Raw genomic sequence first — 57,671 nt, forward strand, 5'->3', positions numbered from 1 at the left:
AAATCTCTTCAAAGATCGCTTCTTTTTCGGTTGCTCTTCTTTTTCAAAAGCGGATGCAAAGGTAAGGACTTTTAAGTATATCTTCCAAATATTTCCGGAAGTTTTTTTTCTTTTTCTTTCAGAGCTCTTTTAAAGGAGCGGAGAAAGAGAAGTTCTTTTTCCTTGCGAGTCGGACTGCAAAGATAAGGAGAAATTTTAATATCTTCCAAATATTTTCGGAAAATTATTTTTCATTTCTTTTTCTCTCTTTTACAGCATCCATACGCTTTTGTTTCAGAATGTCAATCAATCGCTGCTTTCATTCTCGAAAGCGGATGCAAAAGTAGAGGATTTAGCAATATGCACCAAATATATCTATCTTTTTTTTCACGAAAACATGAAACTTTTTCGTAACTCGCTGATTGATAAACCTGTTGTAAAGCATATTTTCAAAAGCGGATGTGTACGATAACGGAAGGCATACATTATAATATACGCGGGCGCGCGTAAAGACGGCAGGGCATTAGGTTTATGAATAAATACTTGCCTACGGTGAAAATTCCGTTTGATATACGTCAAACGGGGGTTGCACCATAGGCAAAACCTTGTTTGATGTACATCCTATTTCCTGAAGTTCTCAGAAATTCTATTTTTTCCGAATAAAAATCGCCGCGCGTTATCGCGGTATATATCGCAGTATTATAATATGTACAGGGATTTTTCTTTAAAAAAAGGGAATTATACGCGCCCGCGCGCGTACATTATAATGTACGGCCGAATGTTTGTATCCGGTCGTTCTTTGTATGCAGCAAATAAAAAACATCCTTTGCTTCATGGATTCTAACTTTTATACTACCTTTGTGTACAAGGTAAATATGAAAGAGGATATGAATAATGGGGTGAAAAATATTATCACGAAGCTTCTGCCCGTCTGCGCATTGCTCTCCCTGATGCTGAACGCCAACACCGCATGCAGCAGCGAACAGGCCGGCAAGAAACAATCGGCAGCGATTGCTGCAGACACCGTCACCACCCTTGTGCTGCCCGCAATACCCGCCATGCTGAGTACTCCGGAACTGCGTGCAGACTATCTGGCACGCCACTACTGGGACAACGTGGACTTTGCCGACACCAACTACATACACCATCCCGAAGTGACGGAACAAGGCTGGGTGGACTTCATCGACATCCTGCGGCTGGTTTCTGCCGGCACCGCCGACGCCGCCTTAAAACAACTGTTTCTCCGGGCAGAGAAAGAAAAGAAATGTTATACGTACCTGACGTCTCTTGCGGAGAAATATCTGTATGACCCCAACTCGCCGATGCGCAATGAGGAGTTTTACATTTCCGTCCTGGATGCCATGCTGAAATCTCCCGTCATGGACGATACGGAGAAAATACGTCCGAAAGCCCGGCGGGAACTGGCGCAGAAGAACCGTGCAGGCACAAAAGCGCTGGACTTTACTTATACGCTTGCCAACGGCAAACAGGGCAACTTGCATGGCATAAAAGCTCCCTACACGTTATTGTTCATCAACAATCCCGGCTGCCATGCTTGCGGCGAGGCTATCGAAGCCCTGAAGCGCAGCCCCGCTACCGCCCAAGCCATTGCACGGAAACGGGTGAAAGTTCTTTCCCTCTATCCCGATGCGGATTTGGCGGAATGGCGGAAACACCTCTCCGACTTTCCCGATGAGTGGATTAACGGATACGACAAGAAGCGGACGATTGAACAGAAGAACCTCTACGACCTGAAAGCCATCCCTACCCTGTATCTTCTGGACGAGGACAAAACCGTGCTGCTGAAAGATGTCACAGCCCAAGAGATTGAGGAGTACTTGCAGAATATCTGAAAAAACATCCCCTTCATTCTATGATTTTGGCATCTTCGATGTCTGCATCATCCTCGGCCTTGCCGCCGGCAACAGGCGTCTTGGGACGGAGACGGGTGAACTTGAACCAGTTTACCAGTTCCGAAGCCGCATAAACCAGACTGGTGATTCCGATAATGATGAACGCCGTGGAGCGTACTCCCGTGGGGTTGAACAACGCAATCAGCCCGGCAAGCAATATCAGCACCGGAACAACGTAGAACCCACCCGGTACGGGCGTCCACCTGCGTGCAGCGGAGAGCGACGCTATCTGTTGCACACCGCCCATCACAAGGATGAAGCCCAGCACAAACGTCAGCAAATCGGCAAAGAAGCCCGGCATGATAATCAGCCACAAGCCGAACAGCAGACTGCCCACCCCCTCTACCGGGAAGCGGCGGCGCACCTCGGCGTTCTGAGCGTAATATCCTATAATACTGATGAGCGAAGGTACAAGGAAAATGACACCAATCGTTATCACAAAATAATCACCGGCACGGTCGGGAAACATCACCAACACCAAGCCAATTACCAGCGCGCATACAGCACGCAAGAATGAATAACTTAATCCTTTCATGAGTCTTTGATTTTTTGCGAAGATACATTATTTATCCGAACAACCCCGCATGACGGTGCCGAAAAATCAATTCACATTGAGCCAAGCGTTCAAGTCCTCGGCTATAAACAGCCAGTATAGCAATAAAACAATGGCGATAATAGCACCTACGGCAATCAGATGTTTCCGTCTCATAGTTTGTTCCTTTCTTTTTATTAGTAAATAATGGTTGTTACTTGTGATAGAGAACAACATTTCAAGATAAATGTTCTAATACGAAAAAAAAGTAAGATTTATTTTGGCAATTAAAACAATGTGCTTATATTTGCCCCTGTTAAAACAAAAAAAGACAATGAAAACAATGTTCGTAAATACATATTGGTGGTGGCACCCGTTACAACTCCGGCAGTCGTAAGGGAGCAGTGCTCGTATGTATATATGTAATATAAGAAAGATATAGGAAAAGAGCCCTGTCGCACCAAGCGACGGGGCTTTTTTCGTTTAGGCAACGCCCCTGCCTGTCCAAATATCAATGATAAACGGAAGATAATAAAAACAACAAACAATATGGCAAGTTTCTTAGTAGACAAAGAAGGTTATTACGGAGAATTCGGCGGAGCATACGTTCCCGAAATACTCCACAGATGTGTAGAAGAATTGCAGAACACCTATCTCAGCGTGCTGCAAAGTGAGGATTTCAAGCGTGAATACGACCAATTGCTGCGCGACTACGTAGGGCGTCCCTCTCCGCTATATCTGGCTAAGCGCCTGTCGGAAAAGTACGGCTGCAAGATTTATCTGAAGCGCGAGGACCTGAACCACACCGGCGCGCACAAGATAAACAACACCATCGGCCAGATTCTACTGGCACGCCGCATGGGAAAGCGCCGCATCATTGCCGAGACAGGCGCAGGGCAGCACGGCGTTGCCACCGCCACCGTCTGCGCCCTGATGAACATGGAGTGCATCGTGTACATGGGCAAGACCGACGTGGAACGCCAGCACATCAACGTAGAGAAGATGAAGATGCTGGGAGCAACCGTAGTCCCCGTCACCAGCGGCAACATGACCCTGAAGGACGCCACCAACGAGGCCATACGCGACTGGTGCTGTCATCCGGCAGACACCTACTACATCATCGGCTCCACCGTAGGCCCGCACCCCTATCCCGACATGGTGGCACGCCTGCAGTCGGTCATCAGCGAGGAGATTAAGAAACAGCTCATGGAAAAGGAAGGGCGCGATTGTCCGGACTACCTCATAGCCTGCGTAGGCGGCGGCAGCAATGCAGCCGGAACCATCTACCACTACGTCGACGACGAACGTGCGCAGATAGTCCTCGCCGAAGCCGGCGGCAAAGGCGTGGAAACGGGGATGACCGCCGCCACCATCGCCCTCGGCAAACTGGGCATCATCCACGGCGCCCGCACCTACGTCATACAGAACGAGGACGGGCAGATTGAGGAGCCTTACTCCATCTCCGCCGGACTGGATTATCCGGGCATCGGCCCCATGCACGCCAACCTTGCCGCAAAGAAACGCGCCATCGTGCTCTCCGTAAACGACGACGAAGCCATCCGCGCCGCCTACGAACTGACCAAACTCGAAGGCATCATCCCCGCACTGGAAAGCGCCCATGCCCTCGGCGCACTGGAGAAACTGAACTTCAAGCCCGACGACGTGGTGGTGCTGACCGTTTCGGGACGGGGAGACAAGGATGTGGAGACGTATTTGGAGTATGGGGAAACCGCTAAATAAGAACAACAATGAAACAGTATGATTATCAAACAGTGAGCCGCACGATACTTGGCGACCTGCACACACCCGTAAGCACCTACCTGAAGGTACGCGACATCTTCCCTCAAAGCGCGCTGATGGAGAGTTCCGACTATCACGGCAGCGAGAACAACCGCTCCTTCATCGCACTTTGTCCGGTGGCAAGCGTCAGCATAGACCACGGCGCCGCCATCTTCCGCCTGCCCGACGGCACACGCGAGGAACATCCCGTCACCGAAGAATATCGTGTGGAGAACGCCTTGCGCGACTTCCTCGACCGCTTCCACGTGGAGGGCGAATACAGCAACTACTGCGGCCTGTACGGCTACACCTCCTTCAATGCCGTACGCTATTTTGAGAACATCGCCGTAAAGGACAGCCGCGAAGCCACCAACGACGCGCCGGATATGCTATACATATTATATAAGTATCTCATCGTCTTCAACGACTTCAAGAACGAGATGCTGTTGCTGGAGATGCTTGCCCCCGACGAGAAAAGCGAACTGGACAAAGTACATAAAGCCATCCGCAACCGCAACTACACCGCCTACGACTTCCGTGCCGTCGGCGAAACAACCTCTCCGCTGACGGACGAGGAGCACAAAGCCAACATCCGCCGGGGAATAGCCCACTGCCTGCGGGGTGATGTTTTCCAGATAGTCCTCTCCCGCCGCTTCGAACAGCGCTTCACAGGCGACGACTTCAAGCTCTATCGTGCCTTGCGCAGCATCAACCCCTCACCCTACCTGTTCTACTTCGATTTCGGCGGTTTCCGCATCTTCGGCTCCTCGCCCGAAACGCACTGCCGCATCGAAGGACGCCACGCCTACATAGACCCCATCGCCGGCACTACCCGGCGCACCGGCGACCCCGAACAGGATGCCGTAAACGCCCGATACCTGCACGACGACCCCAAGGAGAATGCCGAACACGTGATGCTGGTGGACCTTGCCCGCAACGACCTCAGCCGCAACTGCCGCGACGTGAAGGTGGACTTCTACAAGGAGATGCAATATTACAGCCACGTCATCCACCTCGTGAGCCGCGTGAGCGGCGAGCTGAACAGCGAAGCCGACCCCGTCAAGGCGTTCATCGACACCTTCCCCGCCGGAACACTGAGCGGTGCCCCCAAAGTACGCGCCATGCAGCTCATCAGCGAACTGGAACCGCACAACCGAGGCGCATACGGCGGCTGCATCGGGTTCATCGGACTGAACGGCAGTCTGAATCAGGCCATCACCATCCGCACCTTCGTCAGCCGCAACGGAGTGCTGTGGTTTCAGGCAGGCGGCGGCATCGTAGCCAAAAGCAACGACGAATACGAACTCCAAGAAGTGAACAACAAGCTGGGAGCACTGAAGAAAGCAATTGTGATGGCTGAGAAAATGTGAGTGCATATACATTGTAAATTGTAAATGAAAAAGATGAAAACGGTTATTATAGACAATTACGACTCTTTCACCTACAACCTCGCGCATCTGGTGAAAGAACTCGGCGCAGCGGTAGACGTGCTGCGCAACGACCAATTCAGAATGGAAGAGCTGGAACGGTACGATAAAATCATCCTCTCCCCCGGTCCCGGCGTGCCCCAAGAAGCGGGATTGCTGACGGACGTAATACGCACCTATTCCGGCAAGAAACCCATACTGGGCGTATGCTTGGGCGAACAGGCCATCGGAGAGGTATTCGGCGGACGGCTGGTGAACCTCAGCAACGTGTTTCATGGCGTACAGACCCGCATACGGCTGGCAGAACCGGACTACATCTTCCGGGGACTGCCCGAAGAAATTCCCGTAGGACGATACCACTCTTGGGTGGTAGATGCGGAGGGGCTGCCCGAAACGCTTGCCGTCACCGCCGTCAGCCCCGAAGGGCAGATTATGGCGCTGAAGCACCGGGAGTATGACGTTCGCGGCATACAATTCCATCCGGAATCCGTGCTGACTCCGGACGGAAAACTGATAATGAGGAACTGGCTGCAAGGTGACGCAAACCACACACCTCACGAGGACAAATGACACACCTCGCAGAGAGAAATGACACACCCTGCAAGGGCAAACCACGCACCCTGCGGGAGCAAATCACACACCTCGCGGGAGCAAATCACACACCTCGCAGGAGCAAATGAACGTCATACACTATCTGTCATTCAGAGCATAGCGAAGAATCCCTTCCCCATGCACACACAAGAGAGCAGATTCTTCGCTTCGCTCTGAATGACAGGCAGCATAAACCTCTTAATCGCTAACAGAAACAAATGACAGGCAGCATAAACCTCTTAATCACTAACAGAAACAAATGAAAGCAATATTAGCCCGCCTCTTCAACCACGAAGAGCTCACCGCAGAGGAAACCAAGCAAATTCTCCTCAACATCAGCCGGGAGATGTATCCCGAAGCTCAGATTGCTGCGTTACTCACTGTATTCCAGATGCGTGGCATCACAGTAGACGAGTTGACGGGGTTTCGCGAAGCACTTATGGAGACGCGAATCCCGATAGACTTCGCACCCTATCGCCCCATTGACATCGTAGGTACGGGCGGCGACGGGAAGAACACGTTCAACATCTCCACCTGTGCCTGTTTCATCGTGGCGGGCGCAGGCTACAAAGTTGCCAAACACGGCAATTACGGAGCCACTTCCGTGAGCGGAGCAAGCAACGTGATAGAGCAACACGGAGTGCGCTTCACCAACAATCCCGACATCCTGAAGCGAAGCATGGAGGAGTGCAACATCGCCTACCTGCACGCACAGCTGTTCAATCCGGCAATGAAGCTCGTAGGCCCTGTGCGCAAGGCACTGGGAGTACGCACACTCTTCAACTTGCTGGGCCCGCTGGTAAACCCCTGCCAACCCGCCTACCAGCTGCTGGGCGTGGCAGACCTCTCGCAAATGCGTCTCTACACGAACGTCTTCTACAAGCTCGGCATCGACTTTGCCGTAGTAAACAGTCTGGACAGCTACGATGAAATCTCACTGACCGATGAATTCAAGGTAATGACCCGCAATTACGAACGCATCTATCGTCCGCAGGCACTCGGCTTCAGCGCGGTACGACCCGAAGAGCTCTCGGGCGGGGACTGCAAGGAGGATGCCGCACGCATCTTCGACAATGTACTGAACAACCGCGCGGAAGCCGCCCAAACGCAATGTGTCATCGTAAACGCCGCCTTCGCCATCCAAGTTATGGAACCGGAAAAGGAGATTGAAGAGTGCATCGCCATAGCCCGCGAATCGCTGGAAAGCGGACGGGCGCTGAAGACGCTGAAGAGATTTATAGAAATAAATAAATGTTGAGAAGCAGATTATATCAAGACTATCTGTCATTCAGAATTTATAACTCATACCCCCTTATGGATATTCTATCAGAAATAACAGAACATAAACGAACCGAAGTGAAACTGCAAAAACAAGCCGTTTCACCGGAACAACTGCGGGAACAGGCGCAGGAGCTGATGAACGCTCCCCAAGCCCCCCGCCGCAGCATGAAACAGGCGCTTGCCGCATCCTCCACGGGAATCATCGCCGAGTTTAAGCGTCGCTCTCCCTCGAAAGGCTGGATATACGAGGCAGCCCAAGCCGGAGAAATACCCGCCGCATACGAGGCTTCCGGCGCCGCCGCACTCTCTATCCTGACGGACGAGAAGTTCTTCGGCGGCTCGCTGCGCGACATATGCACAGCACGCCCGCTGGTCAATATCCCCATCTTGCGCAAAGACTTCATCATCGACGAATACCAACTGTTGCAAGCACGTATCGTTGGCGCAGATGCCGTATTACTGATTGCCGCCTGCCTGACGCAAGAAGAATGCGCCACCCTCACCGCCCGCGCCCATGCCCTCGGGCTGGAAGTGTTGCTCGAAATCCACAGCCCTTCCGAATTGTCCTATATAAGTAAGGAGGTGGATATGGTAGGCGTAAACAACCGCAACCTCGGCACGTTCGTCACCGATGTAGAAAACTCTCTCCGCATCGCCAACCGGCTGCGGCAAGCGGTAGCGGATGTTCAGGGCAGTGCCGGCACCCGCAACCTGCCGCTACTCGTTTCGGAAAGCGGCATCTCCCATCCCGAAACAATCTGCCGCCTGCGCACCGCCGGATTCCGCGGTTTCCTCATCGGAGAAACCTTTATGAAAACCCGCCGGCCGGAAGAGGAGCTGAAAGAATTTATACAGGAGATTGAGGGGAGGGAGTCAAAGGGACTAAAGGGGGCAAAATGCACGTGATGATTTTTTAGGCACGGATTACACGGATTTACTTTATCCTTCTTTCCGTGAAATCCGCGTAATCCGTGCCTAAAAAGAAACAAACAGTAATATAGTAAATAATAAAACCATAAATCCCATGTTTTCTCTAATTATCAAAGTATGTGGTATGACTGAAGCGGAAAACATCCGCGACGTAGAACAACTGGGCGTAGACATGATAGGTTTCATCTTCTACCCCAAGTCTCCCCGCTGCCTATGCGAAATACCGGAGTACCTGCCCGAGCACGCAAAGCGTGTCGGTGTTTTTGTAAACGAAAGCAAGGAAAATATCCTGATGTACGCCGACCGGTTCGCACTGGATTACATCCAGCTTCACGGCAACGAATCTCCCGAATACTGCCGCTCGCTACGCAGCAACGGCCTGCATCTCATCAAGGCATTCTCCCTTTCGCACCCCAAAGACCTCGCGGCCGTCTCCGCCTACAAGGGATTATGCGATTACTACTTGTTCGACACCAAGACACCGCAGTACGGCGGCTCGGGCAACCAGTTCGACTGGAACCTGCTGCACCGTTACAGCGGAATGACTCCTTTCCTACTCAGCGGCGGCATCAACCCTTACAGCGCCAAAGCCATCAAAGAGTTTCACCACCCCAAACTGGCAGGCGTCGACATCAACAGCCGCTTTGAAACAGTTCCGGGCAAGAAAGACGTGGAGCGCATCAAGGCATTCCTACAAGAAATACAAAGCATTACCAACCAATAATATCAAACTCAATATGAACCGCATCAACCAGCTTTTTCAGGACAGCCCCAAAAACCTGCTGTCCATCTACTTTTGCGCCGGCTGCCCCACCCTCGGCGGCACAGCCAACGTTATCCGCACCCTCGAAAAGAACGGAGTGGACATGATAGAAATCGGCATCCCCTTCAGCGACCCCATGGCCGACGGCATCGTCATTCAAGACGCCGCCACCCGCGCCCTGCGCAACGGCATGTCTCTCCGCCTCCTCTTCGAGCAACTGGGCGACATCCGTCGCAATGTCCGCATCCCGCTCATCCTGATGGGCTACCTCAACCCCATTATGCACTTCGGCTTCGAAGCGTTCTGCCGGCAATGTGAAGCGTGCGGCATCGATGGCGTAATCATCCCCGACCTGCCCTTCAAGGACTACGAAGAGCACTATAAAGCCATTGCACGGAAATACGACCTCCGTGTCATCATGCTCATCACCCCCGAAACCAGCGAGGAGCGCGTCCGCGAAATAGACGCCCACACCGACGGCTTCATCTATATGGTATCATCTGCCGCAACCACCGGCGCGCAAAAGGACTTCGACACCCGGAAGCAAGCCTACTTCAAGAAGATGCAGGATATGCACCTGCGCAACCCCCGCATGGTAGGTTTCGGCATCAGCAACAAACAAACCTTCGATGCCGCCTGTTCCCACGCTTCCGGAGCCATCATAGGCAGCCGTTTCGTCACTTTGCTCAACGAATACGAGGGAGATGCACAGAAAGCCATCTCGCACCTGAAAGAAGATTTAAGAAAGTGACTATTCCTCAGCCATCCTACCACTTTTTTCCTTATCTTTGCGCCCGAAAAACGAGTTAAACGAGATATTTATGAAAGCAGATTACCCTTCCGTACTCTTGATTTACACGGGCGGAACTATCGGAATGATAGAAAACCCCGAAACAGGTGCCCTCGAGAATTTCAATTTCGACCACTTGCTCAAGCACGTTCCCGAATTGAAACGCTTCAACTACCGTATCTCGTCCTACCAGTTCGACCCGCCCATCGACTCCTCCGACATGGAACCCTCTCTGTGGGCAAAGATTGTCAAGATAATAAATTATAACTACGACTTTTTCGACGGCTTCGTCATCCTGCATGGAACCGACACAATGGCATATACGGCATCAGCCCTCAGCTTCATGCTCGAAAACCTTGCGAAGCCTGTTATCCTCACCGGCTCTCAACTGCCCATCGGAACACTGCGCACGGACGGAAAGGAAAACCTGATTACAGCCATCGAAATAGCCGCCGCCAAGAACCCGGACGGCACTGCCGTTGTCCCTGAAGTCTGCATCTTCTTTGAAAACGAACTGATGCGCGGCAACCGGACAACCAAAATCAACGCCGAAAACTTCAATGCTTTCCGCTCGTTCAACTACCCCGCCCTGGCAAAAGCCGGCATCCACATCCGCTACAACGAGCACATCATCCGCCGCCCCGATCCCGCACGACCGATGAAACCGCATTATCTCTTCGACACCAACGTCGTGGTACTCACCCTGTTTCCCGGCATCCAAGAGAGTATTATCAACTCCGTGCTTCATGTTCCGGGACTGAAAGCGGTGGTGCTCAAAACTTTCGGCTCGGGCAATGCCCCCCAGAAAGAATGGTTCATCCGCCAATTGAAAGATGCTACGGAACGGGGCATCGTCATCGTCAACATCACCCAGTGCCAAAGCGGTGGCGTCGAGATGGGACGTTACGAAACCGGGCTGCATCTTCTTGAAGCCGGCGTCATCAGCGGCTACGACAGCACGCCCGAATGCGCCGTCACCAAACTCATGTTCCTCCTTGGACACGGGCTCAGCCAGGCAGAAATTCGCTACCGGATGAATTCGGATTTGGCGGGGGAAATTACAAAAGAGTAATTTCCTCTTTTGTAATTTCCCACTCCCCCGTTTTTTTCCAGTTGACTTTGGGCAGCTTTTACAAGTTTTTTATTGCAACGATAGCCGGATTTAACAAAATATTCATCATAAATAGTCAAAAAAGACAATATTTACAATCCATTTTTCAATTAGTATGACTACTTTTGTGGCGTAAACAATAAAAAGTTGATTATTTTATTCAACACGCAAACAAAACTGTAAAAACATTTATAAATTCACTTATGAAAGATGCTTTGGAACTTATTATATCGCGATACATGGTACGCTGCGGTTAAAATTGGTTAACAATTATCGGTTTACGCACTATATGTAAGCTATCTTTAGCTAAATAAATGTATTTTTGCTAATTATCAAACAAAACATTATATATGGGAAATTATTTTAAAATAAATCACATTCTATTGCTTTCCGCACTTATAATGAGTTTTATTTTTTACAGCTGCAAAGAAGATGTCTTCGACGCTGAAAAAGTGCAGGCCACCTATCAGGACAAATTCCCGGTGAAAGATATAGATCCCCAAATGGATTGGAAGACAACCTGTCCGGTTGATGTAAGCATATCCGTCTACGAAGATTACGGCACAGACTACACAGTCGAGGTTTTCGACTATAATCCGTACGCAACAGATGCAGTAGCCCATTTGCTGGCAAGCGGCACAGCCAATCAGGACTTGATATTCCAAACCACCATAGATTGCCCGCTGACTTTGGAGCGCGTCTACGTTTCGCGCATGGATTCCAAAGGGCGTCGCATCATGAAAGTTGTCCCCGTCAGCAACCGGCGGATAGAAACCACGTTCGGCATACAGGCTCTCACCCGTTCCTCGGCACGCGCCGGAGCTGATGAGGGCGAAGTGCAGATTAAGACGATGGCACGTCCCTATACAGACAGTGAAATCGAAGAATTACTAAGTAAGGCAACAGTCTACAACGGGCAAGATATGGACACCGACATTGCCCGTACCAACATTTTCAAGATTACCAAATCCTATTCCGGCGGCATCAATCATGGCGGCGCCACTACCCCCGATGCGGGAACCCTCAAGCTGATAATCGCCCCCGGTGCCAAATGGGAAATACCCTCTCCGCAAGTCATCAACCAAGGGCTGGAAATCATCATAGCCTCCAGAGGCGCCATAGGGTTGAAATCGGGCGGGCAGTATGAACCCTCCCTCCGATTCACCAACAGCTCATCCTTAGTGGTATTAGGCACTGCCTATCAGGAAGATGAACCGGATGCAGCGGAAGACACCCGCGGGAAGATTACAGGAAAAGGTTGGATTGAATTCTCCAACGGCGGAACCAATTACAATGCCGGAAAGATAGATGTGGACGGCATCAACAACAACGGCGGCACTCTCTATAACTATGGAGAGATAGACGCAGGCAAGCTGTTAGGCTCATCTACCGAAAGCCTGTACGTGAACCATGGTGACGTGGAAGTCCACCAAATCGGTGACAACCAAAGCACCGGTCCCCAACTGGAGAACAGTTGCAAAATAGAAGTAGAGAACTTCCTTGCCTCCAACGGCATCAAAATGGGAAAAGGCTCGCTTATAGAAGCCAAGCATCTCTATGCCTACAACTATATAGACCTCGATGCCAATTCCATGATTGACATAGAAAACACCACCAACCTGTCCAACTGTAACATCACGGGACCTACTGCCGCCAAGAGCTATGCCCTGTTGAAGCTGGAGCACATCAATCAGGCAAACTGGACGGGTTCAATGGGAACGGAAGTAACCCAAGGCTATGTTATCAATAATGTATATTGTGAATACAAGAAAGCCGTTGAAAACTTCGACAACTATTGTCTGAACGGCACAGCCGGCGGAAGCGGGCATAAAGGCAACGGCAACGCCACCATTTGCCTCCCCGGCAAGGCGCCTTCCTACATTCCCGAAGGACGCTGCACTGGTGCAGGCAATACCCCCGACGAATCGGGCGACGATGTAAACCCCGGCGAGATGCCCTACACATACGCCTTTGAAGACAACTACCCGCTGGTAGGCGATTACGATTTCAACGACATCGTACTGGACGTAACCACCACCTATCATCGTGAAAAAAAGACGAACCACATCAAACGCATCCAGCTGAACGTTACGCTTGCCGCCACCGGCGCCGTCAAGAGTATCGGTGCGGCATTGCGCATTGTCAATATCAACAAAGCGGACATCAAGAGTATCTCTCCCGCCGGAGACTACAAACGATTCCACGCTACGCTGGGCTCCGACGGCTTCTTCACTTTCGACTCCGGCACGTGCATGGAGAACGGTGACAACGCTGTCGTCATCCCCCTCTTCGGCAATGCCCACAAAGTGTACGACGGTGTGGAACAAGGCAAGATAGTCAATACCGGTTCCGGCACAACTGCCAAAGCCTACACATACGAGCTCATCATAGAGCTGGCCGACCAAAGCCGCACCGTCCCCTTGTTCTCCAAAGACAATCTCGATTTCTTCATTTGCTACAAATATAGAAATATGCAAAAACGCATGGAAATACATCTCTACGAATTCTGGAAATACGGAGCCACAGCCAACGGAACCGTCCAGCAATCGAACCTCGACCTTGCCGGAAACAACACGTGGGCCATCTGTGTACCCGACTTCAGATACCCGAAGGAGAGAATCAATATCAGCAACCAAAAGGATGAATCAGACTGCGCCTATCCCAAGTTTCTGGACTGGGCCCGCAACCGGGAAACGAACAAAGACTGGTATAAATATCCGATTGCAAAGAACATATATCGATAAACAAACAATATTCAGATCATTATAAACATACAAATGAAAACAATACTATTCGTAGATGACAAACCGGCTATCGGCAAGGTTCTTTCCGTCTATTTGGGAAAAGACAACAACTTAGTGTACGTGGAAGACCCTATCAAAGCCATAGAATGGCTGAACGAAGGAAATGAGCCGGCCCTCATCATCTCAGATATACGGATGCCCCGCATGACAGGCAGCGAATTCCTGCACTATCTGAAAGGCAACGCACTTTTCAAGCACATTCCGGTCATCATGCTTTCGTGTGAAGAAAGCATCAGCGAGCGAATCGGGCTACTCGAAGCCGGAGCCGAGGATTATATCCTCAAGCCGTTCAACCCGCTGGAACTGAAAGCCCGTATCAAGAAATTCCTTTAAAGTCCATCAAAGGGTATGCTGTATTACATCTATATAGGAAACAATCGGGCTATCATCGACCATTTGAGCAAAGTCACAGGTGGTATGTTCATGGCTGTGTCCTCATGCAACAAAGCGGTAAAGATTATCGACGGCATACGCGAACGGTATAATACGTCCATTCTCTACGAACAAACCGATGATGTGGAAAAAGACTGCAAAAACATAGATTTCCTGCACAAACGTTTTCCACGCGTCTACATGATTCTTGTCACAGAATCACTTCAAAGCCAACATCGCAAATCCTATCTGCAGGCAGGCATCAACAACACCCTGCCCCCTAAGGCGGATGAAGGTGCAATCCGGCAAATGGACCGGTTCCTTAATGTGCGCAAGACAAGCAAACTGGAGGAGTTCAGCCATTCTCACCGCAAGATGCTCAACACCTTTCACCTGCCCCTATGGAAGCGCACTTTCGATGTCCTTTTCGCCACCGCATCACTCCTTATACTGTCACCGCTGCTTATTGCCACCGCAATAGCCATACGTTTGGAGAGCAAAGGAAAAATAATCTACAAGTCGCAACGTGTAGGCAGCAACTACCGTATATTCGACTTCCTCAAATTCCGTTCCATGTACACCAATGCGGACAAGCGGCTGAAAGAACTGAACGCCCTCAACCAATACAAAATGGAAGAGGAAATCTCCGACGAACAACCTGAAATAAGGTTCGACGACCTTGTGGGGACAGAGGAGGAAGAAGCTACCCTGTTGATTTCGGACGACTTCGTAATCACCGAAGAGGACTTCCAAAAACAGAAGTCGCAAGAGAAGCAGAATACATTTGTCAAGATAGAGAACGACCCTCGCGTCACTCGTGTAGGGCGCTTCATCCGCAAATACAGCATCGACGAACTGCCGCAGCTCCTCAATGTCCTGAAAGGCGACATGAGCATTGTAGGCAACCGCCCTCTCCCCCTTTATGAAGCGGAGTTACTGACCAGCGACACCTACATCGAACGTTTCATGGCCCCTGCCGGACTGACGGGACTATGGCAAGTGGAAAAACGCGGCGGAGCCGGCAAGATGTCCGCCGAAGAACGAAAACAACTGGATATCAAATATGCCGAGAGATTTTCATTTTGGCTGGACATGAAGATACTGCTAAGAACGTTTACGGCGTTTGTGCAGAAAGAAAATGTATAATCCATTAAAACTAAAACCAAACGGACAAATGATAAAAGTCTATACATATTTCCTGTTATATCTTTGCACAGCTACATTTTTTCTGTTCCTGTTGCCTCATTCTGTCAGTGCCCAACAAGAAATGACTCGTGAAGAACGTATCAAGATTTTAGAAACATTGAAAGAAAGCGATGCCATATTGGAAAAGAGCATCTCTGGAGAAGGCTTGCAAGAAACACAAAACTATATCGAGGGCTTTGAACTGCCTCCCCTTTCAGTGTTCATGGATGCTGTCATAGAAAATGCCACGGTAAAGCGGGCACAATCCCAAGTAGAACAAGTTAAGAACCAATACCGTATAGAAAAAAGGAACTGGTGGAACTATTTCCGCCTAAATGCCAATTATGCTTATGGACGGTTCAACACATTGAACGAAAGCAGCGAAACTATGGTAGATTGGTATCAATCCACCACTGTGGGCTCTCGTCATACTTTTAATGTGGGTGCCAGTTTCAGCGTCGGGCTTGGTGATTTATTCAACCGCCCCCTCCGATTGAAAAACTACCGCTACAACATCGAGCAGCTTCAATATACCCAAGAGGAAGTGATGGAGGAGCGGAGACTCAAAGTATTGGAAGCATACAACAGCGTGACAGCCCAATTGGCAACCATCAAAGCTAAAGCAGAGAATGCAGCTCTTTACAATGCCCAAATGAAAATATCGGAAAATAATTTTATACAAGGTAAAATTGACATCATATCTCTGTCACTGGAGCGTGCACGTCGTTCCGGAGCGGTAACTTCATATGCCGAAGCACGTGTCTCACTGCATAATGCAATCATTTTACTTGAGATGCTGACAAATGTAAAAATAATCAAAGGAAAATAAAATCTTATGGATATAATACAGTTTATAGCACAATTCTTCTACCGTATCCGTTATTGGCTGTTGTGGGGTGGATTTATTGTTACAGTACTGGTGGCGTACTTCACCCAGTTCCTACCATTCAGCTATACTGTAAACAGCAACATTTATGCCGGTGTAACCAATGTCACGAATATTGACGGAAGCAAGGTTGAGAATATCAGCAGCACTTTCGATAATCTCATCAACATAGCCAAGTCCAAAAGTACATTGGAGAACGTCTCGCTCCGTTTATTGGCTACAAACCTTGTTTACGGCGAAGAATGGCGAGACAATATGTACATCCAGGCAAAACATTATCGCCAACTACTGCAAAGCACTCCTAAAGAAGTATTAGCCTTAGTAGACCGTACCTCATTGGAAAAAACCACAGAGAACTTGCGGAAATATCGTCAGGAAAGCGCATCCAACTTTGTATATTCCATGTATAGCCGTCCAACGGCATTTTATGGTTTCGAAGCTCTTGACCAGATAGTCGTGAAACGTCTGGGAGCCAGTGACTTGATAAGTTTCACTTACACAACAGCAGATCCGGGCATCACACAAAACACTATTAAGATTTTAGAGGATGAACTCATCAAGGCATACGAGATACTTCGTTTCAGTGCTACCAATAGCGCCATTGCTTACTTTGAAGAACAGGTCAGACTTGCAAAAATAAACCTGAATAAGGAAGAAGACAATCTAATGCAATATAACGTAGAACATTCAGTTATCAACTATGACAATCAAAGTAAAGAACTGGCAATAACCAAGTACTCTCTGGATGACCGTGAAGAACTTGCCCAACGGACATATAAGAGCGCTGTAGCGCTCCGCCAAATGCTGGAAGGGAAAATGGATGTTCGTGCCAAAATCATACGGGACAACACAAAATTGCTCAAAGAACTGGAGAAAGTGACAGAACTGAACCAAAACATTCTGGAGCAAGAAATCTTTTCGACAGATACGGATTTAGAAAGCAGTAAGCAATTACAACAAGATAAAACCGAGTTACGAAATTCGGAAGAAAGAATCAGCCATATCTCCGACAACCTCAACGAATATAATTTCACGAAGGAAGGAGTCGGAATTGAAAGTATGGTAACGGAGTGGCTGTTGGCATGCATCAATGAAGCAAAGGCACAAGCCGAACTAAAAGTCCTCCAAGAGCGTCGGAACGACATATTGAATCAATACCGGGAATTCGCTCCTGTTGGCACTCAAGTAAAGCGAAAAGAACGCGCTATCGGCATAGCCGAAGACACCTATCGCGAGCAGCTCCGGGGATTGTCCGAAGCACGGTTGCGTCTGCAAAACATAAAAATGACGACAGCCAATCTGCAAATCATCTCTCCACCCGAATTTCCGCTCACCGATAACGGTCGCAAACGGATGCTTTACATCATAGCCGCCCTGATAGGAAGCTTGATTTTCATCACTTTCTACTTCCTCATCATCGAGCTTATAGACCGTACGCTACGGGATGCGGAACGTAGCCATCGTCTTAGCGGCCTGCCTGTCATCGCTGCATTCAACGGTATCAGTAACTTGAAGTTCCGAGGTTTCTTAAAAGCCTGCAACCGTCGTGCCGCAGCCTATTCCTGTCGCCAGCTCAACAAGCATCTGGCAACAGGGCGACCTACCATTATAAACCTGCTTAGTATGGAGGAGCGTGAAGGAAAAAGTTTTCTGGCTAAATATTTTGCCGACCATTGGACTTCCGAAGGACTCCGCATACGTATCGTGAGACATGACGTCGACTTCGAAATCAATGATAAAAGATTCATTCAGGCTCAGCAGTTATCTGATTTCTGGCAACTGAACTCTGCGGAACAGATACCAGATATAATTCTTATAGAATATCCGGCTATAAACAGTGCCAGTCTTCCTTTGGCGGTACTAAAACAAGCTGATTTCAACTTACTCATAGCAAATGCCTGTCGTCTGTGGGGTAAAAATGATGACATTAACCTGAAATCCCTAAAAGAAATATTGGGTGACACTCCGTTATCACTTTATCTCAATAATGCCGACCGTGAAGTTGTGGAAACATTCACCGGTGAGTTGCCTCCCCATACACCTCTTCACAGCTTTGTCAGCCGATTGTCACAACTGGGACTGACAGCTAAAAAAGCCGCCGTAAAATGAGTATAAAGCGCAGTTACATATCATCTCCTACCCTGACCTTTGCCATACTCTGCATGGGATTAGGCTGCATCGTATCAGCGGTTCTGAACCAGAATTTAGCGATAGCGGGACTGGTAGCCATACTGCCCGCATTTTTCTGCATTTTGATTTTACATCTCCGCAAACCGGAACGTTTCATATTCCTGTTGTTCATATTCAATTACTTTTTTACTCCGCTGGCACGTTACAGCCGGCAAGACGGACTTAGTGTATTGTCTGACATTATCTGGTGGAGCGTATTGCTTATTATCATTGTTCAAACGGCATTACGATATCCTTTCCCTTGGAAGCAATCCCGTAACCTCCTTACCATAGGAGGTGCGGCATTGGCAGTATATTGTCTTTTGGAAGTTGTCAATCCCACTGCATCTCTGGAAGCGTGGGTTTATTCCAGAATGTTTATTTATAATACCTTTCTGGTATCATTAATCACGGTGTTGTTGGCAACATCCTATAAGCAAGTCAACCGCTTGATATTCCTATTCTCCATACTTACGCTAATTGCCATTCTAAAAGGATTCTGCCAGAAATTTATCGGGTTCGATGCAATTGAATATAATGCCATGATGGAGAGCGGTATGTACAAAACACACCTATTACCTCAAATAACCCGTTATTTCTCAATCTTCACCGATGCGGGGAATTATGGTTCTAATATGGGATTTGCCTGTGTTGTATTTGGCATAACAGGCTTGTTTACCAAGAAATTCAGCCTAAAAGTCTATTATATCTGTATTTCCGTATTGTCATTATATTCCATGTTCATTACGGGTACCCGGGGAGCTATCGTAGTGCCTTTGGGCGGTCTGTTACTTTTTGCACTCATCAGTAAAAACATCAAATTGATGAGTATCACTACCATAGTAGGAGTTTGTATCTATGTATTCTTTGCCTTTACTTACGTAGGAGAAAGCAATTACATGATACGGCGTATGCGTACGGCATTCCGTCCCAACAAAGACGCCTCCTATCTGGTAAGAAAAAGAAATCAGCAAAGATTAGCGGAATATCTGAAATACAAACCATTTGGCGAAGGTCTCGGATTGGGTGGAGTGGAAGCCCGAAGATTTGGCAACCGACTGACCACTAATATCCCCAATGATTCCACCTATGTCAAGATTTGGACGGAAACCGGAATTGTGGGTATCCTCCTGTACTTGCTGATTTATGCAGGAAGTCTTCTGTGGGGATGCTATTACATTATGTTCAAAGTCAGGAATAAAGAACTGCGCCATTTGCTTACCGCACTTGCCTGCGGCATATTCGGCATGATGATTAGTGCATATGGCAACGCATTCTTCACCCAATTCCCCACCGGCGCCATGATGATTATGTTTTTGGCCATACTGATAAACGGAAAATATATAGACGAACGTCTGACAATTGAAAAACAGCAAGCATTATTAACCGCAACTAAAAAAGATTCAACGATATGATATCCAGCATTTTTAACATATTCAGTTTAGACTGGTGGATGGACGAGAATAACAATGCGTTACAAATGACAGATTCCGTCCTGTTCCTATTACTAACTATTCCGGTGGCATATTTGTTAATTTGCGCACTTTTCTCGCTTGGAAAGTATAAGAACCCTTATCCGGCAGCAACCGTACAGCATCGTTTTCTGGTGCTTTTCACAGTATTGCGCAATGGAAAAGAAGTGATTGAATCTATCAACCATTTTCTTGACACCCAGCAATATCCGCGCGACAAGTACGATGTGGCCGTCGCAGCTACCCAATTGCCCGAAGAAGATCTCATTGCTTTGCTGCAAATGCCTGTAAACATCGTAGTGCCCGACAAAGAATACTGTACCAAGATTTATGCTATCCAGCAAGTCATGGAGCGTTATGCTCCCGATGAGTATGATATGATTGTAATCTTCAACTCCGACAATCATATTGTGCCAAATGCCCTCAGCCTGTTCAATGATGCTTACTATTCCGGTTGCGATTCTATCCAAGCACACCGGATGGCGGAGAATCTAAACACCAGCATTGCCGTTCTAAATGCCACCAGCGAAGAAATCAACAACAATCTTTTCCGTCTGGCTCATACCCGTATGGGCTTTTCCTCGGCTCTTATCGGTTCTGCCATGGCATTCGATTTTGCCATGTTCCACGAACGTGCTCCCAAGTTGAAAGGTTCCGACTTGAGTAAAGCGATGGAAACCGTCTTGCTGGAACAGAATATCTATACTGAATATTTGGAAACAGTAGTATGCTTCAGTAAGAAAGAAGACAATGCAGACGGCTACCAAACCCAACGCATGGGCTGGCTCCGTTCACAATATACCAGTACATTCTTCGCACTGAGATATCTTCCGTTGGTATTGCTGAAAGGCGAATGGGACTATGCCCTCAAACTCTTCCAATGGCTGATGCCTTCCCGCTTCTTACTTATCGCACTGATTATGCTGTGTACAATAGGAATCACCCTATTAGACTGGACTTTAGCTCCCAAATGGTACATACTGCTTGCGGTTCTTATCCTCTCATTCCTCATGGCGCTGCCCGAAGGAGAAATAAGCCGACGTCTCCGCAAAGCTATCTGGGCGCTCCCTGTCCTTATATTTACAGCTATATTCAGCCATATAAAACGTTTTTTCTACAAAAAGAAATAAGGGATATACACCATGAAAATAGCCATAGAAGCCCAACGGATATTTCGTCCCAACAAGCACGGTATGGATTTCGTAGCACTGGAGACCATCCGCGAATTGCAGAAACGGAATGACGGCAATGAATATTACATTATCGTCGCTCCGGGCGAAGACCGTTGTCTGGAGGAATCCGCCAACCTCTCCATAGTAGAAGTGGCATGTCCCACTTACCCGCTTTGGGAGCAGATAGCCCTGCCATGGGCTGTCAAACGCTTAGGAGTAGACTTGCTGCACTGCACGTCCAACACGGCTCCGCTATGGTGTCCGGTTCCTTTGGTGCTGACACTTCACGACATTATCTATCTGGAACCCAGACAACATCGCAGCCCCTCGCTTTATCAGGAAATGGGCTGGTACTATCGCCGTCTGACCGTTCCCCGCATTCTGAAAAAATGCCGGAAAATCATCACAGTCTCCTACTTTGAATGCAACCGCATACGCAAGGCTCTAAACATCCCCACAAATCGTATTATGACTATCTACAATGGTTACAACAAGCATTTCTACCCTATGGAAAGCATAGATATGCAAATTGTCAACCGTTATATTCCTCAGAAAGACTTCTTATTCTTTTTGGGCAACACCGACCCCAAAAAGAATGCGGCAAGGGTATTGAAAGCCTACAGCCTTTATCTGGAGAAATCCTCCGTCAAACGTCCCTTACTTATCGCAGACCTCAAAGAGACCTACATAGACAGTCTGTTGCAACAAGAGGGAATCGGCGAGAATCTGAAACAGCACCTTTATTATCCGGGCTACATCATCAATACCGACCTTGCCACATTGTATAATGCCGCATTCGCTTTCCTCTACCCCTCGCTGCGCGAAAGTTTCGGTATTCCTTTGGTAGAAGCCATGGCTTGCGGTACTCCGGTCGTCACAGGAAACACCTCTTCCATGCCGGAAGTAGGCGGTCCGGGCATACTTGCCACAGACCCTTACAAACCGGAAGAAATAGCCGATGCAGTGTTGCGTCTTGAAAATGAGGAAACGCTCTACCACAAGCAACGGGAGTATGGATTGTTACGTGCCCGACAATTTTCGTGGGAAAAGACAGCCGATGAGCTGATTAAAGTGTATCAATCTTTTGCCTATAAATAACAACCGCATTATGAAAACCCTTTTCCTCGTCTTTTACGGATTTCAAGAGTACAATGGTATCAGTAAGAAAATCAGATACCAGGTAGATGCTCTTAAGCAATGTGGAATGGACGTCCGCACCTGCCACTATGAGGTTACAGGCAGCGGAGACAGGCAGTGGATGATTGACGGGAAAGTACTTGCCGATTTAGGAAAAGGCATAACAGCCAAACTGAAAAAAAGACTGTCATTCACCCCTATCGTGCAGTATGTACGGGAAGAGAAAATACAATGCGTATATATCCGTTCCTATCACAACGCCAACCCTTTCACCATCCATTTCGTGAAAGCGCTGAAGAAGCAAGGCGTTAAGCTACTGTTGGAGATACCCACTTATCCTTACGACCAGGAATACTCCTCCGGCAAGGAAAAAGTGCAGCTCTATACAGACAAGCTATTCCGCCATGCGTTCTGCAAGTATGTCGATTTCATTGTCACATTCTCCAATGATGAGAAAATATTCGGCCGTCCCACCATCCGCATATCCAACGGAATAGATTTTGCCCACATTCCTCTACGCTCTCCCCTGCATGACACGAGTAAGGAACTCCACCTGATAGGAGTCGCCGAAATTCACTTCTGGCATGGTTTCGACCGTCTCTTGAAAGGGTTGGGAGAATACTACACCGGTAATCCCGCATACAAAGTCCATTTTCATCTGATAGGGAAAATGAGCGGGAAACGGGAAGAGGAAGAAATTGAAACACCTATCCGCCAATATCATTTGCAGCCATATGTCACCCTGTACGGAGCAAAGCATGGTGAGGAATTAGATGCCCTTTTCAATCAGGCAGACTTCGCTGTGGGCAGTCTGGCGCGTCATCGTAGCGGCATATACAACATCAAGACACTGAAAAACCGGGAGTATGCGGCACGCGGATTCGGTTTCATCTATTCCGAAACAGATGATGACTTCGACTGTATGCCCTATGTACTGAAAGTTCCCGCCGATGAAAGTCCTGTGGACATACCCCGGTTAATAGAGTTTTGCAGGAACATGGCTATGCCCCCGCAAGAGATAAGAAACTCTATCCAACACCTGTCGTGGAAAGAGCAAATGAAAAAAGTATATGAATATATAATTCAAATTTAAAAATAGAATGCCATGCCCGAAGTTTCCGTCATCATCCCTGTATACAATACTGCCGCCTACTTGCGCAGTACATTGGACAGCATTTGCAACCAAACCCTGAAAGAGCTGGAGATTATTCTTATCAACGACGGTTCCACGGACGAAAGCCAAAGCATTATCGAAGAATATGCAGAACGCGATACAAGAATCCAATGGTACGTACAGCCCAATCAAGGGTTGTCCGTTGCACGTAATCAGGGATTGTTATATGCCACCGGCAGATACATCTATTTTATGGACAGTGACGATACATTAGATGTACAAGCGCTTCAACACTGTTACACCCTATGCGAAAAGAAAGGATTGGATTTCGTATTCTTCGATGCAGAACCGTTAGTGGAATCATCAGAGAGCCAAAATATTCCACACTATAGTAGAAAAGGGAAAATAGATGAATCCATCCATCCGGGAATCGAGATGTTAGAATATGAACTTAACAACCGCTTGTTTCTTACTTCCGTTTGTCTATGTTTGGTTAACCGCTCGTTCCTAAACAGATGTTTCACTTGTTTTCACCCCGGCATTATCCATGAAGACCACACTTTTGCTATGAGAATTTATCTAAGTTCCCAGAAAGTATGTTATGTTCCCGAGACCTTTTTTAAACGAAGAATACGTTCCAACTCTATTATGACCAATCGCTTCGGGATGCGCAACATTGAAGGATACACCACCGTATGTACCCAAATACGCACTCTCGGAAAACAGCATCCCGAATGGAAGGCTGTGATTGACAAATATCTATCCTATACCCTGAATGATGTAATCTGGGCAGGCCACCGAATGACCTTCCTCGAAAAAGTAGAAACAGCTTGCCGCTTCAAGCGTCTGCAACTTGGAGGGTTTGTCAGCTTCAGAAACTGGGCTGTATTCTGGTTGAAGAAAAAATAAAAAAGAGTATGACAGCACTTGTCTCCCTTATCACCGTCAACTACAACGGGCTGCATGACACCTGCGAAATGATTGACTCCTTTCGCAGATATGAAACCTATCCCCACTATGAAATCATTGTTGTGGACAATGGTTCTCGCCTGCCCGAAGCCGAAGAAATACGCCATAAATATCCGGACGTCAAGGTAGTGCAGAACATCAACAACGGCTTTGCAGGCGGCAATAATGCCGGATTGAAAGTTACCGAAGGAGACTACCTGTTCTTCATAAACAATGACACCCTCATCAAAGAGCCGATTCTGGACACACTGGTGCGACGCATAGAGGCCGATCCGCAACACAACGGCGGAGTATCGCCCATGCTGAAGTTTGCCGCCCGGCCGGACATCCTGCAATATGCAGGCTTCACGCCCCTAAGCTCCATCACCTTGCGCAACGCATCCATAGGATTCATGCAACAAGACGGTCCACGCTTCCGCACTCCCCGCGAAACCGCCTCACTGCATGGAGCCGCCATGATGGTGAGCCGGAAAGCCCTGCTGGATGCAGGACCCATGACCGAAATATACTTCCTGTTCTACGAAGAACTGGACTGGTCCGTACAAATAAAGAAAGCCGGCTACAGCCTGTGGTATGAACCCTCCGCCGTAGTCTACCACAAAGAAAGTATGACGGCACGGCGAGGAACGCCGATGCGGGAGTTCTACCTGTCGCGTGCACGAGTGCTGTTTGCCCGCAGAAACCTGCGGGGCATGAGAAAATGCCTTTCGTGCGCCTACCTCTGTCTACTCGCCGCCCCCAAGAAAGCTGCCGTATATCTGTTACACGGACAAGCCTCACTGGCAAAAGCTACCCTATGCGGCACTTGCAAAGGAATATACACCAAAAAGAAATAACCCCTTTATTCCATTTTCATATCTTCTCCAGTAGCAAGGTAATACTTACCGCTCACTCCTCCTCAAGCTCTTTGAATCTTATATCGGATTTCTTTCTATCTTCCATAATCACATTTCCTTTAGAGGTTTCTCCGCAGCACGTTTCACTTCATTGATTTCGTTGATGAGCTGTTCGGTTGTAGGCAAGTAGAGTTGATATTTGCTTGCGAGAATTGTTTGGTTGCTTTCCGGCAAAGCCAACTTCACCGCCGTATCGTTCTTGTCGGTGCAGAGCAGAATACCGATAGTGGGGTTCTCATCCTCCGTCTTCACACAGCGGTCGTAATAATTGACATACATCTGCAACTGCCCAAGGTCTTGGTGGGTGAGTTTCTGCGTCTTGAGTTCAATCACCACAAACGAACGCAACAGGCGGTTGTAGAACACGAGGTCGGCAAAGTATTCGTCATCCTCCACGAGTATTCGCTTCTGCCTTGCCACGAAAGAAAAGCCCTTGCCCATTTCAAGCAGGAAGTCGGCAATGTGCGATATGATAGCGCTCTCCAACTCTTTTTCGTAATAAGAAGCACGGCGTTCCAATCCGAGGAATTCCAGTACCATCGGGTCTTTGATAATCTCCGTGGGCGATTCGGGAATCCGTTGTCCCCGCGCCACGGCAAGTACCGCTTCCTTGTCGTTGCTAAGCAACAGACGCTCATAGAGCAAGGAGTTAATTTGGCGTTCCAACTCGCGCTTCGTCCAGCCGTTGTTCACTGCTTCGAGTTGGTAATACTCGCGTTTATCGGTGTCGGGTATGGCAATCAGCAACTTATATTGCGACCAATTCAATTGCGAACACACTGTATTCGCAATTGGGTAAGTACGATAAAACTGGCGGCAGATTTCGAGTTGGCGCACTGAGAAACCGCTGCCATAGTCGGGCGCAATACACTTGGAGAGGTTCTTGATAAGGTACGAGCCATAGTCGGCGCGTTCCTTGCCCTGCTGCTCTTTCTCGAAAATGCGCTTGCCGATGCTCCAATACATCTGCACCCGGCAGAAGTCCACACTCCGCACGGCATTGGCACGTGCATTATCAATTATCTGTTTGATTTCGCCCACGAACCCTTCCAAGGAATCGTGGGGAACATTTACCATTTCATTCTTCATATCACCCATTGCAAAGAAGCGATTTAAATTCGTTTAATACTTGCAAGTCAAACTCGTTTGCCGTAAAGATGTCAATCACTGCACCCGGCAGTTTGTTCAACTCCTCGCATATGGAAGCAATCTATTTCCTACAAAGATAATAAAAAATAACAAGATTGCTTTTCCATTCCGAAACTTTCTTCCATTATTGGCAAAAGATACTATCTTTGCAAGCATTTTTAAAAATTCACATAAAATGGCAAAAAATTCAACCTGTCCATAACATTGGACAACAAAAAGTTCTGGGAATTTGAGGGCGTCACCAAGCACACCATGAAAGAGCTGGTAATCGCCGAAATCATCAAGTTGGTAATCTTCCGGATATTCAAGGCAGACACAAAAGTGAGTTACAGGATAAGCGCCGAGCTTATCCCCGTTGAACACCGCATCGAGGCTGTGAAGCAAGAAAGGGAGAAGGAGGAAGGGAAGGAGGAAGAGAAAAAGGAGAAGAAGGAGGAAGAGAAAAAGTAGAAAACTTTCCGACTTATACATTTTTTAACCCATACACGGTTTTCAAGCGTTTGTAAACCGTAACACACTGCACTGCAACAGAATGAGCGTATATAGACCGTAGTAAATCAGGCTATATACGCTATTTTTTATGCCTACCTTCGTGCCTGTAAACATTATAAAAACAATCCGATTAATGAAACGAAACTTCTATTTGCAGCACCCGCTGATGGCAATGAACGACCCAAGAATGAACAATCTGGTAGAACAGGAAGGACTGAGGGGGCTGGGCGCCTACTGGTTCATCATCGAGAAGCTGGCAATGCTGCCCGAATCGCGCGCGAACCTCAAATATATGAAACCTTTCTGCATAGGGCGGGCAGTGCCGCTGAGCTATCTCAAAAAAATCATCTGCGAATACCGGCTTTTCACCTTGGACGAAGACGGATTTTTTATGCCCGCCGAGCTGAATCCCGCTCATAAAAAGAGCAAAAAAGCCGCAGAAAATGTACAGGAAAACGGCAGTTCCGAATACAAAAATGACAAAAAAGTGCAGAAAATGTCAAATAAACAAGCGGAAAAAAACAACGAAAAAAAAGACAATACGCTAAAAAACAAGCCGTTGACCTGCAATACTCCTGCAAATAACAAAGAGAATATAAAAGATATAAAAACAGCAGCAACAACAGAAGAAAAAGAAGAGACTGCCGCCGCTGCTGCCGCCCACCCCCACACTCCGCCTTTCTTTCCGGACGGACAGCCGCTGCGCCCCATGCGCACTTGGCAGGAACTGGTGGACGAAATGCACCAAAGCCGCAGCTGGATGGAGCTCGCCTGCATGAAGAGCTGCTACGCCCCGCTGATGATGCGGCATCTGGGACAGGTCATCAAGCTCTTCAAGCAGCACATCGAGCTGTACGGCAAAGGCTACGACCTGCTGAAAGAGAGCGATGTACGCAGCTATTTCGTGAACTTCGTAAGTGCCGGCGGACGCACCTCGCAGGAGCTGCACAAACGTCTGCTGGAGATTGAAGCCCAAGAGAAAGCCGCGCTTCCCGACAACGCCGCCAACCCCTACCGACACGAACAGACCGTGGACGGCAAACGCACCTACCTCGGATGCCCCATCCCCGACAACGCCCCGCCAAGACCCGACCGCAACGCCGTCTGGAACGAAGAACTGCAACAGTGGATGCCCGGCAGGACAAACGGGAAGAAGACACGCTGAAAGGCTCCCCGAGCACGCACCTCAGCTCCCCCAACGACGCACCTCAGCCCCCCGAATGACGCACCTCAGCGGAGCAAACCACGCACCTCGGCTCCCCCAATGACGCACCTCGGCGGAGCAAACCACGCATCTCATCCCCGGCGAGGTGTGTGGTTGGAAACCGCCAACCATCAATCATAAACCATCAATTAGAAATCATAAATTACAAACCGATGAGAGATTTTAGAAAGTATAACATCAACACCCGTGGCCGCAGCAGCGGCAAAGTAAAAACCACCTGTCCGCAATGCAACGACACGCGCGGGCACAAAGGCGACCGTTCGCTGTCCGTAGACTTGGACAAAGGCCTGTGCTACTGCCACCACTGCGGCTACACGCTGCACATCCCCGACGATGCCGAAGAGCGTCAGCGACAGGAGCGAATAGACCGATACCGCAAATCCGCCCGACTGCCTTCGCACTTCCGCCGCCCCGTTTTCGACGCCTCCAAGACGAGCCGCAGCGAACAGCTGGAACGCTACTGGACGGAAGAGCGCTGCCTCCGTCAGGAACTTCTGGACGAGCTCCGCATCACCGAACAGCGCGAGTGGATGCCCCAAAGCGAAAAGGAGGAGAACTGCCTGTGCTTCAACTACTTTGAAGGAGACACCCTCGTCAACACCAAGTTCCGCAGCGGGCAGAAGCACTTCAAGATGCTGAAGGACGCCGAACTCATCCCCTACAACATCAACGGCATACTGGGCACCCGCGAGGCCATCATCACCGAAGGAGAGTTTGACGCCTGCGCCCTGATGACCGCCACCGGACGGCGTGACATCATCTCCGTGCCCGCCGGAGCGCAGAACAACCTCACGTGGATGGACCGCTTCGTGGAGAGCCACTTCGAGGACAAGGACAGCATCTACATCGCCGTAGACGAGGACACCGCAGGCGAGGTGCTGCGCCGCGAGCTCATCCGCCGTCTGGGTGCGGAGTGCTGCAAGGTGGTGCACTACGGCGAGGGGTGCAAGGACAGCAACGAGCACCTCGTGCGCTACGGTGCGGAGAGCCTCGCCATCTGCCTGCAGCAAGCCGAGGAGGTTCCCATAGAGGGGGTGGTCACTGCCGACGAGTGCAGCGACGAGCTGCGCGCGCTCTACGAAAACGGCCTGCAAGCCGGCGCCGAAACCGGTTGGGAAAACCTGGACAAGCACTGCACCTTCGAGCTGGGACGGCTCATGGTGGTGACGGGGCGTCCGGGCGAGGGAAAATCCGAGTTCACCGACGAACTCGTGCTCCGCCTGCGCCTGCGCCACGGCTGGAAGACAGCCTACTACAGCCCCGAAAACCAGCCCGTGGAGTATCACCTCAAGAAGATAGCCGACAAGCTGCTGGGGCGCGAGTTTGCCCCCGGCTACGGCATGACGGACGATATCTACCGGCAAACCCGGCAATGGCTGGCGGACAACGTGACGCACATCATGCCCGGCGACGGCGCCTACCGCATAGACGACATCCTCCTCAAAGCCCGCCAGCTGGTGCGCCGCCGTGGTGTGCGCACGGTCGTGATAGACCCGATGAACCGCCTGGAACAGGAGAACGGCATGACGGAACGCGACTTTATCCGCTCCGTCCTGAACAAGCTCTGCCGCTTTGCCCAGCGCAACCGCTGCCTCGTCATCCTCGTAGCCCACCCGCGCAAGGTGAACCGCAACGAGGCCACCGGCGAACTGCGCCGCGTAGAGATGAACGACATCAACGGTTCCGCCGACTTCGGCAACATGGCGGACTACTGCATCGACGTAGACCGCAACGACAAGAAGCAAATCGTGACCATTTATGTTGACAAAGTGCGCTTCAAGCACTTGGGCAGCGCGGGCACGTGCGCCAAGTTCGTCTACAACTTCGTGAGCGGCCGCTACTTCCCTTGCGAGGAGGGCATTGTGCATACTCCGGACGGCGACGCTCCGGGACCTCTGGACACACAGTTCGACAACACGAATTGGTTGAAAAATAATGAGGAACAAGGTTGCCTGTTCCACTGAAAATGCGTACCTTTGAAGTAGTTAATATTCTGAATAACCTAACCTGAACACGTGCATCGGCTATGACAAAAAATGATGTTTCTTTCCTTTCAGAAGCCCCCTTCCCCATTCGCAGTTACGGGAAGGGCGAGCTGGCAATGTGCTACATACGCAACGTAGCGCAACAGACTGCCGTGAACCAATTCAACGAATGGATTCGTACCGCCCCCGGACTGGAACAACGCCTGTATGCCACAGGCATGAGCCCCACCACACGCCGGTATACGCCCGCACAGGTGAGGATGATGGTGGGTGTCTTCGGGGAGCCGTAGGATATTTCAGGCACGGATTACACGGATTTCACGGATTTGCTTTGTTCCTTTTTATTCTTTTTTCCGTGAAATCCGTGTAATCCGTGCCTGAAAAACCATTTATTCTCCGCCATCCTCCCTTATTCTCCGCCAACCTCCCCCAACCTCCGCCAACCTCCTTTCGTGCCGATGCGCTGCCGTATCTTTGTGTCAACGAAACGAGGGAGGAAAGCTCGCCGCGGAGAACCCCTTCCCCCCCGTCGTTTCGGAAACAACCAATTAATAAATCAACGAAATGACAAAAGCAAAAGCATTAGTAGTGCGCACGCAACGCCACCAGAAGGTGGGAGACAAAGACTCGCCCATGGTCTACACGCTGAGACGCAAGTCGAAAGACGCCAAAACCCTCGACCTCGAACGCCTCGCGCAGGATATAGAAGCGCTGAGCAGTATGTCTGCCGAGGATGTGGTGCACGTGGGCAAAGCCATTGTCCGCCAGATACGCCAGACGCTGACGGACGGCAACAATGTCCGTCTGGACGGGTTCGGCATCTTCCACACCACCTTCAAGTGCCGCGCCACCGAAGCCGCCAAAGACTGCACGGTGAAGAACATCGAAAAGGTCAATATCCGCTTCAAAGTAGCGAACACCCTGCGTCTGGAAAACGACACCAACGCCACCACCAAAGGAAATCCGAATACCATGATTTTCGAACTGGTGTCCGAGGATAACAGTTCCGGCGGAGGCGACGGCGGCGGTGGAAACGGGGAGTTGCCGGACGGAGGAGACAAGGAAGATCCGCTGGGATAAAATCAGAATTATGCATAATCAGTTTATACCATCTGTCATTCAGAGCGTAGCGAAGAATCTACTCTCTGTGTATGCATCAAGAGAGTAGATTCTTCGCTACGCTCTGAATGACAGATGGTATAAACTAAATTTCAACACTTACTTAACAAAAAAAAACTATGAGTAAAAGTACAGGAATTTGGGGTACCGTCTTGAAAGTGATTATCGCCGTAGCTTCCGCCGTTCTCGGCGTTTTCGGAGCCAATGCGATGACGCTGTAAAAGACCGGATGCTGCTACTTAATCTGCCAACCTGAAGAAAAAAAAATGCGAACTATCAATCTGATTGTGATACATTGCAGCGCCACGTGCGAGGACCGTCCCTTTACCGAGCAAGCCCTGGAGGCCGCCCACCGCCGGCGTGGATTTGACAGCACAGGCTATCACTTCTACATCCGCCGCGACGGACGCATCCTGACAACACGCCCGGTCGAGAGGGCCGGAGCCCACGCCCGCAACTACAACGCTCACTCTATCGGCATCTGCTACGAAGGCGGACTGGACCACTACGGCCTGCCCAAAGGCACTCGCTCCGCGTACTGGTCAGGGCACTGCTGCAGGACTATCCCGGCGCCCAAGTGACGGGACACCGCGACCTCAGTCCCGACCTGAACCGCAATGGCGAGGTGGAACCTATGGAATGGACCAAACAATGTCCGTGCTTCGACGTGAAACGGGAAAAGTGGTAAAAGAGAGGACAAGAGGATGCACTACTCGGAAGGATGAGAAGAGCGTCCTCTTCCTTTTTTTATTTACGCCGGAAACGTCTCACCAACGAACGCATCCCTTCCGAACAACAATAGAAACTGCCACCCAATATCAACAAGAAAACCAAAGATGAAACCAATGCGTATACCAACCACATACCATACCCCCCGGAAGGTTCTGACAGCGGAAGGAAATAGAGAACAACGTCCGTCAATCCCCATGAAAGAACAGCAAGTAGCAAGTAACAAAGAATATTCTTCCAATACAGCTTTACCGGCATTTTGAATCCCTCTTTGTAAAGAAGATAAGGTTTCCATATACTGATAATGGTTATCGAGCTGGCTATATCGCCCAGCAAAACACCGGGAAGCCCCCATAAATATCCCCCCAGCAAAGCTACCGCCACCGTTATGACCAACGTGGCTACCGGAGCCCATGTATCGTGGAATAGTCCATAACCAAAAATAAACTGGTCGTTCGTACCTCTGAATTGGCTGATAAAGAAATTGGTGAGAATAACAATCAATACGGAATGTGGCAATATATACTCCTCTCCCAACCATACCGTAATGAATGGATCCATCAGATGATACAGCGCAAAAGTCAAGAACGAAGCTATCAAAAAGCGCAATGAACTCAATTCCCAAAATACCTGCTGGATGCGCTTCATGTCTCCCTCGGCTATCAGATTTCCCACACCTGCACCGGTACTGCCCAAGAAATTATCAATAAACTGGTTCAGCTTGGTAAGCAACAACATATAATTGCCATAATAGGCAACCAACTTCAGCGATGTAAACGCGTAAACTAAAAAAGGCAAAAGTTGTGTCCTGCCCATTCCTGCCAGTTTATGTACAAACATCTGGCGAGCCTTATGCACGATAATCTTATTCTCCGGATACTTCTGCCTGCCCTCCGCCACACTGCACTTCAGCCACGGATATACCTGGTTAATCTTCCAATTCAATATGAATGAATACAGAATGCCGAATAACAATTCAATAGTTATCCACAGATAGAAACTGCCCACATACCACACAAGCGCTATCTGCAAGAAGACTTTCACGATATTTGCCGTTTGAAAGTAAACGGTAACCACATAGTTACGCTGGTCGGCACCCAGCAAAGTCTGGCGGTAATTGACGAAATAGCTGATGAGAGCGGAAGCCAAAAATGCGAAATAAGCAAAATAAATGACTCCGAGATGAATGCTGACGTCCGCGAATATGTAGGGTAAAAAACAGGCAAGAAGTAACCCGGCACCTAAAATAAGCAACCCTACATTGCGATAGAGATAACCCAACACTGAGATTATCTCCTTTATCTTATCTTGGTTCTTATCGAAAATAGGTTTATAAAGCACATAGCCGATGGATGCTCCAATGCCCAGCTCGGCAAGATTGAGAAAGCCCAGCAAGTTCTGCATCGTACCCGTCAAGCCTACAAAGTCCGCCCCCAGCTTCTCAAGGAATATCTTGCGGGAGAAGAACGAAATGAACAGCGTGACAAGATAGAAGAATACATTGACACGAGCATTCAAGTAACTTTTATGAAGACGGGATTCGGCCATAGGCAGCTATATTTAGTAAGGAATTCGTTTTACTTCATTTTTCCCGGACCGATGAATGACAATCGTTTTATCTTCCCCATAACCAAATCAGAAAAAGTATTTATAATATTCCCTATACATTCTTTTCGCAAATATATCCACAAAGCTCTATAATATCCTCTCTTACCGAAATGTTCTTCACATTTTTTCACACGAGAATATGCATATACAAATTTATCATCTCGCCCTATCTTTTTCAAAAAACGATTGAATCTACAGGCAACGTATACTCGCGCCAACAGATTCTCAAGTACAGCACCATATTGTAAAGAATTACAACGTACTGTAGCACAATAGATAACATCAGAGCATGCCGCTATTTTTTGTGCATAATAATCACAATAAGCTGAAAACATTGCATCGTTCCCTGCCGGTGTCTCATCAAAACGAAGCTGATATTTCCGAATTAAATTCAAAGATATCATTTTTGCCCATGGTACATCATTTCTATATTTCAATATCTCCAAATCCATATTTTCACTAATTTCAGAATACAATAATTGCCGAGACTCTACCGGTGCGAGGGTTTCTGAGTCAACGCTATCAGCCCGAAATGTTATCATATCATAATTAGTATCCTTGTATCTATCAAGTACCTCTAAAAAATCGGGTAAAAAAAAGTCATCTGCATCAGCAAACAAAATCCACTTTCCACACGCATATTTCAAAGCGCAATTACGGGCATATCCTGCCCCATGCCCCTCTTTTGTATAAATAACCTTGACATCTTCTCTATCCTCTCCCGGAAAATGTGAAAAATCAACCATAGTTGAAGAACTATTGTCATCCACCACAATTATTTGCACATCACACCGTCGAGGAATAGAATCAAGGCAACGCTGTAATAATATAGGTATATTTCTATGAGGAATTATAATAGTGTAATTCATTCGATACAGATTTATTAACTATTTGCTTTTTGGCGCATACAAGAAACGATGCACTTTTAACTTTATAAGCAAAATTATATATACATCATAAAGGCTATAACATTTAAACTTTAGAAACAACTTCCCTATTTTATCCAATTTGTATACAGGACGATAATATAAACACATCGTTTCATAATTTTCATTAACTAACTGAGCTAAGTGACTTAATCTTAAAGAACGTGACACCTCCCTATTACATTGATAATCTGTTTTTAAAGACCAATCAAAACCCAACATCATAGAATAAATCAATACCTCCCTATTTTCTTCAGGAAAGTACCAACAGTCTGACATTCTAACAAACAACGATTGATATAATTGAAATCCGGCATATACAGAATCAAATGGATGAATCGTACTTGACATTGAATTGGGATGTCGGATATAAGCATACTCTTGTTTATCACCTAAAAGTAGATAATCGCAATAGAGAAGGTATTGATACATAAAAAGCAGATCTTCCAAACAATGCAACCGTGTATCAAATCTTAAATGATTCGCCCTTATAATATCAGCTTTATACAGTTTAGAAGCAGAATAGCCCCATTCAGTCAAACGGCATTCGCAAATAGCATATCCAAATTTCTCTTTCCTATAAAAACGATTTGGCAATAACTTTGCAGGTAAAGGAATACCATTCGTATCAAAGCTCTGAAAGCCATGAATAATAAGACCAGCCGCTTCATTGCCCTGCAATGCTTCATAAAGATATTGCAGATAATGAGGATATATCCAATCATCAGCATCAACAAAAGCCAAATATTGACCCTTCATCATCTCTAATCCAATATTTCTCGCAGTGCTAACACCACTATTCTCCTGATGAAACACTCTTATCCGCTCATCTTTCTTCGCATATTCATCACAGATTTCCCCGCAACGGTCAGGACTGCCATCATCTATCAACAACAGTTCAAAATCGGTAAATGTCTGAGACAAAATGCTATCTATGCATTTAACGAGGTATTGCTCAACATTATAGACAGGAACAATAACTGATATTTCGGGAGCATTCTTTTCCATAAGTATAATCTTTAATCGACTCCATGCGCTGTATGAATAAATCGCTTGTTTGCTTCCTTTAAACGAAATAGATTTAAAAACATCAACAAAAAAGAGTAAGGAACCCAACAAATGGCTTTCAATAAACGCCAGCGCCAATACTTACGGGGAATGGCAACAGCCAATGCCAACAATAATAAAGCAAACAAACCCCACCACTTGAGACACCACATTGGAAACGCAATAGATGTGCAGACTGCCATTATGAACACAAACCCCAACAGCAACACCCGGGAAAAAGAGATTTGCTGGTAAAGTTTATCGCAAAAGTCCCACTTCCCGTTACGAATAGCGGGCAGCAAGTGACTGGCAAACTCAAAGAAGCTGTAATACTGGGCGGACAGCCAGCGGCGGCGTTGCTGATAGAAATTTTGCGCTTTCTGTATTTTTTCGTCCTTCACACACGTATCGGGCAGGTAATGGAAGTGTACCCCCTTATAAAGAAGTTTCATCTCCAGCACACGGTCGAAACCTCCTACCGACGTATTGCTCATCATCGCATCGTAAAACAAAGGGTATTCAAAAGCCATTCCCGAACCTATCAGAGCCGCCGACATACCGAGATTGGAATGTCCCAGACGGAAGATGGAATTATTGATTTCCTCACTGATTGCATCCAGGTAAGCCATGTCCGTATTCAAGTTCTTGGCAACACGATGAGTCTGCACCACTTGAACACCGGCTACACCAAAGGCATCGTTCACTTCGGACAAGTAGGAAGGCTCAATGATGTTATCCGCATCTATTATCAATGCCACATCATAGGCGTCCTTATCCAAATACTCGAGAGCTGCTTTCAGGGATTTGGTGTTGGTGCTTTTCTCAAAATCAACTTGAAGCAACTTTATGGGAAGTGAGGACAAAGCCGCATTGGTTTCGGGTTGCATATGATCTGAAATAACCACAACATCATACTTCTCGCCCGGATAATCCTGCGCCAGACAGGCGTGCACAGTAGACCGGATAACCGCATCTTCACGATAGGCTGCAATAAGTATTGCAAAACGCTTATAAGTTTCGGCCGGTACAGTTGCCAGAGGTTTACAACGACGCAACGATGCCAGACTGTACACCAGCAAATACGCCACATTTATTGCGAATAAAATGTATAGCAGCCAATCAAAGAAGTATAATATGTGTTCCAAAATCCATACGGTTTAACCTTGTTGTTTTATTTGTTGGACCGCCTGCGCGCAGGACATCCGTCACAAAGATACAAAAAAGGGGAATAGATTGTTCCAAATGCACAAAAAAGGTAAAAATAAAAAAACGAGCAAGCTCTCTCGAACCCCTCGCCTCGTGTAAGAAAAGCCTAAAGGCTTTTCTTTTTTACTTGCATCTAATTGTTACCCGAAAATCAATCTTTCTTTTTACCTCTAAAAAAACAAACTTCAAATACCTACTAACAACATTAATGTTTAACTTTTACCTTTTTCTAATTACCTATTTTCAATCCAAAAATCAAAACTATGAATTAATTCAATCTTTTTACCTCTTAACTAATTACCTTTACTGAAAACTCATTTTTTATTGTTAAATGCAATTTCTCAATTGCATTGCAAAGGTAAGTGTTTTTTCCGTGTTCGCAAACAACAGGAGGAAAAAGTGTATGCCTTATAACATTGTTTTAGAGATTAAGCGTCCATTTTACACTTATAAACAAAACAAACCACCAAAGTGCCATAGCACTTTGATGGTTGTCCCCTTTAAACACCTTTAAACAAAATGAAATATAATGCGATTATTTTCTTGCTTCCGCAATGTATGCCAGAGCTTCTTTGCATTTTTCCGTAACATATGTCCAGTCTTCGGCAGCTACTTTGTCACCCGGGAAGAGCTTGGAACCCATGCCTACGCAGAATACGCCTGCCTTTATCCAAGAGGTCAGGTTTTCCTGTGTCGGTTCCACACCGCCGGTTACCATCAGCTTGGACCACGGCATCGGAGCCAACAGGCCTTTTACAAGCTTTGCACCCAGCACGTCACCGGGGAATATCTTGCAGAGATCGCAACCTGCTTCCTGTGCGAAACCCACTTCTGAAACGCTTCCGCATCCCGGAGTATAGGCTACCAGACGACGGTTGCAGATTTTTGCGATTTCGGGGTTGAACAACGGACCTACAATGAAGTTTGCGCCCAATTGCAGATACAATGCAGCTGTGGCAGGGTCTACGATAGAACCTACACCCATTGCCATTTCGGGACATTCTTTGGCTGCGTATTTTACTACTTCCGCAAATACTTCGTGAGCGAAATCACCGCGGTTGGTAAACTCGAATGCACGAACGCCACCCTCATAACAAGCTTTCACTACTTTCTTTGCTACTTCTGCATCTTTGTGGTAGAATACAGGAACCATACCGGTTGAACCAATCTTGTTCAATACGGATATCTTATCAAATTTTGCCATTGATTTATCTACAAATTACAATGTACAATGTACAAATTGCCATACGGATAATTGTACTTAGTACACGAGAACTATTATTTTATATTTACTCTTATCGTTTACTTATCGTTGAACACGACCGCTTGCGTCTCCGCCTGCCAATGCTTCTACTTCTTCAACAGAAACGAGGTTGAAGTCACCGTTGATAGTGTGCTTCAAGGCAGAAGCTGCTACGGCAAATTCGAGGGCAGCGCCTTGGTTGGGCTTCGTCAGCAAACCGTGGATGATACCGCCTGAGAAGGAGTCACCGCCACCTACACGGTCGATGATAGGATTGATGTCGTAACGTTTTGATTCGTAGAACTCTTCGCCGTTGTAAATCATTGCTTTCCAGCCGTTGTGGGTTGCGGAGAATGATTCACGCAGAGTAGAGATTACATATTTGAAACCGAATTCTTTGGCCATTGCCTTGAAGATGCCTTTGTAGCCTTCTGCATCTGTCTTACCGCCTTCTACGTCAGCATCGGGCTTGAAACCGAGGCAGAGTTCGGCGTCTTCTTCGTTGCCGATGCAAACGTCTACGAATTGCATCAACGGTTTCATGATGGACTGGGCTTTTTCTTTTGTCCAAAGTTTCTTACGGAAGTTAAGGTCTACAGACACCGTAACACCATGACGCTTGGCAGCTTCGCATGCCAGACGGGTAAGTTCGGCAGCCTTGTCAGAGATAGCGGGAGTGATGCCTGACCAGTGGAACCAGTCTGCACCTTCCATGATAGCGTCGAAATCGAAATCTGCCGCATCGGCTTCGGCGATTGAAGAATGAGCTCGGTCATAAATCACCTTGCTGGGACGCATAGACGCACCTGTTTCCAGATAATAGATACCTACGCGGTCGCCGCCACGTGCAATGAAGTCTGTCTTTACACCGTACTTGCGCAAAGCGTTCACTGCCGACTGACCGATTTCGTGTTTCGGCAATTTGGTTACAAAGTAAGCATCATGACCGTAGTTGGCGCAGCTGACTGCAACGTTGGCTTCACCGCCACCATATACTACATCAAAAGAATCGGACTGTACAAAACGAGTGTTGCCCGGAGTGGACAGTCTCAACATAATCTCACCTAATGTAACGACTTTCTTTCCCATAATTCTATGTTTTTATTAAATATATGATTAAATTGTTTCTTTCAAATTGTCATATCAGCCCTCATTTAGAGCTTAAACACTTGATTCTATGCAGAGTAAACGAAAACGGGGTTTGTTCTTCATAGCTTTCGTGTGCGGGCACAAAGATACAACAATTTTCGTAATTACAAAAATTGTTATATATTTGTGTCGAAAATATTTAGATTATTATTGTGTACGAGCACAAAAAAACGATGAACAAACCCATGAATACACCGGAAAGAATAAGAATCAAGGACATTGCCAAGATGGCTGACGTGTCGGTGGGAACCGTAGACCGCGTTCTACACGGGCGTAGCGGAGTGTCGGAAGCCAGCCGCAAAAGGGTGGAGGAAATCTTGGAGAAGCTGAACTACCAGCCTAATATGTACGCCAGCGCACTGGCATCCAACAAAAAGTATGCGTTTGCCTGCCTGCTGCCCCAACACGACACCGGCGAATATTGGACGGAAGTGGAAAACGGCATACACGAAGCGCTGACCACTTACTCGGACTTCAACATCACCGTGAAACTGTCGTACTACGACCCCTACGACTACCGCTCCTTTGCCCGGGCAGCCCGCGACATCGTGGAGCTGAAGCCCGATGGCGTGATGTTTGCCCCCACCGCCCCGCAATATACCACGCCTTTCACCAATCAGCTTGAAGAACTGAATATACCTTATATATATATAGACTCCAATATCAAGGAAGCTCCCGCCCTCTCTTTCTTCGGGCAGAATTCGCACCAAAGCGGATACTTTGCCGCACGTATGCTGATGCTGCTTGCCGGCGAGGATGCACAGGAAATCGTCATCTTCCGCAAGATAAACGAGGGCATCGTCGGCTCCAACCAACAGGAACGGAGGGAGGTGGGATTCCGAGAATATATGCGCGAACATCATCCCTCGTGCCGCATCTGGGAACTGGACCTCCATGCCAAACGCGACGGCGAGGATGCACAAATGCTGGATGATTTCTTCCGGGCCCACCCTACCCTGAAGAACGGCATCACCTTCAACTCCAAAGCGTACATCATCGGAGAGTATCTGCAGAAGCATCAAAAGACGGACTTCAACCTCATGGGCTATGACTTGCTGCAACGCAACGTGGACTGCCTGAAACAGGGAAGCATCTTCTTCCTCATCGCCCAGCAACCTACCTTGCAGGGATTTGACGGCATCAAAGCTCTGTGTGATTACCTGATTCTGAAAAAAGAAATCGCAAGGGAGAACTTCATGCCGATTGACTTGCTGACGAAAGAGAATATCGAATATTATTATAACAAATAGAAGGGAAAAACGGTTTATGCCATACAGTGCATCTGTCATTCAGAGCGTAGCGAAGAATCTACTCTCTGCGTGTGCATTAAGAGAAGAGATTCTTCGCTACGCTCTGAATGACAGATAGTATAAACTAATTATGCACATTTACTTAAAAGCAATATAGTGATAAGGCAACAATTGAACAAAACTAATTAAAAAAAACACAGTATATGGAAACAAAGTATTTGAAAATTAACCCTGCCGATAATGTTGCGGTGGCCATTGTTGCACTGCCGGCAGGTGAAAAACTTATAGTAGACGGCAAGGAAATTATCCTGAACGAGGAGGTACCTGCCGGACACAAATTCGCCCTGAAGGACTTTGCGGAAGGCGAAAATGTGATTAAGTACGGCTATCCCATCGGCCATGCCCGCACCGCAAAGAAGCAAGGAGACTGGATGAACGAAAACAATATCCAAACCAACCTTGCCGGCTTGCTGGAATACACCTACAACCCTACCGCAGTAAGTCTGGACATCCCGCACAAGAACCTGACATTCAAAGGTTACCGCCGCAAAAACGGTGACGTGGGTGTGCGCAACGAGATATGGATTATCCCCACAGTGGGCTGCGTAAACGGCATCGTCAACCAACTGGCGGAAGGGCTGCGCCGTGAAACGGACGGCAAAGGCGTGGATGCAATCATGGCGTTTCCGCACAATTACGGCTGTTCGCAGTTGGGCGACGACCACGAGAACACCAAGAAAATCTTGCGCGACATGGTGCTGCACCCCAATGCAGGTGCAGTGCTTGTGGTGGGTCTGGGCTGCGAGAACAACCAGCCGGACGTGTTCCGCGAGTTTTTGGGTGAATATGACTCCGACCGCGTAAAATTCATGGTGACGCAGAAAGTGGGCGATGAATACGAAGAAGGCATGAAGCTGCTGCGCGAACTCTACGGGAAAGCAAGCAAGGACGAACGCGTGGACGTGCCCCTGAGCGAACTGCGCGTAGGTTTGAAATGCGGCGGTTCCGACGGTTTCTCCGGCATCACCGCCAATCCGCTGCTGGGTATGTTCTCCGACTTCCTCATTGCGCAGGGAGGTACGAGCGTACTGACGGAAGTGCCCGAAATGTTCGGCGCCGAAACAATCCTGATGAACCGCTGCCGCAACAAGGAGCTGTTTGAAGAAACTGTGAAACTGATTAACGACTTCAAGGAATATTTCCTCTCACATGGCGAACCGGTAGGCGAAAACCCGTCTCCGGGCAACAAGGCGGGCGGCATCTCCACATTGGAAGACAAAGCTTTGGGATGTACGCAGAAGTGCGGCAAGAGCTACGTGGACGGCGTGCTCCCCTACGGCGAGCGCCTGAAAGTAAAGGGTCTGAACCTGCTTTCCGCACCGGGCAATGACTTGGTTGCAGCTACCGCCCTCGCTTCATGCGGATGCCACATGGTACTGTTCACCACCGGACGCGGAACGCCCTTCGGAACTTATGTGCCGACCATGAAGATTTCCACCAACTCCACCCTCGCCAAGAACAAACCGGGCTGGATTGACTTCAACGCAGGTGTCATCCTCGAAAACGAACCGATGGAGAAGACTTGCGAACGGTTCATCGACTACATTATCCGCGTGGCAAGCGGCGAGTTTGTGAACAACGAGAAGAAAGGGTATAAGGAAATCGCCATCTTCAAGACAGGGGTGACTTTGTAGTATGTCGGCAGATACAAATACTTCTCACAAACAAAAGGGAGGCTGGCGGTCGCTGAGTCCGCTGGCCGTATTCCTTTGCCTATACCTCATCACCTCACTGCTTGTAAACGATTTCTATAAAGTGCCGATTACGGTGGCGTTCCTGCTGTCGTCCTGCTATGCCATCGCCATCACGCGGGGGCTGAAACTGGAACAGCGCATCTACCAGTTCTCCGTGGGCGCAGGCAACAAGAACATATTGCTGATGATATGGATATTCGTGCTTGCCGGAGCCTTTGCCCAAAGCGCCAAGCAGATGGGGGCTATCGACGCCACGGTGAACCTGACCCTGCACATCCTTCCGGACAACCTGCTGCTGGCGGGCATCTTCATTGCCGCCTGCTTCATCTCCCTGTCCATCGGAACAAGCGTGGGGACAATCGTCGCACTGACCCCGGTAGCGGTGGGGCTGGCGGAGAAAACAGGCATCGACCTCCCCTACATGGTTGCCATCGTGGTGGGCGGTTCGTTCTTCGGAGACAACCTCTCGTTCATATCGGACACCACGATTGCATCTACCAAGACGCAGGACTGCGTGATGCGGGACAAGTTTAAAGTGAACTTTATGATTGTAGTACCTGCCGCACTGATTGTATTGGGCATCTACATCTTTCAAGGGCTGTCCCTCTCCGCCGCTCCGCAGATACAGGAGATTGAATGGATAAAGGTAATCCCCTACCTCATCGTACTGGGTACGGCAATAGCCGGAATGAACGTGATGCTCGTACTGCTGCTCGGCATCTTCTCTACCGGCATCATCGGACTGTTCACCGGAACGGGCTTCTTCGACTGGTTCGGCGCCATGGGAACGGGCATCACCGGCATGGGCGAACTTATCATCATCACCCTGCTGGCAGGCGGAATGCTGGAAACAATCCGCTACAACGGCGGCATAGACTTCATCATCGCCCGCCTCACCCGCCACGTCACCGGCAAGCGGGGCGCGGAACTGAGCATAGCCGCACTGGTAAGCGTCGCCAATCTTTGCACCGCCAACAACACCATCGCCATCATCACCACCGGGCCCATCGCCAAAGATATAGCCAAACGCTTCCATCTGGACCGCCGGAAAACGGCAAGCATACTCGATACATTCTCCTGCCTCATTCAAGGCATCATCCCCTACGGCGCGCAAATGCTGATAGCCGCAGGGCTGGCAAGCATTTCGCCCCTCAGCATCATAGGCAACCTGTACTATCCGTTCTGCATGGGCGCCTTCGCCATACTTGCCATATTAATGAGGTATCCGAGGAGATATTCGGGAGGGGAGTGAAGAATGAAGAATGGGGGATGAAAGCAAATAATTCATCATTCATGATTCAAAATCCAAAATATTATCCTACCTTTGCACCCGCTATTACGAGTTAGTAGCATAATTCAAATCATTAACTAAAAACATTTTAATTAAATGGCAACAAAAATCAGATTGCAAAGACATGGACGTAAAAGCTACGCTTTCTACTCTATCGTAATTGCAGACGTAAGAGCACCACGTGATGGTAAATTTATTGAGAAGATTGGTACTTACAATCCTAACACCAATCCTGCCACAGTAGATTTGAAATTTGACCGCGCACTTGACTGGGTATTGAAAGGTGCACAACCTACCGACACTGTTCGCAACATCCTCTCTCGTGAAGGCGTTTACATGAAGAAACACCTCCTTGGCGGTGTAACAAAAGGCGCATTCGGCGAAGCTGAAGCTGAAGCTAAATTCGAAGCATGGAAGAACAACAAACAAAGCGGTTTGGCTGCTCTGAAAGCAAAAGACGAAGAAGCTAAGAAGGCTGAAGCCAAAGCACGTCTGGAAGCTGAAAAGAAAGTAAACGAAGTGAAAGCTAAGGCTTTGGCTGAAAAGAAAGCTGCTGAAGAAGCTGCTAAGGCCGCTGCCGAAGCACCTGCAGAAACAGAAGCCACTGAAGCTCCTGCCGAAGAAGCTCCCGCTGCAGAAGCTGCTGCTGAATAAAAAAGAAGCACAGCCCCCCCCTTGTGAAAAAGGGACAAAAAACATAAAATCCTCATTGGTTGCACCGATGGGGATTTTTTATTATTATCTTTGCCGCTACAAATTATTTATTTAATGAAAAAAGCAATGAAAAAATTAACTTACCTGCTCGCTGTCGCTGCCATATTTGCAGCCTGTAACAGCGGAAACAAAGGTTACACCGTAACCGGAACAGTAGAAGGTGCAACCGATGGCGACACCGTTTATCTGCAAACCGTAGAAGGCCGCCAACTCGTAAAACTCGATTCCGCAGTCATCACCAACGGAACCTTCACCTTCAAGGGAACGCAGGACAGCGCAGTCAACCGATATATCACGTGCCAACCCTCCGGAAAAGAAGGTGTGCTGATAGACTTCTTCCTTGAAAACGGAAAAATCAACATCAAACTGACTTCCGGTGAAGGCGACTCCGCCACCGGTACAGCCAACAACGACATCTACCAAGGCATCCGTGACAAGCAAAACGAACTGAACAGACAGATGAACGTCATCTACCAGTCCATGTCCGACACCATCCTGACGGATGAACAACGCGAAGCCAAAGCCAAGCAGATGAATGACTTGGAGGAACAATATGTCACCGTCGCCAAAGAGGGAATCAAGCGAAACATCGATAATACGGTAGGAGTATTCCTGCTCAAGAAGAACCATTACTACATGGACGTGGAAGAGCTTGACCCGCTGATGTCGCAAATTCCCGCAACATACAGCAACGACGAAACCATCATCCGCATCAAGGAGAACGTAGAAAAAATGAAAGCTACTGCCGTAGGCAAGAAGTTTACGGACTTTGAAATGCAGACTCCCGAAGGCAAGACCGTAAAACTGTCCGACTACGTAGGAAAGGGCAAAACCGTGCTCGTAGACTTCTGGGCAAGCTGGTGCGGACCCTGCCGCCGCGAAATGCCGAATCTGGTGGAAGCCTATGCCAAGTACAAGAATAAGAATTTCGAAATCGTCGGCGTTTCCTTAGACCAAAGCGGCGACTCTTGGAAGGAAGCCATCAAGAAACTGAACATCACTTGGCCGCAAATGTCCGACCTGAAATACTGGAACTGCGAAGGCGCCAAGTTGTATGCCGTAAGTAGCATTCCGCATACTGTACTGATTGACGGTGACGGAATTATCCTTGCACGCGGCCTGCATGGCGAGGAACTGCAAGAAAAGCTGGCTGAGGTGCTCAAGTAAGTAAGAAGCAAAGAGCCGGTAAGAGTATAGGACAAAGGGTGTGCTGAAGCCCGAATTGGCACATCATTCTGTCATTCTGAACGGAGTGAAGAATCTCTTCTCCTTACATATAAGGGAGGAGATTCTTCGTCGCAAGCTCCTCTGAATGACAGAATGATGTGCCAATTCGGGCTTTAACATATCCTTTGTTGTTTTGCAACCACGCAGCTCAACGACCGAAACCACGCAGCTCAACAGTCACAACGTGCGTGCTCAGAGACACCGAAGTGTGTGCTTGGACGCAGTGGCGTGCGTGCTCGGACTCGATGACGTGCGTGCTCGGACTCGTGTTCAGACAGAGAAGATACGGTCTGCCATATCCTTGCCCAGCTCCACTGTTTTCCACTGTTTTGCTTCGTCCTCCGCCGAGGGATTAAGAAGATTGTCCGCATCGGGCAGACAGAGCGTCAAGTGCTTTACGGGTATATAATTCAGGACTTCTTCTATTTTTGCCTGCAATTCATCCAGCTCCTCTTCATCGGGATAATAAGAGAGCACGAAGCCGAAAACCGCTTCCCGCTCGTGTACAAACCACAACAGGCGGCTGCGGTCGCAAATTCCGCAATCATAATTCAAGAAATAGGCATCCGCGCCATGCAGCCGTATCAGCATGTCCGTTGCGGCATGGAAAGCCACGAACAAGCCTTCGGGACGCTCGCGCAACACCCGGTTGTTGAGACGGGCGGCTTCATCGGTCAGCATGGACTTGATGCCCTCAAACTGCACATAGCGGCAACCTGCCTCATAAAGCCCTTCCAACAACGTCCTATAAGCCACAGCCAAATCATCCAGCAATACATTCAAGTCCGGATAAACAGACTTCAAACACTCGGCTTCCGTTTCGCGGAGAATACGCATCAACAGCTTGCCGGGCGAAGGCATATGCTGTTTGGGCAGCACGTCTTCCGCAGCGTTCTGTGCCAGAAACGCAAAATCTTCCAGAACCGGATGATGAAGCAAACCGATCCTGCCTGTCACCTCCAGCCGGCCATCGGACGAAGAATCGGCATCGCTTTTACAGCGGACTCCCTCCCAGCCTTCCAAAAAATCATAGCTCCGAAAACCGCCGTCCGTTACTACCTTTATGCCTTCCGACCTCAAACGCTCCATCAAATTACGAATCTCCGCATCTTCTACGGCTCGCAATGCTTGCAGGCTGATTTGCCCGTCTTTATATTCCTTCCTTGCATCCTGCAACGCAGAAGGTACACACAATGTACCTGCAATATCGACCTTGAAAGGTGGAAATATCTTTCCCATATTCACACTCCTTTTTACCTGATAATAATTAGAAATTCAAGACTTTGCCACATCTCGCGAATGACAAAGAGTAGCAAATATAGCCAAAGTATTTGAAAAAACAGCAAGTGAAATCCCTATTTCTCATTGTCCGTCTTGAAATAGATTGACACACAATGGCATACAAAATTACCAATAACGTACAACTAAAGACAATCTGAAAAACAGAAAGTTTTCCATTCTACAAAAGACTATATTTGATTATCAGTAGATTAACCATTTTTAATCCAACAAAAGTTTTCCAAAAGTGAAAACATAAAGAAAACTGTAATACCTTTGTTTCGCAATTAATCCCTATTATTAAAATCTAAAAATACTATCAATTATGATACAAACGGTACTCAAGCGTGACGGACGCGTCGTCGGCTTCAACGAAGAGAAAATAGTAACTGCCATCCGCAAAGCCATGCTCCATACCGACAAGGGGGAAGATATGCAGCTGATACGCCAAATCACCGACCACATCTCCTTTAAAGGCGATGCCCAAATGACGGTGGAAGCCATTCAGGATTTGGTGGAAATGGAACTGATGAAAAGCAGCCGCAAGGATGTCGCCCAAAAGTACATCGCCTACCGCAACCAACGCAGCATTGCCCGCAAGGCAAAGACACGCGATATGTTCTTGGAAATCATCAACATCAAATCCAACGACATCACCCGCGAAAACGCCAACATGAATGCCGACACACCGGCAGGCATGATGATGAAATTTGCCAGCGAAACCACCAAACCGTTTGTGGACGACTATCTTCTGAGCGAGGAAGTGCTGGATGCCGTCAGCCACAACTACCTGCACATCCACGACAAGGATTATTACCCCACCAAGAGCCTGACGTGCGTACAGCATCCGCTGGACCGCATCCTTACGTACGGTTTCTCTGCCGGGCATGGAGAATCGCGCCCGGCAAAACGCATCGAGACAGCCAGCATCTTGGGATGTATCTCACTGGAAACCGCCCAGAACGAGATGCACGGCGGACAGGCCATTCCCGCATTCGACTTCTACCTCGCTCCCTACGTGCGCAACAGCTATATCGAAGAGATAAAGAATCTGGAGGAACTGAACGGCAAGGATTATTCGCATCTCTACCGGAAGGAACTGACGGATTATCTGCAACACCCGCTGGACGGACTGACCGATGATCGCCGCATCGTCCAGCACGCCGTAAACAAGACCGTAGCCCGCGTGCACCAGTCTATGGAAGCGTTCATCCACAACATGAACACGATACACTCGCGCGGCGGAAACCAAGTGGTGTTCAGCTCCATCAACTACGGAACGGACACCTCCGCCGAGGGCCGCTGCATCATCCGCGAACTGCTGAAAAGCACTTATCAGGGTGTGGGAAACGGTGAAACGGCCATCTTCCCCATTCAGATATGGAAAAAGAAACGCGGCGTAAGCTACCTGCCCGAAGACCGCAACTACGACCTCTACCAACTCGCCTGCAAAGTCACCGCACGCCGTTTCTTCCCGAACTTCCTGAACTTGGACGCCACCTTTAACCGAAGCGACGACTGGAAAGCCGACGACCCCAAACGCTATGAGCACGAGGTTGCCACCATGGGATGCCGCACACGTGTGTTTGAAAACCGTTTCGGCCCGAAAACATCCATCGGACGCGGAAACATTTCTTTCTCTACCATCAACATTGTCCGCCTTGCCATAGAGTGCATGGACATAGCGGACAAGGAGCAACGCATCGCCCGCTTCTTTGCCAAGCTGGATGCCATGCTCGACACCACCGCACGCCAGCTTCACGAACGTATGGAGTTCCAAAAAACGGCATTTGCCAAACAGTTCCCTCTGTTGATGTCCGCTTTGTGGATAGGCTGCGACAAACTAAAACCGAACGATGACATTTCGTCCGTAATCAACCAAGGTACGCTGGGCATCGGTTTCATCGGTCTGGCAGAATGTCTGGTGGCGCTTTTGGGCAAGCACCACGGAGAGTCGGAAGAGGCTCAGGAACTGGGAATAAAAATCGTAACTTATATGCGCGACCGCGCCAACCAGTTCTCCGACCGATACCAGCATAACTACAGCGTGCTGGCCACCCCCGCCGAGGGTCTGTCGGGCAAGTTCACACGTGTAGACCGCAAGAAATTCGGCTGCTTACCGGGCATTACGGACCGTGATTACTACACCAACTCCAACCACGTGCCCGTGTACTACAAGTGCAGCGCCCGCCATAAAGCGGAAATCGAAGCCCCCTACCACGACCTGACCCGCGGCGGACACATCTTCTATGTGGAGATGGACGGCGATGCCACCCACAACCCCGAAGTCATTATGCGCGTAGTGGATATGATGGACCGGTACAACATAGGCTACGGCTCGGTGAACCATAACCGCAACCGCTGTCTGGAATGCGGGTACGAAAACTCTACCGCCGACTTGGAGGCTTGCCCCAAATGCGGCAGCACCCATATCGATAAACTGCAACGCATCACCGGCTACTTGGTGGGAACCACCGACCGCTGGAACCAAGCCAAACTTGCCGAACTGAACGACAGAGTAGTACATGGAAATGAAGAATGAAGAATTTAAACAATGCTTTCCATTCTCGACATATTAGAAGATACTACGGTGGACGGTCCCGGTTTCCGTACCGCCATCTATGCAGCCGGATGTCCCAACGGATGTCCGGGCTGCCACAATCCGGAGTCGTGGGACATCAACCGCGGACGCTGGATGAGTACCGATGAAATACTGCAAAAGGTGCTTGCCGATAACTTTGCAGACGTAACCTTCAGCGGGGGCGACCCGATGTATCAACCCGAAGGCTTCACCGAACTGGCACACGCCATCAAGAAGCAAAGCCGGAAAAACATCTGGTGCTACACCGGATACACCTTTGAATCATTGTTGCGCAATCCCCGACAAGCTAAACTGCTGGAGTATATCGACGTACTGGTGGACGGCAAATTCAAGAAAGAGCTGCGCGACGAAGACCTCTACTTCCGTGGCAGCAGAAACCAACGGCTGATTGATGTGCAGGCTTCACTGAAAGCAAACGAAATTGTAAGTTACCGGTACAATCCGGGCATTTAATGAATATTTTTTCTACATTTGTAGCCGCTAAAAAAATCTATAACGAGATACTGCAACCGTGAAACAAAAACAATTTTACAGACAGACGATACGCTTCCGCCGTTGGAGCAGGAAGGCTTATGCCGCATTTGCCAGTATAGGCAAATGTGTCACCATCGGCTGCCTGCGCAAGAACGTTGCCGACAGCTCGCTGCGGAAACAAGATGCGGTGCAGACTATCCCCTATTTTATTCATACCATGACTATTGACGAATTGAAAGCCCGGGTATTGGCAGGCATAGACATATCGCCCGACCAAGCCGCCTGGCTGGCGAATACCGCCGACCGTGAAGCGCTTTATGCCGCTGCACACGAGATTACCACAAAGTGCGCACAGCGCGAGTTTGATATGTGCTCCATCATCAACGCCAAGTCGGGACGTTGCCCCGAAAACTGCAAATGGTGCGCACAATCAGCCCACTACCACACCAAGGCCGACATCTACGACCTGCTCCCCGCAGAAGAATGCCTCAAACAGGCGCAATACAATGAACGGCAGGACATCAACCGTTTCTCCCTCGTCACCAGCGGCCGAAAACCCTCTTCCCGACAGATGGAACAACTTTGCGATACGGCACGCCATATGCGCCGCCACTCCTCCATACAGTTGTGCGCTTCCCTGGGACTATTGAACGAAAAAGAGTTGCGCGACCTGCACGATGCCGGCATCACACGCTACCATTGCAACCTGGAAACAGCCCCTTCCTTCTTCCCCACCCTGTGCAGCACGCACACGCAAGAGGACAAACTGCGTACGCTGCAAGCTGCCCGCAACGCAGGTATGGACATCTGCAGCGGCGGCATCATAGGCATGGGCGAAAGTATGGAGCAACGCATTGAATTTGCTTTTACACTGAAAGAACTGGGAGTGCAGTCCATCCCCATCAATTTGCTCAGTCCCATTCCGGGCACTCCGCTGGAAAACCGTCCGCCGCTGACGGAAGAAGAAGTACTGGTTACAATCGCCCTCTTCCGCTTCATTAATCCCACCGCCTACCTCCGTTTTGCCGGCGGGCGTTCGCAACTAAGCAAGGAGGCGGTGAAAAAGTCTCTTTATATAGGTATCAATTCGGCCATCGTGGGCGACTTGCTGACTACACTCGGCTCTAAAGTTTCCGAAGACAAGAAACTGATAGAAGAAGCCGGGTATGAGTTTTGCGGTTCGCAGTTCGACCGCGAGCATCTGTGGCATCCTTATACTTCGACCACCAATCCTCTGCCTGTATATAAGGTGAAGCAAGCGGACGGAGCTACGATTACGCTGGAAAGCGGACAGACATTGATAGAGGGAATGTCCTCTTGGTGGTGCGCCGTACACGGCTATAATCATCCGGTACTGAACCGGGCGGCAACGGAGCAGCTCGGCAAAATGTCGCACGTCATGTTCGGAGGACTGACGCACGATCCCGCCATCGAACTGGGAAAACTGCTGCTGCCGTTAGCACCGCCTTCCATGCAGAAGATATTCTATGCAGATTCAGGCTCGGTTGCCGTGGAAGTGGCTCTGAAAATGGCAGTGCAGTATTGGTATGCCAAAGGCAAGGCAAAGAAAAACAATTTTGTTACCATACGAAGCGGCTATCACGGAGATACATGGAATGCCATGTCGGTATGCGACCCGGTGACGGGGATGCACTCACTGTTCGGCTCGGCATTGCCTGTGCGGTATTTTGTTCCGCAACCCCGCTCACGGTTCGACGGAGAATGGAATCCGGAAGACATTCTCCCGCTGAAAGAAATCATAGAACAGCATGACGATGAACTGGCAGCCCTGATACTGGAACCGATAGTGCAGGGTGCGGGCGGAATGTGGTTCTATCATCCGCAGTATCTGCGCGAAGCGGCAAAGCTATGCCGGAAGCACGGTCTGCTGCTTGTCTTTGATGAAATAGCAACAGGGTTCGGACGTACCGGAAAGCTGTTTGCATGGGAGCACGCAGGAGTAGAGCCGGACATCATGTGCATAGGCAAGGCTATGACGGACGGCTACATGACGCTTTCCGCCGTACTGGCAACCAACGAAGTGGCAGACAGTATCTCGAATCATGCTCCGGGAGCCTTTATGCACGGACCTACCTTCATGGGAAACCCGCTGGCGTGTGCCGTAGCCTGCGCATCGGTGGGCTTGCTCACATCTCCCGAATATAATTGGCAGAAGAAAGTGGCACGTATCGAAGCGCAGTTAAAGCGAGAACTGGAACCCGCACGGCAACTGCCGCAAGTAGCCGATGTGCGGATACTCGGAGCCATCGGTGTCATAGAAACCCGAAAACCGGTAGATATGGCATGGATGCAACGACGATTCGTAGAAGAAGGCATCTGGGTACGTCCGTTCGGCAGGCTGGTTTATCTGATGCCTCCGTTCATCATTGAACCGGAACAGCTCAGCACTCTGACAAAAGGGTTGATTAAGATTGTAGAAGAAATGAAATAAGTAAGTATTGAAATTTAATTTACATCAAGAACGATAATCCGAAAATGAACACAATACATGAAATGCAGCAAGAGCTGCAACTCCTTGAAGCGCACAGCAATCTGCGCCGCCTGCCCGAAATGGTGCACGACGGAAGGGAGGTCATCGTGAGCGGTAAACGAATGCTGAACCTGTCGTCCAACGACTACTTGGGACTGGCATCCGACCGTACATTGCGCGAAGAATTCCTCCGCACTCTCACCCCCGACACCTTCCTGCCCACCTCCTCCTCCTCCCGACTGCTGACGGGAAACTTCAGTGTGTACGAAGAACTGGAAGCCGAACTGTCACACCTTTTCGGCACGGAAGCCGCATTGGTCTTCAATAGCGGCTATCATGCCAACACCGGCATTCTGCCTGCCGTGAGCGATGCACAAACGCTGATACTTGCCGACAAGCTCGTCCATGCCAGCCTGATTGACGGTATCCGCCTTTCGGCTGCCAAGTGCATCCGTTACCGCCACAACGACCTGAAGCAATTGGAACGGTTGCTGAAAGAGCATCACACCGCCTATCGCCAAATCATCATCGTCACCGAAAGCATCTTCAGCATGGACGGCGACCAAGCGGATTTGCAAACCTTAGTAGAATTAAAACACCGATATGACAATGTACTGCTCTATGTAGACGAAGCACACGCCTTTGGCGTACGCGGCAAGCAAGGATTGGGATGTGCCGAGGAAGGCGGCTGCATCCGCGATGTTGACTTTCTCGTCGGTACATTCGGAAAGGCGGCTGCATCCGTAGGCGCCTACATTGTATGCAAAAAGGTGGTGCGGGAATATCTCGTAAACCATATGCGCACTCTCATCTTCACCACCGGACTGCCCCCAGTAAACATTGCCTGGACGCTGTTCGTTGTACGCAGGCTGGCTGATATGCAGGAACGGCGCGAGCATTTGGCCAATATCAGCCGAATGCTCCGCGAAGCTTTGCAGGAGCATGGCTACGAATGCCCCAGCACCAGCCATATCGTCCCGATGGTAGTCGGACCAAGCGCAGACACTATCCTACGGGCGGAAGCATTGCAACGGCACGGTTTCTATGCCCTGCCCGTCCGTCCGCCGACAGTGCCGGAAGGAACGTCACGCATCCGCTTTTCGCTGACAGCGGAAATCAGAAAAGAAGAGATAGAAGAACTAAAAAAACACTTAACCGTTCATACTTAAACTTAATAATCCCGACACTATCGGTCATTAAAAAAAAACGATGAAACAAGTTTATATCATACACGAAAATCATCCGAAGCTGTTATTGCTGTTTGCCGGCTGGGCAGCGGATGAAACTCCCTTCAAGCAATACCTCCCCAAAGGTATGGACTACATGATTTGCTACGACTACCGCACACTCGATTTCGACAAATCCATCTTCGACCGCTATCGGCAAATAAATGTGGTAGCTTGGTCTATGGGAGTTTGGGCAGGCTCTATCATACTCAGTCAAGTCCGTCAGGACAACATTCTCAGTATAGCTTTCAATGGAAGTACATACCCCATTGATAACTTAGAAGGCATTCCCTTGCAAACTTATCAAGCTACTCTTGACGGTCTTACTCCCGTCTCACTTCAAAAATTTCTGCGCCGTATGTGCAAAGACAGTAACGCTTACAAGGCATTCATGGAAATAACTCCCCGACGGAACTTCGATGAAATAAAGGAAGAGTTAAGACTCATTCAGGAGCAATACTTCGAGATGCGTGGAGACATAAGAAACAACATATACGACGAAGCCGCCGAGGATAAGTTCAGTGAGTATTATGATATGTACAGATACCAATACGACTATACCTTTATCGGCAGTAACGACCGGATATTTCCACCTGAGAATTTGAAGCTCAACGGCAACGGCCCGATGGAGGGTGTCGTAGTCGTGACCGACAGCGCACACTATGACGAAGCCATGTTCCGCTTTCTGCTGCAAGATATGTGGGAAATGCCTGTTGATGACTTTCTATACAAACTTAAGAAGATGGACATCTGACAAGAAACAACAGAAAATGACTGACAACGCCATTCAATCCGTTGACAAAGCGCTCGTTGCCAAGCGCTTTGCCCATGCACGAAATACATACAGCCGTGAAGCCCGCGTGCAGCAACAAGTAGCGGAAAAGATGCTGCGCCTGCTAATGGAGCACACCGGTGCTGCTACCGCCGTGCATAACAGTACCGACCCTGCACAAAGCCGCCTCCGCAACATCCACCCCTTTCGCCATATCGCGGAATTCGGATGCGGCACGGGATGCTATTCCCGCTTGCTGCTCCATACCCTGCAACCGGAAACTCTGCTGCTCAACGACCTGTGTCCCGAAATGGAAGAATGTATAAAGGATATTTTCAATCAGAACAGTAAAGGCTATGTCAGCTTCCTGCCCTGTGATGCGGAAGTCCTCGATTTTCCACAAGGAACGGACTTGATTACTTCTTGCTCCACGCTGCAATGGTTTGCCGACACGAAACGTTTCTTCGCCCGATGCCACCGTTTTTTATCTGACGACGGTATTCTTGCATTCAGTACATTCGGCAAGAAAAATATGCAAGAAATTCATACTCTGACAGGACATGGGCTGGAGTATCTGCCTCTTGAAAATCTGCAAGCTTTGCTATCACCCCATTTCGAAATCCTTTACGCCGGAGAAGAGATTGTCTCCCTGCCTTTCGATACTCCGCTCGAAGTGTTGCAGCACCTTAAACAAACCGGAGTGACCGGCACCGAAAAGAGAATTTGGACTCGCGGGCACCTGCAAAACTTCTGCAATGAGTATATCCGAATGTGTGGCAATGCAGACCATAGCGTTTCGTTGACTTATCACCCGATTTATGTGATTGCCAAAAAGAAAAAGAATTAAAGTACAACTACCTATGTTTAACCATTCATATAAGATATAAAGAAGTATGAAACCAGCTATCTATTTCATCAGCGGCATTGATACCGATGCCGGAAAAAGCTATTGCACCGCTTGGTATGCCAAACAGCTATCCCAAAACGGGCAGCTTGTAATCACTCAAAAGTTTATTCAAACCGGAAACACCGGTCATTCCGAAGACATCGACCTGCACCGCCGTATCATGGGTACAGGCTATCTGCCCGAAGATGAAGAAGGACTCACCATGCCCGAAATCTTTTCCTATCCCTGCTCTCCCCACCTTGCGGCACGCATTGACAACCGCCCTATCGACTTCTGCAAAATAGAGCATGCCACACAGGAACTTGCCCGCCGTTACGACATCGTACTGGTGGAAGGAGCCGGCGGTCTCATGGTTCCTTTGACTGAAGAATACCTCACCATTGACTACGTTGCCGAGAAGAACTACCCGCTTATTTTCGTTACATCCGGGAAATTGGGCAGCATCAATCATACTTTACTGAGTTTGGAAGCCATTAAGCATCGGGGAATTATACTTGATACGGTATTGTACAACCTTTATCCCACGGTAGAGGACAAGACCATACAAAACGACACGATGCAGTACATACGGGACTATCTCTCCAAACATTTCCCCGGAACGAAGTTTGAGGTAGTACCGGAAATAAATAATCAGCCTTAAACCATGTAATCTGTGGTGAATTTTGTAACTTTGCACGTTATAAAACGTCATACGACACATGGAAGCATTTACATTCGATACAACTGAAAAGATATTGCTCGCAGCGACGGGAACTCTTTTTATTATTCAAGCCCTTTATTACTTTTGTCTGTACAACCGTATTCATTTACGTAATCGTGCCGTAAAACGGAACAATGTACACTTCTCACAAGAGTTCCCCCCTGTATCGGTCATTATCTGCGCCCGGGAAGAATCCGAGAACCTGCGCCGCAACCTGACCGCTATTCTTGAACAGGACTATCCGCAGTTTGAAGTGATTGTTATCAACGATGGCAATACGGATGAAAGCGAGGATTACCTGACCCTGCTGGAAGAGAAATATCCACATCTCTATCATAGTTTCGTTCCCGACTCTTCCCGCTATATCAGTAGGAAGAAACTTGCCGTAACCCTCGGCATCAAAGCAAGCAAATATGACTGGCTCGTCTTTACCGAAGCCAATTGTTGCCCGCAAAGTAACCAATGGCTGCGTCTGCTGGCACGCAACTTCACCTCACGTACGCAAGTTGTTCTGGGATATAGCGGCTACGAACGCGGCAAAGGCTGGTTGCACAAGCGGGTAGCATTCGACAATCTTTTCACTTCCATGCGCTATCTCGGCTTTGCACTTGCAGGCAGCCCCTATATGGGTATCGGGCGTAACCTTGCCTACCGCAAGGAAGTATTCTACCGGGAGAAAGGTTTCTCCGCACATCTCAATCTCCAACGCGGTGACGACGATTTGTTTATCAACCATATAGCTACTGCCGAGAATACTCGCGTAGAAACAGATGCAGATGCCATCGTGCGTATGCAACCCGTACTCCGCACTAAGGACTGGCGTGAGGAAAAGATAAGTTACGCATCTACCGCCCGGCTCTATCATGGCGCACAACGATGGTTGGCTGGATTGGAAACCACTACCCGTCTGGCATTCTATGTATCATGGCCGGCTATGCTTGTGACAGGCATACTGAACTACCACTGGTTGGCAGCCGGTATTGCACCTCTTTTATGGATACTCCGCTTCGTATTACAGGCAATCATCATCAACAAGACCGCAAAGGATTTGAACGACCAACGCAGATACTATTGGTCGCTGCCTGTATTTGATGTGCTTCAACCTCTGCAATCTCTTCGTTGGAAACTCTATTGCCTGTTTAGAAAGAAAAGCGGATTTCTGAGGAAGTAGATTTATTTACTCGTAACGCATGGAATTTGCCGGATGAATGCGCGTGATAAGATATGACGGCCCCAGCAACATGATAAGTGAAGCTAACAGCGTGCCAACGTTCAGTAACAAGAAAATCCAGATATTGAAAGAAACGGGAACAGTATCCATATAGTAAGTTTCCGGATCGAGCCGGAATAACCCTGACCATTTCTGGATAAAATAGAATGCCAACCCTATCGCATTGCCCCACAACATACCCTTTCCGATAAGGAACACTGCCAACCAAAGGAATAGTTTGCGGATAGTGAAATTATTAGCGCCAAGAGATTTCAGAACACCAATCATCGAAGTACGTTCAATGATAATTATCAACAGTCCAGAAACCATTGTAAAGCCGGCAACTCCTATCATCAGAATAAGGATAACCCATATATTGACGTCCAGAATGCCCAACCATGCAAAAATCTGCGGATTGAGTTGCTCCACATTCAGCACACAGTATTCTGCACCGTAAGGGTCTGGCTGTCGACTTACTTCATCAGATATCCGGTAGGTTGTTTCTTCCAGTTTGTCGTAATCATGCAGTTCCAGTTCCACTCCGCTCACTTGGTCGGACTTCCATTTGTTCAGACGGTTCACCAAACACAAATCGGTAAGAAGGAACAGATTATCGTATTCGGAA

The 57,671-nt window shown here is 48.6% G+C and carries 49 protein-coding genes and 1 pseudogene (1 of these 50 running past the window's edge); 40 read left to right on the forward strand and 10 right to left on the reverse strand.

The features are described 5' to 3' along the window. Positions 1 to 929 precede the first annotated feature (929 nt). Positions 930 to 1,832, forward strand: a complete 903-nt coding sequence (locus KG118_RS13040; protein WP_187120036.1) for a DUF5106 domain-containing protein — start codon at positions 930 to 932, stop codon at positions 1,830 to 1,832. A 13-nt stretch (positions 1,833 to 1,845) separates the two neighbouring features. Here KG118_RS13040 and KG118_RS13045 read toward each other — a convergent pair whose 3' ends face one another. After that, positions 1,846 to 2,427: an HdeD family acid-resistance protein gene (locus tag KG118_RS13045; protein WP_117712511.1), complete on the reverse strand. Its 582-nt coding sequence runs from the start codon at positions 2,425 to 2,427 to the stop codon at positions 1,846 to 1,848. 546 nt (positions 2,428 to 2,973) lie between these two features. Between KG118_RS13045 and trpB the strand changes: the two genes are divergently transcribed. From trpB to KG118_RS13140, 19 genes are all read left to right on the forward strand, one after another. Beyond that, positions 2,974 to 4,164, forward strand: coding sequence for a tryptophan synthase subunit beta (gene trpB, locus KG118_RS13050; protein ID WP_117712509.1), 1,191 nt, complete (start codon positions 2,974 to 2,976; stop codon positions 4,162 to 4,164). A gap of 8 nt (positions 4,165 to 4,172) precedes the next feature. Then, positions 4,173 to 5,573 (forward strand): anthranilate synthase component I family protein, encoded by a 1,401-nt coding sequence (locus tag KG118_RS13055; protein WP_117712507.1) that lies wholly within the window; start codon positions 4,173 to 4,175, stop codon positions 5,571 to 5,573. A gap of 33 nt (positions 5,574 to 5,606) precedes the next feature. Continuing rightward, complete coding sequence (locus KG118_RS13060; RefSeq protein WP_117712538.1) at positions 5,607 to 6,200, forward strand: anthranilate synthase component II; 594 nt, start codon at positions 5,607 to 5,609, stop codon at positions 6,198 to 6,200. Positions 6,201 to 6,480: 280 nt separating this feature from the next. Further along, positions 6,481 to 7,479: an anthranilate phosphoribosyltransferase gene (trpD, locus tag KG118_RS13065; RefSeq protein WP_117712505.1), complete on the forward strand. Its 999-nt coding sequence runs from the start codon at positions 6,481 to 6,483 to the stop codon at positions 7,477 to 7,479. Between the two features lie 56 nt (positions 7,480 to 7,535). Beyond that, positions 7,536 to 8,408, forward strand: a complete 873-nt coding sequence (gene trpC, locus KG118_RS13070; RefSeq protein ID WP_117712503.1) for an indole-3-glycerol phosphate synthase TrpC — start codon at positions 7,536 to 7,538, stop codon at positions 8,406 to 8,408. A 118-nt stretch (positions 8,409 to 8,526) separates the two neighbouring features. Next, the gene (locus tag KG118_RS13075) at positions 8,527 to 9,156 is read left to right on the forward strand and encodes a phosphoribosylanthranilate isomerase (protein WP_117712501.1); all 630 of its coding nucleotides are present in this window, start codon (positions 8,527 to 8,529) and stop codon (positions 9,154 to 9,156) included. Positions 9,157 to 9,169: 13 nt separating this feature from the next. Then, a complete protein-coding gene (gene trpA, locus KG118_RS13080; RefSeq protein ID WP_117712499.1) occupies positions 9,170 to 9,946 on the forward strand; it encodes a tryptophan synthase subunit alpha in 777 nt (258 codons plus the stop codon). 70 nt (positions 9,947 to 10,016) lie between these two features. Further along, the gene (locus KG118_RS13085) at positions 10,017 to 11,057 is read left to right on the forward strand and encodes an asparaginase (protein WP_117712496.1); all 1,041 of its coding nucleotides are present in this window, start codon (positions 10,017 to 10,019) and stop codon (positions 11,055 to 11,057) included. 440 nt (positions 11,058 to 11,497) lie between these two features. After that, entirely contained in the window at positions 11,498 to 13,840 is a 2,343-nt protein-coding gene (locus tag KG118_RS13090) for an LruC domain-containing protein (protein ID WP_158561004.1), read from the forward strand. Positions 13,841 to 13,873: 33 nt separating this feature from the next. After that, positions 13,874 to 14,233, forward strand: coding sequence for a response regulator (locus KG118_RS13095; RefSeq protein WP_117712492.1), 360 nt, complete (start codon positions 13,874 to 13,876; stop codon positions 14,231 to 14,233). Positions 14,234 to 14,248: 15 nt separating this feature from the next. Further along, positions 14,249 to 15,418 carry a sugar transferase gene (locus tag KG118_RS13100; RefSeq protein ID WP_117712490.1) on the forward strand — a complete coding sequence of 390 codons (1,170 nt, stop codon included), beginning with the start codon at positions 14,249 to 14,251 and terminating at the stop codon, positions 15,416 to 15,418. 28 nt (positions 15,419 to 15,446) lie between these two features. Beyond that, positions 15,447 to 16,286 carry a TolC family protein gene (locus tag KG118_RS13105; RefSeq protein WP_117712536.1) on the forward strand — a complete coding sequence of 280 codons (840 nt, stop codon included), beginning with the start codon at positions 15,447 to 15,449 and terminating at the stop codon, positions 16,284 to 16,286. A 6-nt stretch (positions 16,287 to 16,292) separates the two neighbouring features. Then, the gene (locus KG118_RS13110; RefSeq protein ID WP_117712488.1) at positions 16,293 to 18,452 is read left to right on the forward strand and encodes a GumC family protein; all 2,160 of its coding nucleotides are present in this window, start codon (positions 16,293 to 16,295) and stop codon (positions 18,450 to 18,452) included. Then, positions 18,449 to 19,927 (forward strand): O-antigen ligase family protein, encoded by a 1,479-nt coding sequence (locus KG118_RS13115; protein ID WP_117712487.1) that lies wholly within the window; start codon positions 18,449 to 18,451, stop codon positions 19,925 to 19,927. Before KG118_RS13110 ends, KG118_RS13115 begins: the two co-directional genes overlap by 4 nt. Next, positions 19,924 to 21,114: a glycosyltransferase family 2 protein gene (locus tag KG118_RS13120; RefSeq protein WP_117712485.1), complete on the forward strand. Its 1,191-nt coding sequence runs from the start codon at positions 19,924 to 19,926 to the stop codon at positions 21,112 to 21,114. Before KG118_RS13115 ends, KG118_RS13120 begins: the two co-directional genes overlap by 4 nt. A gap of 12 nt (positions 21,115 to 21,126) precedes the next feature. Next, entirely contained in the window at positions 21,127 to 22,254 is a 1,128-nt protein-coding gene (locus tag KG118_RS13125) for a glycosyltransferase family 4 protein (RefSeq protein ID WP_117712483.1), read from the forward strand. A 10-nt stretch (positions 22,255 to 22,264) separates the two neighbouring features. Beyond that, entirely contained in the window at positions 22,265 to 23,386 is a 1,122-nt protein-coding gene (locus KG118_RS13130; protein ID WP_117712481.1) for a glycosyltransferase family protein, read from the forward strand. A gap of 12 nt (positions 23,387 to 23,398) precedes the next feature. Next, positions 23,399 to 24,316, forward strand: a complete 918-nt coding sequence (locus KG118_RS13135; RefSeq protein WP_117712480.1) for a glycosyltransferase family 2 protein — start codon at positions 23,399 to 23,401, stop codon at positions 24,314 to 24,316. A gap of 8 nt (positions 24,317 to 24,324) precedes the next feature. Beyond that, positions 24,325 to 25,212, forward strand: coding sequence for a glycosyltransferase family 2 protein (locus KG118_RS13140; RefSeq protein WP_117712477.1), 888 nt, complete (start codon positions 24,325 to 24,327; stop codon positions 25,210 to 25,212). A 108-nt stretch (positions 25,213 to 25,320) separates the two neighbouring features. On the opposite strand, the gene KG118_RS13145 is transcribed toward KG118_RS13140, so the two are convergent. Then, on the reverse strand, positions 25,321 to 26,370 hold the full coding sequence (locus KG118_RS13145; RefSeq protein WP_233514909.1) for a PDDEXK nuclease domain-containing protein: 1,050 nt from the start codon (positions 26,368 to 26,370) through the stop codon (positions 25,321 to 25,323). 255 nt (positions 26,371 to 26,625) lie between these two features. Here KG118_RS13145 and KG118_RS13150 point away from each other — a divergent pair, with 255 nt between their 5' ends. The 7 genes and pseudogenes from KG118_RS13150 (at position 26,626) to KG118_RS13180 (ending at position 31,930) form a co-directional block, all read left to right on the forward strand. Further along, a complete protein-coding gene (locus KG118_RS13150; RefSeq protein WP_118323945.1) occupies positions 26,626 to 26,871 on the forward strand; it encodes a hypothetical protein in 246 nt (81 codons plus the stop codon). Between the two features lie 175 nt (positions 26,872 to 27,046). Then, positions 27,047 to 28,078: a DUF7833 domain-containing protein gene (locus tag KG118_RS13155; RefSeq protein WP_117712474.1), complete on the forward strand. Its 1,032-nt coding sequence runs from the start codon at positions 27,047 to 27,049 to the stop codon at positions 28,076 to 28,078. A 212-nt stretch (positions 28,079 to 28,290) separates the two neighbouring features. Beyond that, positions 28,291 to 30,102: a DnaB-like helicase C-terminal domain-containing protein gene (locus KG118_RS13160; protein WP_117712472.1), complete on the forward strand. Its 1,812-nt coding sequence runs from the start codon at positions 28,291 to 28,293 to the stop codon at positions 30,100 to 30,102. A gap of 62 nt (positions 30,103 to 30,164) precedes the next feature. After that, the gene (locus KG118_RS13165) at positions 30,165 to 30,413 is read left to right on the forward strand and encodes a DUF4248 domain-containing protein (protein ID WP_117712470.1); all 249 of its coding nucleotides are present in this window, start codon (positions 30,165 to 30,167) and stop codon (positions 30,411 to 30,413) included. Positions 30,414 to 30,687: 274 nt separating this feature from the next. Continuing rightward, entirely contained in the window at positions 30,688 to 31,203 is a 516-nt protein-coding gene (locus tag KG118_RS13170) for an HU family DNA-binding protein (RefSeq protein WP_117712468.1), read from the forward strand. Between the two features lie 158 nt (positions 31,204 to 31,361). Beyond that, positions 31,362 to 31,463, forward strand: coding sequence for a smalltalk protein (locus KG118_RS13175; RefSeq protein ID WP_158561003.1), 102 nt, complete (start codon positions 31,362 to 31,364; stop codon positions 31,461 to 31,463). 45 nt (positions 31,464 to 31,508) lie between these two features. Further along, a pseudogene (locus KG118_RS13180) lies at positions 31,509 to 31,930 on the forward strand (N-acetylmuramoyl-L-alanine amidase). Positions 31,931 to 31,989: 59 nt separating this feature from the next. Here KG118_RS13180 and KG118_RS13185 read toward each other — a convergent pair. From KG118_RS13185 to KG118_RS13210, 6 genes are all read right to left on the reverse strand, one after another. After that, positions 31,990 to 33,519 (reverse strand): lipopolysaccharide biosynthesis protein, encoded by a 1,530-nt coding sequence (locus KG118_RS13185; protein ID WP_117712466.1) that lies wholly within the window; start codon positions 33,517 to 33,519, stop codon positions 31,990 to 31,992. Between the two features lie 29 nt (positions 33,520 to 33,548). After that, the gene (locus tag KG118_RS13190; RefSeq protein ID WP_117712464.1) at positions 33,549 to 34,448 is read right to left on the reverse strand and encodes a glycosyltransferase family 2 protein; all 900 of its coding nucleotides are present in this window, start codon (positions 34,446 to 34,448) and stop codon (positions 33,549 to 33,551) included. Between the two features lie 18 nt (positions 34,449 to 34,466). Beyond that, positions 34,467 to 35,513: a glycosyltransferase family 2 protein gene (locus KG118_RS13195; RefSeq protein ID WP_117712462.1), complete on the reverse strand. Its 1,047-nt coding sequence runs from the start codon at positions 35,511 to 35,513 to the stop codon at positions 34,467 to 34,469. A gap of 11 nt (positions 35,514 to 35,524) precedes the next feature. Further along, complete coding sequence (locus KG118_RS13200) at positions 35,525 to 36,697, reverse strand: glycosyltransferase (RefSeq protein ID WP_117712460.1); 1,173 nt, start codon at positions 36,695 to 36,697, stop codon at positions 35,525 to 35,527. Between the two features lie 596 nt (positions 36,698 to 37,293). Further along, complete coding sequence (locus tag KG118_RS13205) at positions 37,294 to 37,962, reverse strand: bifunctional 4-hydroxy-2-oxoglutarate aldolase/2-dehydro-3-deoxy-phosphogluconate aldolase (protein ID WP_117712458.1); 669 nt, start codon at positions 37,960 to 37,962, stop codon at positions 37,294 to 37,296. A 102-nt stretch (positions 37,963 to 38,064) separates the two neighbouring features. Next, positions 38,065 to 39,090 carry a sugar kinase gene (locus tag KG118_RS13210; protein WP_117712457.1) on the reverse strand — a complete coding sequence of 342 codons (1,026 nt, stop codon included), beginning with the start codon at positions 39,088 to 39,090 and terminating at the stop codon, positions 38,065 to 38,067. A gap of 233 nt (positions 39,091 to 39,323) precedes the next feature. Between KG118_RS13210 and KG118_RS13215 the strand changes: the two genes are divergently transcribed. The 5 genes from KG118_RS13215 to KG118_RS13235 all read left to right on the forward strand — a co-directional run bounded on the left by KG118_RS13215 (position 39,324) and on the right by KG118_RS13235 (position 45,326). Beyond that, complete coding sequence (locus tag KG118_RS13215) at positions 39,324 to 40,400, forward strand: LacI family DNA-binding transcriptional regulator (protein WP_233514908.1); 1,077 nt, start codon at positions 39,324 to 39,326, stop codon at positions 40,398 to 40,400. A 203-nt stretch (positions 40,401 to 40,603) separates the two neighbouring features. Continuing rightward, positions 40,604 to 42,094 carry a UxaA family hydrolase gene (locus KG118_RS13220; protein ID WP_117712455.1) on the forward strand — a complete coding sequence of 497 codons (1,491 nt, stop codon included), beginning with the start codon at positions 40,604 to 40,606 and terminating at the stop codon, positions 42,092 to 42,094. Position 42,095: 1 nt separating this feature from the next. Further along, the gene (locus tag KG118_RS13225; RefSeq protein ID WP_117712453.1) at positions 42,096 to 43,406 is read left to right on the forward strand and encodes a Na+/H+ antiporter NhaC family protein; all 1,311 of its coding nucleotides are present in this window, start codon (positions 42,096 to 42,098) and stop codon (positions 43,404 to 43,406) included. Between the two features lie 135 nt (positions 43,407 to 43,541). Beyond that, positions 43,542 to 44,099 carry a 30S ribosomal protein S16 gene (locus tag KG118_RS13230; protein WP_117712451.1) on the forward strand — a complete coding sequence of 186 codons (558 nt, stop codon included), beginning with the start codon at positions 43,542 to 43,544 and terminating at the stop codon, positions 44,097 to 44,099. A 126-nt stretch (positions 44,100 to 44,225) separates the two neighbouring features. Continuing rightward, positions 44,226 to 45,326 carry a redoxin domain-containing protein gene (locus KG118_RS13235; RefSeq protein ID WP_117712530.1) on the forward strand — a complete coding sequence of 367 codons (1,101 nt, stop codon included), beginning with the start codon at positions 44,226 to 44,228 and terminating at the stop codon, positions 45,324 to 45,326. Positions 45,327 to 45,656: 330 nt separating this feature from the next. Here the strand turns inward: KG118_RS13235 and KG118_RS13240 are convergent, their stop codons facing one another. Continuing rightward, positions 45,657 to 46,625: a uroporphyrinogen decarboxylase/cobalamine-independent methonine synthase family protein gene (locus tag KG118_RS13240; protein WP_117712449.1), complete on the reverse strand. Its 969-nt coding sequence runs from the start codon at positions 46,623 to 46,625 to the stop codon at positions 45,657 to 45,659. A 364-nt stretch (positions 46,626 to 46,989) separates the two neighbouring features. Here KG118_RS13240 and KG118_RS13245 point away from each other — a divergent pair, with 364 nt between their 5' ends. From KG118_RS13245 to KG118_RS13280, 8 genes are all read left to right on the forward strand, one after another. Continuing rightward, positions 46,990 to 49,206 (forward strand): anaerobic ribonucleoside triphosphate reductase, encoded by a 2,217-nt coding sequence (locus KG118_RS13245; RefSeq protein WP_117712447.1) that lies wholly within the window; start codon positions 46,990 to 46,992, stop codon positions 49,204 to 49,206. 12 nt (positions 49,207 to 49,218) lie between these two features. Beyond that, on the forward strand, positions 49,219 to 49,719 hold the full coding sequence (gene nrdG / locus KG118_RS13250; RefSeq protein ID WP_117712444.1) for an anaerobic ribonucleoside-triphosphate reductase activating protein: 501 nt from the start codon (positions 49,219 to 49,221) through the stop codon (positions 49,717 to 49,719). 238 nt (positions 49,720 to 49,957) lie between these two features. Then, positions 49,958 to 52,192, forward strand: coding sequence for an adenosylmethionine--8-amino-7-oxononanoate transaminase (gene bioA / locus KG118_RS13255; protein ID WP_233514910.1), 2,235 nt, complete (start codon positions 49,958 to 49,960; stop codon positions 52,190 to 52,192). 44 nt (positions 52,193 to 52,236) lie between these two features. Then, entirely contained in the window at positions 52,237 to 53,400 is a 1,164-nt protein-coding gene (locus KG118_RS13260) for an 8-amino-7-oxononanoate synthase (protein ID WP_117712439.1), read from the forward strand. 40 nt (positions 53,401 to 53,440) lie between these two features. Beyond that, entirely contained in the window at positions 53,441 to 54,211 is a 771-nt protein-coding gene (locus tag KG118_RS13265) for a pimeloyl-ACP methyl esterase BioG family protein (protein WP_117712437.1), read from the forward strand. Between the two features lie 16 nt (positions 54,212 to 54,227). Continuing rightward, positions 54,228 to 55,076 carry a malonyl-ACP O-methyltransferase BioC gene (gene bioC, locus KG118_RS13270; protein ID WP_117712528.1) on the forward strand — a complete coding sequence of 283 codons (849 nt, stop codon included), beginning with the start codon at positions 54,228 to 54,230 and terminating at the stop codon, positions 55,074 to 55,076. A 46-nt stretch (positions 55,077 to 55,122) separates the two neighbouring features. Beyond that, the gene (gene bioD, locus KG118_RS13275) at positions 55,123 to 55,776 is read left to right on the forward strand and encodes a dethiobiotin synthase (protein WP_117712434.1); all 654 of its coding nucleotides are present in this window, start codon (positions 55,123 to 55,125) and stop codon (positions 55,774 to 55,776) included. A 58-nt stretch (positions 55,777 to 55,834) separates the two neighbouring features. After that, positions 55,835 to 57,007 (forward strand): glycosyltransferase, encoded by a 1,173-nt coding sequence (locus tag KG118_RS13280; RefSeq protein ID WP_117712431.1) that lies wholly within the window; start codon positions 55,835 to 55,837, stop codon positions 57,005 to 57,007. 6 nt (positions 57,008 to 57,013) lie between these two features. On the opposite strand, the gene KG118_RS13285 is transcribed toward KG118_RS13280, so the two are convergent. Further along, positions 57,014 to 57,671, reverse strand: the 3' portion of a protein-coding gene (locus KG118_RS13285; protein WP_117712430.1) for an ABC transporter permease. The gene runs 587 nt beyond the window's last position; 658 of the gene's 1,245 nt are visible here — the last part of the coding sequence; its start codon lies off the right edge, out of view — the gene reads right to left on this strand; the stop codon is at positions 57,014 to 57,016.

Source organism: Bacteroides propionicigenes, from assembly GCF_018390535.1.
Taxonomy (GTDB): Bacteria; Bacteroidota; Bacteroidia; order Bacteroidales; family Bacteroidaceae; genus Bacteroides; species Bacteroides propionicigenes.

What these genes read in the sequence shown, in the direction of transcription:
- KG118_RS13205 (WP_117712458.1), bottom strand. Translation starts at nt 37,962, where the DNA reads ATGGCAAAATTTGATAAGATATCCGTATTGAACAAGATTGGTTCAACC.
- trpB (WP_117712509.1), top strand. Translation starts at nt 2,974, where the DNA reads ATGGCAAGTTTCTTAGTAGACAAAGAAGGTTATTACGGAGAATTCGGC.
- trpD (WP_117712505.1), top strand. Translation starts at nt 6,481, where the DNA reads ATGAAAGCAATATTAGCCCGCCTCTTCAACCACGAAGAGCTCACCGCA.
- KG118_RS13210 (WP_117712457.1), bottom strand. Translation starts at nt 39,090, where the DNA reads ATGGGAAAGAAAGTCGTTACATTAGGTGAGATTATGTTGAGACTGTCC.
- KG118_RS13130 (WP_117712481.1), top strand. Translation starts at nt 22,265, where the DNA reads ATGAAAACCCTTTTCCTCGTCTTTTACGGATTTCAAGAGTACAATGGT.
- KG118_RS13140 (WP_117712477.1), top strand. Translation starts at nt 24,325, where the DNA reads ATGACAGCACTTGTCTCCCTTATCACCGTCAACTACAACGGGCTGCAT.
- trpC (WP_117712503.1), top strand. Translation starts at nt 7,536, where the DNA reads ATGGATATTCTATCAGAAATAACAGAACATAAACGAACCGAAGTGAAA.
- KG118_RS13160 (WP_117712472.1), top strand. Translation starts at nt 28,291, where the DNA reads ATGAGAGATTTTAGAAAGTATAACATCAACACCCGTGGCCGCAGCAGC.
- KG118_RS13185 (WP_117712466.1), bottom strand. Translation starts at nt 33,519, where the DNA reads ATGGCCGAATCCCGTCTTCATAAAAGTTACTTGAATGCTCGTGTCAAT.
- KG118_RS13120 (WP_117712485.1), top strand. Translation starts at nt 19,924, where the DNA reads ATGATATCCAGCATTTTTAACATATTCAGTTTAGACTGGTGGATGGAC.
- KG118_RS13215 (WP_233514908.1), top strand. Translation starts at nt 39,324, where the DNA reads ATGAACAAACCCATGAATACACCGGAAAGAATAAGAATCAAGGACATT.
- KG118_RS13175 (WP_158561003.1), top strand. Translation starts at nt 31,362, where the DNA reads ATGAGTAAAAGTACAGGAATTTGGGGTACCGTCTTGAAAGTGATTATC.
- KG118_RS13055 (WP_117712507.1), top strand. Translation starts at nt 4,173, where the DNA reads ATGAAACAGTATGATTATCAAACAGTGAGCCGCACGATACTTGGCGAC.
- KG118_RS13115 (WP_117712487.1), top strand. Translation starts at nt 18,449, where the DNA reads ATGAGTATAAAGCGCAGTTACATATCATCTCCTACCCTGACCTTTGCC.
- KG118_RS13230 (WP_117712451.1), top strand. Translation starts at nt 43,542, where the DNA reads ATGGCAACAAAAATCAGATTGCAAAGACATGGACGTAAAAGCTACGCT.
- bioD (WP_117712434.1), top strand. Translation starts at nt 55,123, where the DNA reads ATGAAACCAGCTATCTATTTCATCAGCGGCATTGATACCGATGCCGGA.
- KG118_RS13110 (WP_117712488.1), top strand. Translation starts at nt 16,293, where the DNA reads ATGGATATAATACAGTTTATAGCACAATTCTTCTACCGTATCCGTTAT.
- KG118_RS13155 (WP_117712474.1), top strand. Translation starts at nt 27,047, where the DNA reads ATGAAACGAAACTTCTATTTGCAGCACCCGCTGATGGCAATGAACGAC.
- KG118_RS13260 (WP_117712439.1), top strand. Translation starts at nt 52,237, where the DNA reads ATGAACACAATACATGAAATGCAGCAAGAGCTGCAACTCCTTGAAGCG.
- bioA (WP_233514910.1), top strand. Translation starts at nt 49,958, where the DNA reads ATGACTATTGACGAATTGAAAGCCCGGGTATTGGCAGGCATAGACATA.
- KG118_RS13225 (WP_117712453.1), top strand. Translation starts at nt 42,096, where the DNA reads ATGTCGGCAGATACAAATACTTCTCACAAACAAAAGGGAGGCTGGCGG.
- KG118_RS13060 (WP_117712538.1), top strand. Translation starts at nt 5,607, where the DNA reads ATGAAAACGGTTATTATAGACAATTACGACTCTTTCACCTACAACCTC.
- KG118_RS13040 (WP_187120036.1), top strand. Translation starts at nt 930, where the DNA reads ATGCTGAACGCCAACACCGCATGCAGCAGCGAACAGGCCGGCAAGAAA.
- KG118_RS13090 (WP_158561004.1), top strand. Translation starts at nt 11,498, where the DNA reads ATGAGTTTTATTTTTTACAGCTGCAAAGAAGATGTCTTCGACGCTGAA.
- KG118_RS13165 (WP_117712470.1), top strand. Translation starts at nt 30,165, where the DNA reads ATGACAAAAAATGATGTTTCTTTCCTTTCAGAAGCCCCCTTCCCCATT.
- trpA (WP_117712499.1), top strand. Translation starts at nt 9,170, where the DNA reads ATGAACCGCATCAACCAGCTTTTTCAGGACAGCCCCAAAAACCTGCTG.
- KG118_RS13075 (WP_117712501.1), top strand. Translation starts at nt 8,527, where the DNA reads ATGTTTTCTCTAATTATCAAAGTATGTGGTATGACTGAAGCGGAAAAC.
- KG118_RS13105 (WP_117712536.1), top strand. Translation starts at nt 15,447, where the DNA reads ATGATAAAAGTCTATACATATTTCCTGTTATATCTTTGCACAGCTACA.
- KG118_RS13085 (WP_117712496.1), top strand. Translation starts at nt 10,017, where the DNA reads ATGAAAGCAGATTACCCTTCCGTACTCTTGATTTACACGGGCGGAACT.
- KG118_RS13135 (WP_117712480.1), top strand. Translation starts at nt 23,399, where the DNA reads ATGCCCGAAGTTTCCGTCATCATCCCTGTATACAATACTGCCGCCTAC.
- KG118_RS13100 (WP_117712490.1), top strand. Translation starts at nt 14,249, where the DNA reads ATGCTGTATTACATCTATATAGGAAACAATCGGGCTATCATCGACCAT.
- KG118_RS13265 (WP_117712437.1), top strand. Translation starts at nt 53,441, where the DNA reads ATGAAACAAGTTTATATCATACACGAAAATCATCCGAAGCTGTTATTG.
- KG118_RS13235 (WP_117712530.1), top strand. Translation starts at nt 44,226, where the DNA reads ATGAAAAAATTAACTTACCTGCTCGCTGTCGCTGCCATATTTGCAGCC.
- KG118_RS13240 (WP_117712449.1), bottom strand. Translation starts at nt 46,625, where the DNA reads ATGGGAAAGATATTTCCACCTTTCAAGGTCGATATTGCAGGTACATTG.
- KG118_RS13280 (WP_117712431.1), top strand. Translation starts at nt 55,835, where the DNA reads ATGGAAGCATTTACATTCGATACAACTGAAAAGATATTGCTCGCAGCG.
- KG118_RS13145 (WP_233514909.1), bottom strand. Translation starts at nt 26,370, where the DNA reads ATGGGTGATATGAAGAATGAAATGGTAAATGTTCCCCACGATTCCTTG.
- KG118_RS13095 (WP_117712492.1), top strand. Translation starts at nt 13,874, where the DNA reads ATGAAAACAATACTATTCGTAGATGACAAACCGGCTATCGGCAAGGTT.
- KG118_RS13045 (WP_117712511.1), bottom strand. Translation starts at nt 2,427, where the DNA reads ATGAAAGGATTAAGTTATTCATTCTTGCGTGCTGTATGCGCGCTGGTA.
- nrdG (WP_117712444.1), top strand. Translation starts at nt 49,219, where the DNA reads ATGCTTTCCATTCTCGACATATTAGAAGATACTACGGTGGACGGTCCC.
- KG118_RS13195 (WP_117712462.1), bottom strand. Translation starts at nt 35,513, where the DNA reads ATGGAAAAGAATGCTCCCGAAATATCAGTTATTGTTCCTGTCTATAAT.
- KG118_RS13245 (WP_117712447.1), top strand. Translation starts at nt 46,990, where the DNA reads ATGATACAAACGGTACTCAAGCGTGACGGACGCGTCGTCGGCTTCAAC.
- KG118_RS13220 (WP_117712455.1), top strand. Translation starts at nt 40,604, where the DNA reads ATGGAAACAAAGTATTTGAAAATTAACCCTGCCGATAATGTTGCGGTG.
- KG118_RS13190 (WP_117712464.1), bottom strand. Translation starts at nt 34,448, where the DNA reads ATGAATTACACTATTATAATTCCTCATAGAAATATACCTATATTATTA.
- KG118_RS13125 (WP_117712483.1), top strand. Translation starts at nt 21,127, where the DNA reads ATGAAAATAGCCATAGAAGCCCAACGGATATTTCGTCCCAACAAGCAC.
- KG118_RS13170 (WP_117712468.1), top strand. Translation starts at nt 30,688, where the DNA reads ATGACAAAAGCAAAAGCATTAGTAGTGCGCACGCAACGCCACCAGAAG.
- bioC (WP_117712528.1), top strand. Translation starts at nt 54,228, where the DNA reads ATGACTGACAACGCCATTCAATCCGTTGACAAAGCGCTCGTTGCCAAG.